Annotated in this window: 49 protein-coding genes and 1 tRNA gene (2 of these 50 only partly in view); 23 read left to right on the plus strand and 27 right to left on the minus strand. The window is 64.8% G+C overall.

The genetic code is table 11. The features are described 5' to 3' along the window. The 6 genes in view from VI340_RS11515 to VI340_RS11540 are tightly spaced (each overlapping or abutting the next) and all read right to left on the minus strand, a layout consistent with a single transcriptional unit that may run on beyond the window. Positions 1-72 carry the 5' end (the start) of a DUF7262 family protein gene (locus VI340_RS11515; protein WP_336358380.1) on the minus strand. The gene continues 333 nt to the left of window position 1, outside the view, so only the first 72 of its 405 coding nucleotides appear in the window; its start codon is at positions 70-72; its stop codon lies off the left edge, out of view. Next, the gene (locus tag VI340_RS11520; protein ID WP_336328998.1) at positions 65-769 is read right to left on the minus strand and encodes a DUF7263 family protein; all 705 of its coding nucleotides are present in this window, start codon (positions 767-769) and stop codon (positions 65-67) included. Before VI340_RS11520 ends, VI340_RS11515 begins: the two co-directional genes overlap by 8 nt. Then, the gene (locus VI340_RS11525; RefSeq protein WP_008308184.1) at positions 766-1,212 is read right to left on the minus strand and encodes a DUF7266 family protein; all 447 of its coding nucleotides are present in this window, start codon (positions 1,210-1,212) and stop codon (positions 766-768) included. Before VI340_RS11525 ends, VI340_RS11520 begins: the two co-directional genes overlap by 4 nt. Then, the gene (locus tag VI340_RS11530; protein ID WP_008308182.1) at positions 1,205-1,930 is read right to left on the minus strand and encodes a DUF7289 family protein; all 726 of its coding nucleotides are present in this window, start codon (positions 1,928-1,930) and stop codon (positions 1,205-1,207) included. The genes VI340_RS11525 and VI340_RS11530 overlap by 8 nt, the downstream gene beginning before the upstream one ends. Beyond that, positions 1,927-3,819: a type II secretion system F family protein gene (locus tag VI340_RS11535; RefSeq protein WP_008308180.1), complete on the minus strand. Its 1,893-nt coding sequence runs from the start codon at positions 3,817-3,819 to the stop codon at positions 1,927-1,929. Before VI340_RS11535 ends, VI340_RS11530 begins: the two co-directional genes overlap by 4 nt. Beyond that, the gene (locus VI340_RS11540) at positions 3,809-6,046 is read right to left on the minus strand and encodes a type II/IV secretion system ATPase subunit (protein ID WP_336328997.1); all 2,238 of its coding nucleotides are present in this window, start codon (positions 6,044-6,046) and stop codon (positions 3,809-3,811) included. The genes VI340_RS11535 and VI340_RS11540 overlap by 11 nt, the downstream gene beginning before the upstream one ends. Positions 6,047-6,423: 377 nt before the next feature. On the opposite strand from VI340_RS11540, the gene VI340_RS11545 reads away from it, so the two are divergent. The 5 genes from VI340_RS11545 (at position 6,424) to VI340_RS11565 (ending at position 10,988) form a co-directional block, all read left to right on the plus strand. Continuing rightward, positions 6,424-6,945 carry a hypothetical protein gene (locus VI340_RS11545; RefSeq protein WP_336358728.1) on the plus strand — a complete coding sequence of 174 codons (522 nt, stop codon included), beginning with the start codon at positions 6,424-6,426 and terminating at the stop codon, positions 6,943-6,945. A gap of 83 nt (positions 6,946-7,028) precedes the next feature. Beyond that, a complete protein-coding gene (locus VI340_RS11550; RefSeq protein ID WP_008308173.1) occupies positions 7,029-7,706 on the plus strand; it encodes a helix-turn-helix domain-containing protein in 678 nt (225 codons plus the stop codon). A gap of 96 nt (positions 7,707-7,802) precedes the next feature. Further along, positions 7,803-8,576 carry an SDR family oxidoreductase gene (locus tag VI340_RS11555; protein WP_008308172.1) on the plus strand — a complete coding sequence of 258 codons (774 nt, stop codon included), beginning with the start codon at positions 7,803-7,805 and terminating at the stop codon, positions 8,574-8,576. Positions 8,577-8,825: 249 nt separating this feature from the next. Then, a complete protein-coding gene (locus VI340_RS11560; RefSeq protein ID WP_336358381.1) occupies positions 8,826-10,049 on the plus strand; it encodes an FAD-dependent oxidoreductase in 1,224 nt (407 codons plus the stop codon). A gap of 87 nt (positions 10,050-10,136) precedes the next feature. Then, positions 10,137-10,988: a translation initiation factor eIF-2B gene (locus VI340_RS11565; protein WP_336328996.1), complete on the plus strand. Its 852-nt coding sequence runs from the start codon at positions 10,137-10,139 to the stop codon at positions 10,986-10,988. A gap of 6 nt (positions 10,989-10,994) precedes the next feature. On the opposite strand, the gene malQ is transcribed toward VI340_RS11565, so the two are convergent. Beyond that, on the minus strand, positions 10,995-12,491 hold the full coding sequence (gene malQ / locus VI340_RS11570; RefSeq protein WP_080504280.1) for a 4-alpha-glucanotransferase: 1,497 nt from the start codon (positions 12,489-12,491) through the stop codon (positions 10,995-10,997). Between the two features lie 135 nt (positions 12,492-12,626). Between malQ and VI340_RS11575 the strand changes: the two genes are divergently transcribed. Next, complete coding sequence (locus VI340_RS11575) at positions 12,627-13,682, plus strand: glycosyltransferase family 4 protein (RefSeq protein WP_336358383.1); 1,056 nt, start codon at positions 12,627-12,629, stop codon at positions 13,680-13,682. A gap of 14 nt (positions 13,683-13,696) precedes the next feature. Here the strand turns inward: VI340_RS11575 and VI340_RS11580 are convergent, their stop codons facing one another. The 4 genes from VI340_RS11580 to malA all read right to left on the minus strand — a co-directional run bounded on the left by VI340_RS11580 (position 13,697) and on the right by malA (position 21,807). Then, positions 13,697-14,026 carry a DUF7510 family protein gene (locus VI340_RS11580; RefSeq protein ID WP_008308167.1) on the minus strand — a complete coding sequence of 110 codons (330 nt, stop codon included), beginning with the start codon at positions 14,024-14,026 and terminating at the stop codon, positions 13,697-13,699. 129 nt (positions 14,027-14,155) lie between these two features. Then, the gene (locus VI340_RS11585) at positions 14,156-15,100 is read right to left on the minus strand and encodes a sugar phosphate nucleotidyltransferase (protein ID WP_008308165.1); all 945 of its coding nucleotides are present in this window, start codon (positions 15,098-15,100) and stop codon (positions 14,156-14,158) included. A gap of 50 nt (positions 15,101-15,150) precedes the next feature. Continuing rightward, on the minus strand, positions 15,151-19,686 hold the full coding sequence (locus VI340_RS11590; RefSeq protein ID WP_336358384.1) for a glycoside hydrolase family 15 protein: 4,536 nt from the start codon (positions 19,684-19,686) through the stop codon (positions 15,151-15,153). 126 nt (positions 19,687-19,812) lie between these two features. Further along, positions 19,813-21,807, minus strand: a complete 1,995-nt coding sequence (malA, locus tag VI340_RS11595) for an alpha-amylase MalA (protein WP_008308159.1) — start codon at positions 21,805-21,807, stop codon at positions 19,813-19,815. A gap of 97 nt (positions 21,808-21,904) precedes the next feature. Here malA and VI340_RS11600 point away from each other — a divergent pair, with 97 nt between their 5' ends. Continuing rightward, positions 21,905-22,240, plus strand: a complete 336-nt coding sequence (locus tag VI340_RS11600; protein WP_336358385.1) for a hypothetical protein — start codon at positions 21,905-21,907, stop codon at positions 22,238-22,240. 361 nt (positions 22,241-22,601) lie between these two features. Here VI340_RS11600 and VI340_RS11605 read toward each other — a convergent pair whose 3' ends face one another. Further along, entirely contained in the window at positions 22,602-23,366 is a 765-nt protein-coding gene (locus VI340_RS11605; protein WP_336358386.1) for an IclR family transcriptional regulator, read from the minus strand. 414 nt (positions 23,367-23,780) lie between these two features. Here VI340_RS11605 and aceB point away from each other — a divergent pair, with 414 nt between their 5' ends. After that, positions 23,781-25,088, plus strand: a complete 1,308-nt coding sequence (aceB, locus tag VI340_RS11610; RefSeq protein WP_336358387.1) for a malate synthase AceB — start codon at positions 23,781-23,783, stop codon at positions 25,086-25,088. Positions 25,089-25,133: 45 nt separating this feature from the next. On the opposite strand, the gene VI340_RS11615 is transcribed toward aceB, so the two are convergent. Beyond that, complete coding sequence (locus VI340_RS11615) at positions 25,134-25,514, minus strand: VOC family protein (RefSeq protein ID WP_336358388.1); 381 nt, start codon at positions 25,512-25,514, stop codon at positions 25,134-25,136. A 102-nt stretch (positions 25,515-25,616) separates the two neighbouring features. Here VI340_RS11615 and VI340_RS11620 point away from each other — a divergent pair, with 102 nt between their 5' ends. After that, positions 25,617-28,664, plus strand: coding sequence for an FAD-binding and (Fe-S)-binding domain-containing protein (locus tag VI340_RS11620; protein ID WP_336358389.1), 3,048 nt, complete (start codon positions 25,617-25,619; stop codon positions 28,662-28,664). A 439-nt stretch (positions 28,665-29,103) separates the two neighbouring features. Here the strand turns inward: VI340_RS11620 and VI340_RS11625 are convergent, their stop codons facing one another. Then, the gene (locus VI340_RS11625; RefSeq protein WP_336358390.1) at positions 29,104-30,402 is read right to left on the minus strand and encodes a DUF362 domain-containing protein; all 1,299 of its coding nucleotides are present in this window, start codon (positions 30,400-30,402) and stop codon (positions 29,104-29,106) included. A 124-nt stretch (positions 30,403-30,526) separates the two neighbouring features. Beyond that, positions 30,527-31,657 (minus strand): serine hydrolase domain-containing protein, encoded by a 1,131-nt coding sequence (locus tag VI340_RS11630; RefSeq protein ID WP_336358391.1) that lies wholly within the window; start codon positions 31,655-31,657, stop codon positions 30,527-30,529. A gap of 150 nt (positions 31,658-31,807) precedes the next feature. Between VI340_RS11630 and VI340_RS11635 the strand changes: the two genes are divergently transcribed. After that, entirely contained in the window at positions 31,808-32,578 is a 771-nt protein-coding gene (locus VI340_RS11635) for an IclR family transcriptional regulator (RefSeq protein WP_008308147.1), read from the plus strand. Between the two features lie 60 nt (positions 32,579-32,638). Here the strand turns inward: VI340_RS11635 and VI340_RS11640 are convergent, their stop codons facing one another. Then, positions 32,639-33,802 carry an acyl-CoA dehydrogenase family protein gene (locus VI340_RS11640; RefSeq protein WP_336358392.1) on the minus strand — a complete coding sequence of 388 codons (1,164 nt, stop codon included), beginning with the start codon at positions 33,800-33,802 and terminating at the stop codon, positions 32,639-32,641. Between the two features lie 82 nt (positions 33,803-33,884). Here VI340_RS11640 and VI340_RS11645 point away from each other — a divergent pair, with 82 nt between their 5' ends. Together VI340_RS11645 and VI340_RS11650 are read left to right on the plus strand one after the other, a co-directional pair. Then, entirely contained in the window at positions 33,885-35,354 is a 1,470-nt protein-coding gene (locus VI340_RS11645) for an aldehyde dehydrogenase family protein (RefSeq protein ID WP_008308144.1), read from the plus strand. A 96-nt stretch (positions 35,355-35,450) separates the two neighbouring features. Beyond that, complete coding sequence (locus VI340_RS11650; protein ID WP_008308143.1) at positions 35,451-36,266, plus strand: aminoglycoside N(3)-acetyltransferase; 816 nt, start codon at positions 35,451-35,453, stop codon at positions 36,264-36,266. Between the two features lie 34 nt (positions 36,267-36,300). Here VI340_RS11650 and VI340_RS11655 read toward each other — a convergent pair whose 3' ends face one another. Together VI340_RS11655 and VI340_RS11660 are read right to left on the minus strand one after the other, a co-directional pair. After that, the gene (locus VI340_RS11655) at positions 36,301-37,362 is read right to left on the minus strand and encodes a zinc-dependent alcohol dehydrogenase family protein (RefSeq protein ID WP_336358393.1); all 1,062 of its coding nucleotides are present in this window, start codon (positions 37,360-37,362) and stop codon (positions 36,301-36,303) included. Positions 37,363-37,509: 147 nt separating this feature from the next. Beyond that, positions 37,510-39,165 (minus strand): long-chain-fatty-acid--CoA ligase, encoded by a 1,656-nt coding sequence (locus tag VI340_RS11660; RefSeq protein WP_336358394.1) that lies wholly within the window; start codon positions 39,163-39,165, stop codon positions 37,510-37,512. Positions 39,166-39,329: 164 nt separating this feature from the next. Between VI340_RS11660 and VI340_RS11665 the strand changes: the two genes are divergently transcribed. The 3 genes from VI340_RS11665 (at position 39,330) to VI340_RS11675 (ending at position 43,372) form a co-directional block, all read left to right on the plus strand. After that, on the plus strand, positions 39,330-40,124 hold the full coding sequence (locus VI340_RS11665; protein ID WP_008308136.1) for an enoyl-CoA hydratase/isomerase family protein: 795 nt from the start codon (positions 39,330-39,332) through the stop codon (positions 40,122-40,124). Between the two features lie 43 nt (positions 40,125-40,167). Continuing rightward, positions 40,168-41,238 (plus strand): phosphotransferase family protein, encoded by a 1,071-nt coding sequence (locus VI340_RS11670; RefSeq protein ID WP_336358395.1) that lies wholly within the window; start codon positions 40,168-40,170, stop codon positions 41,236-41,238. A 169-nt stretch (positions 41,239-41,407) separates the two neighbouring features. Continuing rightward, the gene (locus VI340_RS11675) at positions 41,408-43,372 is read left to right on the plus strand and encodes a 3-hydroxyacyl-CoA dehydrogenase/enoyl-CoA hydratase family protein (RefSeq protein ID WP_336358396.1); all 1,965 of its coding nucleotides are present in this window, start codon (positions 41,408-41,410) and stop codon (positions 43,370-43,372) included. A 27-nt stretch (positions 43,373-43,399) separates the two neighbouring features. On the opposite strand, the gene VI340_RS11680 is transcribed toward VI340_RS11675, so the two are convergent. Then, complete coding sequence (locus VI340_RS11680; RefSeq protein ID WP_336358397.1) at positions 43,400-44,617, minus strand: acyl-CoA dehydrogenase family protein; 1,218 nt, start codon at positions 44,615-44,617, stop codon at positions 43,400-43,402. A gap of 168 nt (positions 44,618-44,785) precedes the next feature. Between VI340_RS11680 and VI340_RS11685 the strand changes: the two genes are divergently transcribed. After that, complete coding sequence (locus VI340_RS11685; RefSeq protein ID WP_336358398.1) at positions 44,786-45,487, plus strand: HAD family hydrolase; 702 nt, start codon at positions 44,786-44,788, stop codon at positions 45,485-45,487. Between the two features lie 40 nt (positions 45,488-45,527). On the opposite strand, the gene VI340_RS11690 is transcribed toward VI340_RS11685, so the two are convergent. Further along, the gene (locus tag VI340_RS11690) at positions 45,528-46,337 is read right to left on the minus strand and encodes an SDR family NAD(P)-dependent oxidoreductase (protein ID WP_008308129.1); all 810 of its coding nucleotides are present in this window, start codon (positions 46,335-46,337) and stop codon (positions 45,528-45,530) included. A gap of 273 nt (positions 46,338-46,610) precedes the next feature. Here VI340_RS11690 and VI340_RS11695 point away from each other — a divergent pair, with 273 nt between their 5' ends. After that, positions 46,611-47,054 (plus strand): MaoC family dehydratase, encoded by a 444-nt coding sequence (locus VI340_RS11695; protein ID WP_336328976.1) that lies wholly within the window; start codon positions 46,611-46,613, stop codon positions 47,052-47,054. 30 nt (positions 47,055-47,084) lie between these two features. Here the strand turns inward: VI340_RS11695 and VI340_RS11700 are convergent, their stop codons facing one another. Then, entirely contained in the window at positions 47,085-48,224 is a 1,140-nt protein-coding gene (locus tag VI340_RS11700; RefSeq protein ID WP_008308127.1) for an acyl-CoA dehydrogenase family protein, read from the minus strand. Positions 48,225-49,109: 885 nt separating this feature from the next. Between VI340_RS11700 and VI340_RS11705 the strand changes: the two genes are divergently transcribed. After that, positions 49,110-49,445 (plus strand): hypothetical protein, encoded by a 336-nt coding sequence (locus VI340_RS11705; protein WP_008308126.1) that lies wholly within the window; start codon positions 49,110-49,112, stop codon positions 49,443-49,445. A 357-nt stretch (positions 49,446-49,802) separates the two neighbouring features. Here the strand turns inward: VI340_RS11705 and VI340_RS11710 are convergent, their stop codons facing one another. The 4 genes from VI340_RS11710 to VI340_RS11725 all read right to left on the minus strand — a co-directional run bounded on the left by VI340_RS11710 (position 49,803) and on the right by VI340_RS11725 (position 52,404). Then, positions 49,803-50,051: a PRC-barrel domain containing protein gene (locus VI340_RS11710; RefSeq protein ID WP_442905012.1), complete on the minus strand. Its 249-nt coding sequence runs from the start codon at positions 50,049-50,051 to the stop codon at positions 49,803-49,805. Between the two features lie 118 nt (positions 50,052-50,169). Further along, complete coding sequence (locus VI340_RS11715) at positions 50,170-50,928, minus strand: YihY/virulence factor BrkB family protein (protein WP_008308124.1); 759 nt, start codon at positions 50,926-50,928, stop codon at positions 50,170-50,172. 218 nt (positions 50,929-51,146) lie between these two features. Continuing rightward, the gene (locus tag VI340_RS11720) at positions 51,147-52,136 is read right to left on the minus strand and encodes an aldo/keto reductase (RefSeq protein WP_336358399.1); all 990 of its coding nucleotides are present in this window, start codon (positions 52,134-52,136) and stop codon (positions 51,147-51,149) included. A gap of 118 nt (positions 52,137-52,254) precedes the next feature. Beyond that, positions 52,255-52,404 (minus strand): hypothetical protein, encoded by a 150-nt coding sequence (locus VI340_RS11725; RefSeq protein WP_008308122.1) that lies wholly within the window; start codon positions 52,402-52,404, stop codon positions 52,255-52,257. A gap of 259 nt (positions 52,405-52,663) precedes the next feature. Between VI340_RS11725 and VI340_RS11730 the strand changes: the two genes are divergently transcribed. Together VI340_RS11730 and VI340_RS11735 are read left to right on the plus strand one after the other, a co-directional pair. After that, positions 52,664-53,845 carry a pyridoxal-phosphate-dependent aminotransferase family protein gene (locus VI340_RS11730; RefSeq protein ID WP_336358400.1) on the plus strand — a complete coding sequence of 394 codons (1,182 nt, stop codon included), beginning with the start codon at positions 52,664-52,666 and terminating at the stop codon, positions 53,843-53,845. Positions 53,846-54,086: 241 nt separating this feature from the next. Next, positions 54,087-54,452, plus strand: coding sequence for a universal stress protein (locus VI340_RS11735; RefSeq protein ID WP_336328974.1), 366 nt, complete (start codon positions 54,087-54,089; stop codon positions 54,450-54,452). 199 nt (positions 54,453-54,651) lie between these two features. Here VI340_RS11735 and VI340_RS11740 read toward each other — a convergent pair. Next, positions 54,652-54,725: transfer RNA gene (locus VI340_RS11740), tRNA-Tyr, on the minus strand. Positions 54,726-54,992: 267 nt separating this feature from the next. On the opposite strand from VI340_RS11740, the gene VI340_RS11745 reads away from it, so the two are divergent. From VI340_RS11745 to ftsZ, 3 genes are all read left to right on the plus strand, one after another. Next, positions 54,993-55,640, plus strand: coding sequence for a double zinc ribbon domain-containing protein (locus VI340_RS11745; RefSeq protein ID WP_336358401.1), 648 nt, complete (start codon positions 54,993-54,995; stop codon positions 55,638-55,640). Positions 55,641-55,877: 237 nt separating this feature from the next. Further along, positions 55,878-56,054 (plus strand): ribbon-helix-helix domain-containing protein, encoded by a 177-nt coding sequence (locus tag VI340_RS11750; RefSeq protein ID WP_004515010.1) that lies wholly within the window; start codon positions 55,878-55,880, stop codon positions 56,052-56,054. A 2-nt stretch (positions 56,055-56,056) separates the two neighbouring features. Then, entirely contained in the window at positions 56,057-57,295 is a 1,239-nt protein-coding gene (gene ftsZ / locus VI340_RS11755; protein WP_005537569.1) for a cell division protein FtsZ, read from the plus strand. Between the two features lie 80 nt (positions 57,296-57,375). Here the strand turns inward: ftsZ and ncsA are convergent, their stop codons facing one another. Continuing rightward, positions 57,376-57,671, minus strand: partial view of a tRNA 2-thiolation protein NcsA gene (gene ncsA, locus VI340_RS11760; protein WP_008308109.1) — the 3' end only. It continues 700 nt past the right edge of the window; the window shows 296 of its 996 coding nt (coding positions 701-996); its start codon lies beyond the right edge, outside the window; the stop codon is at positions 57,376-57,378.

Raw genomic sequence — 57,671 nt, forward strand, 5'->3', positions numbered from 1 at the left:
CGCGACGCCGAGAATCAGTACTGTCCCGAGGGCAACTTCCACGAGCGACAGCGGCAGCTGGGCTCTACGCATCGACGGTCACCACCAGGGTTTCCTTCGTCGACTGCGGGGCGTCGTACGCTACGGTCACGTTCCCGGGTTCGAGTCGGCCGGCGCGCTGGAAGCGCAGTTCCGTCGTCTCGTAAGGGACCAGTGGGACCTCATAGCTGCCGTCCAGCCCGCTTCGGTTATGCAGGACGACCCGGTCGTTAGTGCGGACCGTCCAGACGGTCGTGCCGGCCGGCGGGTCGATGGTTACAGTGGCCTGCGCGCTCCGACGGGGGAGCATCACTGCGTCGGTCGTCGTGAGGTCGGGCGTGAGGGTGCGTTGCTCCCGAGACTCGACTACGACGAGTCGGCTGATTCGTGTCCCGCTGTGAACCGTGCCGCTACGTGCGATCTCCTCGTCAGCCAACTCGACGCTGACCGCGTACTCACCGGCCGGCGGTGCGCTCTCCTCCAACGCCGACTGGTCGAAGTCGTCCACCCGAGATTTGTTGAGGACGTTGCTCCGGGCGGCCAGCGGCCCGTCCGTCGCGACGAGTCGGTCAGCGATAGCGGCGGCGACCCGACGCTCGTCAGGAGTCCGGTCCGCGCCGGCAATCGCGGTGTCAGCCATCGCGACCCCCAGTCCGGTGACGACAGTCAACAGCACGAGCGCGATGCCCAGCGCTGGTAGCGACGTCTGTGCGCGAGTAGAATGGGCACAGCGACGGTTCGGCGCGGTCATCGCTCAGCCTCCAGTGTCACCGTCACGCTCCCCCGCGTTCCGGAGACAGCGACGACGGTCGGACTGCCGCTCTGCCACTCGCCTTCGAAGGTATCGACTCTGTCGGGCAACAATGGCTGTGTTCGGCCACCGATTTCGGGATCAGGGTGGTCGAGGACGAGAGCATCCCCGTCAGTCCGGATGCTGTATCCTGCTCCGTCGATGGTCTCCGGCAGCGATACCCGAACAGTTGCCGAGGCAGTCCGAGCATCCGGCGGGATAGCCTGCTCGACGCGGGCCGTCGCTTCGGCGAGCGTCCGGTCGCCGAGTTCCGCCCCGACGGCGGATTGGTACGCTGGGACAGTGCCGCCGTACAGCGTGGTCGTCACTAGTCCGATGTACAACAGCACGAGCCCCATGCTCAGCAGTTTCTCGACGACAGTGCTGAGCGCGCGATTATCCATGCCCCACCTCCGTCCGCATATCGTGGCGAACTAGATACAGCGTCCGGCGGCCCGGGAACGTCGCCACGACGCTCTGAACGCCGTCGCCGTCGATATCCCTGACTCGCGTGGTTGCACCGACACGCTGGAAGTACTCGGTGAACGGACGGGGCGTCTCCGTCTCGATAGCCACGCTATAGTTGTCGGCCGGGAGCCGTTCGCGTTCGTGGCTGACGTTCTGGCGAATGCCCGCAGACACACCGCCGGCCCCGGACACCGTGCCGCCGCTGGCGTTGACGAGCGGTGCGCCGACGATGACCGCCGTGTCGTCCCGCGTCGCCGTCACCGGCGGGTCCGATTCGAGCCAGGCGTTACCCTGCGTGCCGCGCACGACGCTTCCGCCGAGAAAGCGAACGCGGTTGTCGCCGGAGTCGTACACTATCGCGTCGATGGGGACCGTCCGCTGAACTCCGGAATCATTGAGGACTCGGAGTTCTCGCTCTACCGTCGTCAGCCGCCCCTCCGTGAACCGGACGCGAGCGGTCTGCTGGCCCGTCTGCTCGACCGGCCGGAACGCCGTCTCGAACGTGTTGGCGACGCGGGTCTCGTCTGCAGTCGCAGTGTGGCCGTCGACGACGGTTCCGACGACAGCCGTCAGTCCACCGAGCGCGACGACGGTCAGCCCCAGCAGCAACACCACGCCGACGACGTGTGACTGGGCGTCAGTGTCGAACCTCAAATCAGACCAGCCCCCGCGAAGACGACGTAGGCGATGAGTACCAGTCCAGAAGAGTGCAACAGCGCTTCGTAGGCCCCGCGACTCGCCGTGCCAGCGAACCAGCCACAGGCCAGCATCGTCGCTTGCGTGACGACGTAGAACCGATGTTGCTCCCGTGCGGGTTTGATTGCAGTCGGGTCGAACGCGATGTTCGCGCCGCCCGAAACTGCCGACAGTTGTGCGAAGCTATCGAGGACGTAGACGTTGACGGCGACGGTGATACCGATAACGAGCAGTGCTGTCGTCCAGCCGACCGCAACGTAGACCAGCAGGGCCGAACGGATGGATTTCCGCAGATGGTAGAGTTGTCCTATCTCTGTCTGGAGCGTCTCGAAGACGTCCTCCGCATCGCTCCCCGTATCCAGCGCGCCGACGACCAGCCCGATGGTCTGTTCGGCCATCGGCGTGCCGACACGGTCGACGAACTGGTCAAGCGCCGCGGCCCGGCGGTCGGCCGCGGAGTCGCCGGGACTGTCACCGAGTGAGAGCGTGAACGCGAGCGACTGGACGTCACTGGCGAGCGCACCGAGCTCCACGTCGTCGGCGACACGCCGGACTGCCTCGGGAAACGGACGGCCCAGCGCGACGTGGCCGGCGACGGCGTGAACGAAGTCCTGAATCTCTCGGTCTTTCGCGTCGTCCGCTCTGGCCCGGCGGACCGTCACCACGCCGACGGGGACGCCAACGGTGGCATACGAGAGGAGCGCGACGTTGACCGGACGGTAGCCCAGCGACCAGAGGCCGGCCGCGACGACGGCGCCTAGCGGCACGCAGGCGAGGAGTGCGCTCGCGGGATTCGAGGGGATGGTTGTGAGTATCGCAACGGGGCCGTCCGGCAGGCTGTAACTCGGGGCGGCCGTGTTGCGTGGCCGGAGCGTAGCCACGACGAAGGCCGCCAGCAAGCCGGCGGCCAGCACGAACGCCGCACTGCCGTAGACGACGATGGCACGGACAGTCGTCTCGCCGAGCGGCGTGGGAACTGGTTCGGAGAGGCCGGGCGCAAGAATGCCCATCACAGTGACGATGAGAACCACGAGCGCCGGCAACACCAGCAACACGACGAATAGCTCCGCAAGCAGTTCGAGATAGCCGGTCGCCCGTTCGTGCTGCCGGCTCTGCTCGTGGGAGAGTAAGCGGCCCTCCATCTCCAGGTACCCCTCAAGCGCCTCGGCGCTCTGGTTCGCGTGTTCGCGGAACTTCAGCAGAAACGGTGCAAGCAGGTCCCGTGAAGGGGTTTCGCTTGCGACCCGCTCGATACCGGTGTCGAGACTGCCGGTGAGAATGCCCTGATTGAGCGCGCGCCGGAAGGCGACCGCCGTCTCGCCGTATGCGTCCTGTTCGGCAACGGCGCGGAGCATCTCGCGCCGGTCGTGGGTTCCGGAGGCGAGCACTCTGAGGTATCGGACTGCGCCGGGGAGCGTGGCCGCGATGTCGGCGCTCCGGGCGCTCGCGACCCACGAGAGATATCGGTTCCCGGCGACGAACACGCCCCGCTTGAGCGCGAGTCCAGCGACGGTTCCGATGCCGGTGGCCACGAGAAGTCGAGGGACTTCCGGCAGCGCCAGCCGATTGATGACCGGGAGGCTCTGCTGGAGCACCGCGACGAACGAGTCGAAGGTCCCCGGCGGCACGAGCATCGCTGTCGTCGCGGTTCCGACGACACCCACAACGAGCGCCAGCCACGACAGCCCGTACACTCTGGCGACGTAGACGCCGAAGCCGGCGCTCGGATAGGCGGCCCGGTAGCGGTCGCGGGTGCTCGCGTGCCGGTCGTCCTCGGCGTGGTGGGCAAACAGAGCGTACAGGCCCCGGTCGAGCAAGCCAAGTGTCCCGCCGCCCTCAGTCGTCACCCGTACTGACCTCCAGTTGCGGGTCGTCGGGCGTCCCGGCCTGTCGCCGCAGTCGCTCGACGGTCGCTGCCTCGTTCGTCTCTAAGTCGGCCAGGACGCCGAACAGGTCGTCGAAGTCGGTCAGCCCCTCCTGGACGAGATACTGCACGTAGCGATGGCGGCGGTGGAACGCGTCCTCGACGGCCGACACTGGTTCGTCCCGGAGGTCCGAAAGTCGGTCGAGAATGCCGGTGTCGACCCGCCGCTGCTCGTCGCCGAACTGCGGGTGGTCGTAGGCGAGTTCGAAGCTTCCGTCCGGTCGCCGCCAGCAGACGCTGTTCCAGTGGATGGTCGTCCCGTCCTTGTGTATCGTCCCGCTCCGGTCGCCCTCGGTCTCGACCATCGATGGGTCGTCGACGAACTCGACCACTTCGCCGACGTAGCGCTCTCCGCCGACGTGGCGGGGGAACACGACCAGGTCGATCTCTTCGAGCAGGTAGGTCGGCAAGCCCTTCTCGATGACGCGGTTGACCAGCGACTCGATATCGTCGGCGTGGGTCGTCCCGATGACGCCGTGGCCGGTGTTGAGCGTTTCAGCGAAGGTTTCGAACGACGCGGCCGTGTTGATCTCCGCGATGACCTCGACATCGGGGTTCAGGTAATTGCACTGTGTCATCAGGTCGGCCATCGTCACGCGGCGGTGGTCCCGCTCGTGGTCTCTCGTGGTGAGCGAGACGCCGGTCTCGTGTGGAATCCGAACCTCACGCGACCCTTCGTCGATACTGATGGGACGGTCCCGATACGGGATAAACGGCATATGCGCGTTCATAAGGGTCGTTTTGCCGGCTCCCGTGGGTCCCGAAAAGAGGACCACGCCATGAGACTCGTACAGGAGCCACAGTAGCGCGACGAGTTCCGTCGGCAGTGAGTCCCGCTGGACTAAGTCGACCGGCGTCATCGCGTCGCTCGACTGTTTGCGGATGGAGATGTGTGGACCGCCTTCGCTGATAGTCGGTAAGGCAACTGCACAGCGGATGGTGTCGTCGGCGTCGTGGAGGGCGTCCCCGTCCGGGTCGATGTTGACCTTCGCGCTCGGGTTCGAGGCGTTGAGTTCGACGCCGTCGTCGGCGGCCAGTTGCGTGACGACGTTGACGAAGGCCGCCTCGGAGTCGAAAGCGAGATTGGTCGGTACCCGGCCGTCGTGGCCGAGATCGGCGCGTGGGAGGACCTTCACGCGCTCGTCGACGCGGTTCGCCTCGATGTCTTCCAGCGTGTGGTCCCGGATCGGGACAGTGAGCTTACCGTAGCCGACGAGATCACGAAGCACGTAGTACAGCAGGTCGTCGAGGCGGTCGTCGGCGAACCGATGGTCGACCGGTGGCACGGCCAGGTCGAGTTCGGCCAGCGCCGACCGGAGCCGGTAGCGGACGGCGTCGACCCATTCGGTCGTGTTGCGGACGGTCAACTGCCGGGCCAGGAGCGAGCGAGCACGCTCCCGTACGAACTCGACACGGTCCTGGACGACGCCGTCGACGCCGGTCTCCCAGACGCGCTCCTTGCACACCTCGATGAGCTGCTCGTCGCCGGGGAGCAGGTCCGGCTCTCGGACCGCGTACTTCGTCGTGAACGGGTCGGCACCGAGGAGATGCTCGCGGTAGACGACGACCGGAATCTCGAAGCCCTGGAACCGGACGGTGTGGCGCTCGACACGTTCGCTCGCGAAGCGGTTCAGATACGCCGGGTCCGGGCCAAGGTCGGTCTCGGCCGGGGCGTAATCGTCGGTATGGACGACGACGCCGTCGTTGGTCACGTCAGCAACGTCGATTCGGGAGTCCAGTGCGTACGGGGTCAGGTCGTCGAAGCACGCCAGCGACGAGAGCGCGTGGTACTCGATTCGACGACGGCTCGCCGGCGACGCGTCGATCAGTCGGTCGATGACCCGTCGGTGTTTCGCGTCGAACCCCCCGTTCATCCGCTCGACGGCCCCCTCACGCGTCCGTGGTCGCTCGATGTTCGCACCTGCGAAGTGTGATTCGACAGTCGACAGTGCGTCAGCCTCTGCCGCTGAAAGTACCGGATCACGGACATCGTACCGGAACCCGCTGCGTTCCCGTCGGACGGTCACGACGACGCCCGGATACACCTCGTCTTGCTCACGAACGTCCGGCGCGTACCAGGCGTCGGCGGCGTCCGGTGGCGTCGGTGCGGGAACCACCGGTGCGGTCTCCGTGCCAGCCTGTGCGGTCATACGCAGTTTTAAACTAGCTATTGTACTTAAAGTTGTAGACTTAGTTTTGCGGAATTTAATTAAAATATAATCTCCCTATATGGAGAATGTGAGTTGGAGTACAGACCATGAAAACACTCTGTCAGCATAGAGGCATACGAGCACAATAGGGGGTGTCTGATAACATCAAAAACCACTAATTAGGAGATATGATCCCGCTTCCGGGTCCGCTCTCTCCCATAACTCGGTGTTTCGAGATATGCACCAGAATTATCATAACTGTGCCAGCGGCTCAGTTCACTTGGATGAAAGGAAAGCAGTCAGCGACGAGCAACGATAGCACAAAATCGGCAACTACCACACGACGACGGCTCCTCAAAGGAACACTTGGCACAGCAGTGACCGCGGCCGCGGTTCCGCGCCTGAGCGGCGTCGCGGCGGCCCACTTCCCGGTCGAGATCACGGTCGACGTCCAGCCCGAGAACGCGGAGAACTTCATCGACCTGTCGGAACACGACACCATCACCGTCGCAGTCGAGCAGTCAGAGTTCGTCAACAGCGACGGGGACAGCGAGACCTTCGACCCCACGGAACGGGCCGTCCGCTATCGGTTCGGCTCGCGTCTCGCGCTGGAAGACGGCGAGGGGGCGCGCCCCGTCGAGGATGGCGAGATCAGGGAACCGGACGACGATGCTGAGGACGGCCAGGCGTCGCTCGTTCTCACGTTCCCAGTCGATGAGATGGGCTTCGATGGTGGGGAGGAGACAGCATGGCTGTACTGGGAGCGGGACGAATCCGGGAACCACGGGTACGCGGGCTTCGATTCCGTGCGGGTGTATCGTGGGCAGCCCGCAAGCCGCTCGTTAATCGAACAGCTACAGCGATTGCTGAGTGGTGAGACAGCGTCCAGTTCTGACTGAGCGGCTGCGAACCGGAGCGGGGCTGTCAGTGCGCCTGTAATCGTGATGCTGGCGACTATATACGTCGACTCCGATGGCACGCTATGGCCATCGTTGCTGAAATCCTCCTCGCAGACGAGACGCTTCCGCTGGTCGGTGTGGCAGACTCGATTCCGAGCGGCGAACTCTCGATTTCGAACGCCGTCGGCCTCGAAGACGGACGACTGCTGCTTACAGTTAGCGTCGACGCTGGCTCCAGCGACGCCTTCGAGCGAGAACTCGACGCGCGGCCACAGATCACCGACGCGGCGGATATCGGGCAGACGGCCGATGGTTGGTTCTACAAGGTGGTCGTCGACAACGCACCGGATCTCATCGCGTCACACGACCCGGAGGAGTTCGAGGGCGTTGCGATGGATGCGACGGTGACCGGCGACGGGATACGGGAACAGAAGGTGTTCTCCGACTACGACGCGTTCAGTGCGCTACGGGACCGCTGTGCGGTCAACGACATCCCGCTCGAACTACTGCACATCGCTTCGGACCCCGAGAACCCCGGGGAACGCGACCAGTTCGGCCTCACGGACAGGCAGTATCGGGCGATGTCCGTCGCCCTCTCCTCGGGGTACTACGACTCACCGCGTCGGTGCTCGACAGCGGAACTCGCCGACAAACTCGACGTGTCGGCCGCCGCGGCCTCTGACCTCTTGCGTCGAGCCGAAAAACAACTCATCAGTTCGACAGTCGGCCCCGACCAGTTCCGGAACGCGCTCGCACAGTAGCCGCCAGCTTGTTCGACTGCGCTATCGCGGCAAGTATATAAATGGGCTTATCAGTAAGCAAAGGACGCTCGTGGCTATCGCACCTACTGCACAGCGATGTCAGACGAATCTGCGGCAGACGACCAGGACGCACAGCGGCTTGCAGGCGACGTGGCGATTGTAACCGGCGCGTCATCGGGAATCGGTGAGGCGACCGCGGAAGCGCTGGCCGACGCGGGCGCGAGCGTGGCGCTGGCGGCCCGCCGCGCTGACGAGCTGGAGGCTCTGGCGGACCGGATCGAATCGGCTGGCGGGGATGCACTGGTTGTGCCGACCGACGTGACCGACGAGGACGACATCGAGTCGCTGGTCGACGCGACGACCGACGAGTACGGTCGTATCGACATCCTCGTCAACAACGCCGGCGTGATGCTCCTCGAACCGCTGGAGCGGGCAGATCGCTCGAACCTCCGGCAGATGGTCGAGGTGAACCTGCTCGGACTGATGAACCTCACCCACGCAGTGCTTCCGGTCATGCAAGAGCAGGAGAGCGGCCACGTCGTCAACGTCTCCTCCGTCGCGGGACGCCGAGCCTCGGCCGATTCGAGCGGCTACAACGCGACAAAGTTCGGGGTGAACGCGTTCACCGAGGCAGTCCGGCAGGAAGTGACGACACAGGGCATCCGGACGACGGTTATCGAACCGGGTGCGGTCGATACGGAACTCGCGACACACGTTCCGGACGAGCAGGTGCTTGAGCGGTTCGCGGAGATGGACCTCCCGATGCTCCATCCCGACGATATCGCTCGCGGCATCGTGTACGCGACGAGCCAGCCCGCCCGCGTGGACGTGAACGAACTCCTGATTAGACCGACCGGACAGGATATCTGATCGAGAGTCGCGTTCTTGCTGAGGAGAGAAGTGCAGTAAGCAACGCAGAGACGGAGCGGCCACCATTTACGCGGTCACACAGCCGACGACGACGGCTACTGGAACCGTGTCTCACCCGTTCGATCGGTAGCACTTTACCGGGTTCGTGTCCACCGACCCCGGTCAGTTTCCCGGCGATGAAACTGGACGCACAGTTGTCGAAACCCCCGGTATCGGAGGAATCTTACGTCGTCTACCCTAACCAGACACATGGCAATTGAGACGGATGTCCTCGTCGTCGGTGGTGGCGCGACCGGCGCTGGCGTCGCTCGTGACCTCGCACTCCGTGGCATCGACGTGACGCTTGTCGAGCGTGACGGGCTGACAAGCGGTACCTCCGGACGCTCGCACGGACTGCTGCACAGCGGTGCCCGCTACGCCGAGGCAGACCGGGTCGGTGCCGAGGAGTGCATCACCGAAAACCGGATACTCAAGGACATCGCCGGGGCCTGCATCCGTGACACCGGGGGCCTGTTCGTCCAGCTCGCCGAGGACGACCCCGACTACTTCGAGGCCAAGCGGGCGGCCTGTGAGGATATCGGCATCCCCGTAGAGACGCTGGACAGCGATGCAGCCCAAGAGCGGGTGCCCGACCTCGCCGCGGAGGTCGAGCGCGCGTTCGAAGTCCCGGACGCCGTCATCTACCCGTCCCGGCTCGTCGCCGCGAACGCCGCAGACGCCCGCGAACACGGCGCGGACATTCACCCACACGCGCCCGTTGAAGACGTGCTCGTGGCGGACGGGCAGGTAACCGGCGTGCGGGTCGGCGGGGCGGTCGGCGATACCATCGAGGCCGACTACGTCGTCAACGCGACCGGTGCCTGGGCGGGCCGGTTCGCCGCGATGGCCGGCCTCGACGTCGAGATGCAACCGACGCGGGGCGTGATGGTCTCCGTCGAGTACGACGACCTCGGGCCGGTACTCAACCGCTGCCGGGACCCCGACGACGGCGACATCGTCGTCCCACACGAGCGCGAGGCTGTCCTCGGAACGACGAGCGTCCCCGTCCGCGACCCGGACGAGTACGAGACGGAGCAGTGGGAAATCGAGGAGAGCATCGAAGAGTGTGCGGCGATGCTGCCGCCAGTTGCAGACGCCCCCGAGGTCCGAACCTGGTGGGGCATCCGACCGTTGTACGCCCCAGACGAGGACGAGCGCGGCGGCCGCGGCATCTCGCGTGGCTTCTTCCTGCTCGACCACGCCGACGACGGCGTCGACAACATGGCGAGCATCGTCGGCGGTAAACTGACCACCTACCGGCAGATGGCCGAGGCGACGGCCGACCTCGTCTGTGACGGCATCGGCGTCGATGCAGACTGCCGGACTGCGGACCGGAGGCTCCCGGGCGTCGACGACCCGGAGCGGTTGGATGCGCTCGTGGCCGAGTTCGACGGTCAGGGACCGACCGACGAGGACGTGGTCGGGTCGGTGTGACCACGCCCGTCGTGGCCCGTTGCAAGCCGCGGGAACGGGCTGTCAGCCGGCTGTAGCGTTATAAGGGAGGCAACCGCACGTACACTCATGATAAACGAGACCGTGCGGCAGATCGAGGAGATGGAGACACAGAGTTCCTCGATTGCCGCCGTGAAAGCTGCGAAGGCGCTCCGCGAGCTAACAGACCGCGAGTGCCACACGGTCGAGGACTTCCTCCGCGTGGTCGAGCGCAACAGCAGCGCGCTCCAGCGGGCGAACCGCTCGCACGCGCCGCTGTACACCACACAGCAGCGTATCGTCACGGACCTGAAAGACGCCGACCCCGACTCCGTCTCAGAGGCCAAGGAGCGATTGCTCGACACAATCGACGAGGTCGTCACGGAAATCGAGACCAGCAAGGACCGCGCGGCGGAGCGGGCGGCGACGCTCATCGACGACGGCGACGTGCTGGTGACTCACGAGAACTCCTCGACGGTGATGGCGACGCTCATGGCGGCGCTTGACGACGGCAAGGAGTTCCACCTGTACGCCAGAGAGTCGCGGCCGCATTTCCTGGGCCGTCGGACTGCCCGCCAGTTGGCCGACCGGGACGGGGCCGACGTGACGCTCATCGTCGACGGCGCGGCGGGCCACTACCTCTCGGAGGCCGACCGCGTCTTCGTCGGGATGAACTGCCTCATCGACGACGTGGTGTACAACCGCATCGGAACGTTGCCGCTGGCCGCGACGGCCAACGAGATGGACGTCCCCGTGACCGTCGTCGGGACCTCGTCGAAGTTCATCGGGAGCGGCTTCACCTTCAGGAACACGTTCCGGCAAGGGGCCGACGTGATGCTCGAACCGCCGGAGGGGTTCGACATCGGGAACCCGGGCTACGACGCGACGCCGACCCGGCTGCTCGATACGGTCGTCACGGAAGACGGCATCCTCCAGTTCTGAAGGTATTTAGCGGATCGTTCTGTCGGTGACTTGGCGGAGCCGCTCGGCAACATCGGCGTCGAGGGCCGCTTCGCTCACCCGCCACTGCCAGTTCCCGGTCGCCGTGCCGGGGACGTTGAACCGGGCGTCGCTGTCGAGGCCGAGCAGGTCCTGCATGGTCGTCATCGCGACGACGGCGTTCGAGTTCCACACCGCCTCGATGAGGTCCCAGTTGATTTCGTCGCCGTCGGTGCCGAGGTTGTAGTGGAGACAGTCGCGCTGGCGGTCCGAAAGGTCGCGATAGTAGCCGACGATGGTGTCGGTATCGTGGGTCGAGGTGTAGCCGACGGCAGACTCCGGGTAGTGCATCGGCTGGTACATGTGCCCCTCCTCGCACCAGTCGGCGTACTGCGGCACGCGCATGCCGGGGAAGCCGAACTGGTCCCGGAGCGCGACGATGCTCTCGTCGAGAAAGCCCAGGTCCTCGACGAAAAAGGGCAGGTCGCCGAGCCTGTCCCTGACCGTCTCGAAGAAGTGCGCGCCGGGGCCGTCGCGCCACTGCCCGGCGGCCGGGTCGTCCGCTTCGGCCGGAATCGACCAGAACTCGTCGAAGCCCTTGAAGTGGTCGATGCGGGCGATGTCGACGAGGTCGAACAGCCGTTCGAAGCGGTCGACCCACCAGCCGTAGTCGTTCGCACGGAGGGCGTCCCAGTCGTAGACGGGGTTCCCCCACCGCTGGCCGTCGTCGCCGGGATTGGGCGGGACGCCCGCCACCGCTGCAGGGTGGTGGTCGTCGTCGAGTCGGAACACCTCTGGATACGCCCAGACATCCGCCGAGTCGAGGCCGACGTAGATGGGAAGGTCACCGACGAGGCCAATGTCCCGCTCGGCCGCGTACTCGGCCAGCGCCTGCCACTGGCTGTCGAAGCACCACTGGACGAACTTGTGGTAGCGCACGTCGTCGGCCAGTTCGTCCCGGTATCGCTCCACGGCCGCCGGCTCTCGCGTTCTGATATCGTCCGGCCAGTCCATCCAGCCGGCATCGTCGAACTCGGCTTTCAGCGCCGTGAACAGCGCGTAGTCGTCCAGCCAGCCGGCCTCGCGCTCGCAGAACTCGGCGAACGACTGCTGGTCCGCGTCGCTTGCGCTCTCGTCGAAGCTCTCGTACGCGTCCCGGAGCCGGGCCTCCTTGAACTCGGTCACGCGGTCGTACTTGACGTGCTGTTGTGAGAAATCCTCAGGCGGGTCGATCTCGTCCGCTGTGAGATAGCCGCGGTCGACGAGGTCGCGGAGGTCGATGAGCAGCGGGTTTCCGGCGAAGGCGGACGACGACTGGTACGGAGAGTTTCCGTGGATGCTCGCCGTGGGACCGAGGGGACAGAACTGCCACAGCGACTGGTCGGCCCGGTCGAGGAAGTCGACGAACGCCCGTGCACCAGCACCGAGGTCGCCGATGCCGTGCGGTCCCGGGAGCGACGTTTGGTGGAGAAACACGCCACTCTGCCGTTCGAATTGCATACGCACCTGTTGCTCTGACAGGCATTTCAATGGGCGGGGTCGGTGACTGCCATCGTGTCTGCTTGCGGGGCCGGAGAAGGGCGCACGCAAACATATATATTGTATCCATTTGATGCTATGGTGAGAGAGCCAGTTACAGAGATGCCACCGAACGTTCTGATGCTGGGCTGGGGGTTCCCACCCAACATCACCGGCGGGCTTGATACCGCTATCGGGGAGCTGTTCGAACAGCTCGAACCGAGAGACGACGTCGAGTTCGAACTGGTGTTGCCCGCGGAGTACGCGCCGCCGGACCGCGACGGCATCCACGGCGTCTCGACGGGAAGCGGCGACATCATCACCCGCATCGGCCGGCTGGCCGGGGAGTTCGCCGACGAGGCGGCCGACGCCGACATTATCCACACGAACGACTGGTTCGGCTACAACCCCGGTTCGCGAGCCAAATCGGCCCACGACGTCGAATGGATCTCGACCTTCCACTCGCTGTCGGCGGACCGGAACGTGACCCCGCCACAGCGGGAAGTCGAGACGGAACAGCGGGTCGCCAACCGCTCCGACCACCTCGTCGCGGTGAGCGAGTTCACGCAGCGACGGATCCGCGAGCAGTACGACGCCGACTCGACGGTCATCTACAACGGGTTCTCGTCGGTGGAGCCGACGGGCCGGGACATCAAAGCGGAACTCGGTATCGACGGGAAGATGCTGTTTTTCGTCGGCCGACACACCGACCAGAAAGGGCTGTCGTACCTGCTGTACGCGCTCTCGAAGCTCGGTCGGGACGACGTCAGCCTGGTTCTCGGTGGCTCGGGGCATCTCACTGAACAGCTCGAACGGTTCGCGGAGCTGCTGGGCGTCGAGGACCGAGTCTACTTCCCGGGGTATCTCCCCCAGTCGGAACTCGGGGACTACTACAACAGCGCGGACCTGTTCGTCTCGCCCTCGCTGGCGGAGCCGTTCGGCATCACAATCGTCGAAGCGCTCTCGGTTGGAACGCGCGTCGTCGCCTGCGAGAGCGGGGCCGCCGAACTCCTCAACGAGGACTGCGTCATCGAAGTCGAACCCGATTCGGACTCCATCGCCGAGGGGATCGAGCACGCGCTATCGCTGTCGACACCCATCGACTACGATGTTCGGGCCTGGGAGGAAGTAGCCGACGAACACGTCGAGTTCTACCACGAGGTTCTGAACGACGCCTGACGGTGGCCGGGCGTTCACCGGAGGAAGCGAACGTCCGTGACCGGTTCCGGATGAACGATCAGATAGCCGTCGGCGGTCGGCTCCAGCCCCGTTACGGATGTCGTATCGGTTTGGGTCCGATAGGGGCTGTCGGCGGTCCCGTCAGCCGACTGGTAGGGGCTGTCGTACGGTGTCTGCCTGTCCTCTGGGGGGCGGTCGAAGTCCTCCGGCGGCAGGTATATCTTCTCGCCCGATTTCGAGCGGACCACGACGGCCGTGTCGCGGTCGCCCGAGACGTCGATTCTGGTCCGGCCGTCGTCGATTGTCATCTCGAACGTGACTGGCTCCGTTTCTGATTGTGCCATGTTGTCAAGTAGCTTGCGTACGGCGAGTAAACGGCGCTGTGTCACTTAGTCCTTCGCCAGCGGTGTGGTGGCTGGCGGCGAATCGTGTCGCGTCCTGTACTCGAACGGTGGCCCCATCGCCGCGAGCCATCAGCGGTTGATGATGAGCGACCCGGACATGTTGTACCCCTCGACGTGGACGTCCTCACCGAGAATCGTTTCGTCGATATCGCAGTCGTGGACCTCGGCGTCCGGGAAGACGATGGCCCGGTCGAGGCTGCTGTCGGTCACTTCCGCCCCGGCCATCACATGGACGGTGTCACCGATCTCGGAGTTCTCGACGGTCGCGTCGGGGTGGATGAGCGACCCGCCATCGAGTTTCCACTCGACCGTTTCGAAGTACGACTCCGGCGTCCCGATGTCGAACCAGACGTCGTCGAAGGTGAACGCGGACACCGGCTCCTGCTGTTGCAGCCAGTCGATGTACCAGCCCGGTTCGTCGGGGTTGTTGTCGCCCGAGAGGTACTCCTCGAAGCGGAGCGAATCGGCCGGGAAGGCGTAGCAGGCAATCGAGACGAGCGTGCTCTTGGGGTTGTCAGGCTTCTCCTGGAAGTCGACGACGCGCTCGCCGTCGAGTTCGACGAGCCCGTAGGACTTGGCTTTCTCCCGTGAGCCCACGTCGTAGGCGGCGAGTGCCGGCCCGTCGCGCTCCTCGAAGAAATCCAGAAACTCCGATGGGTCGAAGCCGATGAGGTTGTCGCCACCGATGACAAACAGGTCGTCGTCGATACCCTCGCGGTCGATCAGTTGCGCGAGCGCGCCGACGACGCCGAACTTCTCGTCTTCGTCCGCTGTGCTCTCGACGGAGAGCTGGACCTTCTCGTAGCCCATCTCGTCGATGTGAGCCTCGAACTCGTCGGCGAAGGCCTCGTTCGTGCTCAGGTACGTCGTCTCGATTCGGTCGTCGGCTTCGAGTGATTGCAGAACTCCATCGATAACCGTCGTCTCGCCGACCGGGAGCAGCATCTTCGGTCGACGACGGGTGATCGGCCACAGCCGTGTCGCGTAGCCGCCAGCTAGAACTATCGCGTCCATATCCCACAGTCAGACCCGAGTTATAAAGTGGTAACTACTTGTTGGAGTGGCTAGAGGTTGAGCTGCCAGACGGTTGTCCCGGCGGTTACCAGGTCCTCGTCGTCCGCGGCGGCAACGATCACCTGGTTCTCACCGGGGTCGACGTCGACCGCGACTTCGAACTCCCGGTCTTCGACGGGGATGTACGTGATGTCGGCAGGGGTCTTGACGACGACACAGACACCGGTCGTCTCGCCGGAGACGACCAGTTCGTTCCCGCGGAACTGCGTGTCGACGCGGAGCGCGGGGCTGCGGTCGGGCGTGTGGGCTCGGCGCTCGCGGTAGCGCTCGTCGACGAACGCGGGCGTCTCGACCGGTTCGCCGGCGCTGATGCCATGCGCCAGCCGGACGTACTGGGCCATCGACCACGCCAGCGGCGTCGCCGAGCCGGTCCCTTCGGCGAACTCCCAGTCGTAGTCGGTCGCGTGGCCCCGGTCCCATATCTGTTCGGCGATCATCCGGCCGGAGTTCGCCACGTCCTGCATCATCCGGAGGCAGTTCTCGGGCGGGATGTCCGGGTCGTCACGGTGGAGTTCGTACTCGGCGCGCTCGCCGGTGAGCAGCGGCCAGAGGCGACCCTTCCCCTTGTGTTCGACCGTCCACGGCGCACCCTGATCGTCCCGGCCGCGTTCGCCGTAGCCGTCGCCGTTGTACCGGTAGAACCCGGGCGCATGCTCCGTGTCGACGCTGATTGTGTCGTCGACCTCGACGAGCGAGTTCCGGATGGTCTCGTCGTCATCGGGCTTGACACCCAGCCGGACGAGTTCGAGGAAGCCGCCGTCGATGATGTTGCGTTCGTCCAGCGTCGGGCCGTCGTTGGCGAGCGTGCGGAGGTGGCCCATCTCGGGGTTCCCATCGAGCGTGACCCGCGTGTAGTAGGGCGTGGTGGTGTGGCGTTCGGTCCCGGTCTCGGTCGCGGTCCAGGCCTCGACGTTGTTCGCCCACTGGTCGGCCAGCGACAGCCAGACGAGCGCGTCGGCCTCGTGGCCAGTGTCGAGCGCGAGCTTCGCCGCACACGCGAGCCCGGCGATCTCGGCCGCAATCGAGGACGGCGAGAAGCCGGCCTCCTCCTCCCAGCGCTCCTGTGCCGTTTCGGGGCCGTGGCGGACGACGTACTCGGCCGACCGCCGGACGTTCTCGTAGCTGTACTCGACGTCCTCGAAGTCGACGCCGCCCTCGGCGAGGCGGTACGCCATCACCTGCGGGAACGAGATGTTGTCCATCTGTTCGCCGCCCCAGCGGGTCGTCCCGTTGACGTAGGTGTTCTGCGGGATGAAGCCGGCCTCGTCCTGCTGGTACTCGTAGATGTACTCCAGTTGCTCCGTGGCGATGTCCAGCGACCCGATGGCGTCGAACACGCTGAACACCTGATACAGGTCCCGGGACCAGACGAAGTTGTAGCCGTAGCCCTTGGGCTCCTCGGCGTGGACGGCCTCGCCCCACGGCACTGACGGCGAGGCGATGGACGCGCCGCGGTAGGTCTTGTCCTCGACCGCTAGCAGCGTCATCAGCGCGGTTCTGTACTGGTTCGCCAGGTCCTCGTCGCCGGCGACCGACTCCGGGAGTGGCTTGTCCGAGAGGAAGTCGGCCCAGCTGTCGGCGTACTCGGCGCTGACCGTCTCGTAGCCGCGGTCGAGCGCGCCGTCGGCTTCGCCCAGCGCGGCGGCGGTGTCGGCCTGCCGCGCGAAGCCGAGCGCGACCGTGTCGCTGACTCTGGTTCCCGAGTCCAGCCGCCCGATGAGGACGAGGTTCGTCCCGTCGATTGATTCGACCGGGTCCGGGAGGTCACCGTCGGAGTACAGCCCGTCGAGGCGGTCGCTGCCGGCCGCGCCGACGGTGGCCCAGTCGAAGCGCCCGGCCGCGGCCATCGCCACGGCGATGGAGTAGGCGTCGCCGTTCTCGTCGACGAGCAGGTCGTTGTCCGTCTCGTCGGTGTAGGCCCGCGGGTTCCGGCCGACGAGGTGGTAGCTCCCTGGCTGGCCGTATCTGATTGCGCGGTCCTCGGTCACCGTGCTGGTGAGCGCGATGTCGGCGACGGAGAACACGTCGTAGGACTTGCCGTCCTCGGCGCTGAAGGACACGTCGGCGACGATGGCGTCGTGTTCGGGGTCGGTCGCGTAGTCGACGGTCAGCGTCCACTCGTGGCCCCGGCCGTCCCCGGTCTCGGTGAAGACGTGGCGATAGAGGAGCGCCTCGTCGTCGACGGGTTCGACGCGTCGCCTGACGCTGTCGTCGGTCCGGCGGTTCTCGCGATGGGTCCGGACGGCATAATCCGTCTCGTCCGTACACCGGACCAGGAAATCCAGCGTCCGCAGGTTCATCAGGTCGACCTGCGGGTAGCGGGCCTCCGTCAGCGCGCCCTCGGTGAGCGTGAACCACACGCGCGAGGGGTCTTGCTCGTCGTGGTCGGCGACGGTGCCGACGCCGTACTTCTCTCCGGTCGTCCAGGTCGGGCGCTCGCTTGGCCCCTCGGTTCCCGCCGATGTCGTGGGGAGCGCGTTCAGGTCTCCCAGACGCGCAGTCGCGTGGAGCCGCAACGCGTGCGACCAGCCAAGCGGTGTCGCGCTGTCGAGGTCGCCGTCGTCGAAGGCCTGTTCGGCGAGGTAGCCGGCATCGGACGTGAGCGGGCCGTCGTCGTCGAGTAGTTCGTAGAGGTCGCTCGCGCGGTCGAGGTAGGCGTCGCCGCTCCCGTCGCGGTCGTTCAGCATGTCGCCGACGCGGGCGGCGGCGAGGGCCCCCATCGCCGTCGTAACCGTCCAGACCTTCTCGCTGTCCTGATGACCGGTCCGCCAGCGGTCGCCCTCGTAGCGGGCCAGTCCCGCGACCCGGCTCTCGGTGGGGTTCCGAAAGAGCGTATCGAGCGTCGTACTTACGTGGTCGGCCAGGCGGATGATGTGCTGGTCAGCAAGCGAGGTCGACTCGACGCTGTCGTACTCCTGTAGCGCGTCCGCGAGGTGGAGCCCCGCGGCGTCGATGCGGTGGTCCGGCGTCCCGTTGGTCAGTCCCATCACGTACACGCCCAGGTCATCGTCCCAGAGGGTATTCAGCCCGTCAAGCAGTCGGTCGGCTGCCGCCAGGCTCCGCTCGCAAACCGACTCTGGCATGGGGGCGCGGGTCACCGCAGCGAAGGCCTCGATGAACGTCGCAGTGGTGTGCGTGAACTGGCCGACCGAGTCCTCCCAGACGTTCTGACACGGCTCGGGCAGGTCGTTGGCCGCGATGTCTTCGATGAGCGTGTCGACGGCCGCATCGATTGTCTCCCGAACCATCGCCGTCAGTTCGGCGTCCATCTTGCTGCGGTGTGTTCGCAACAGTGTCGCGAGGAAGGCGGTGACGGTCGCAGTCTGGTCGGCCTGATACTCCGGTGATTCGGCGTTGTGCTCGACTCTGGCGTTGGCCCAGCCCGGCGCGATAGCCCCGGTATCGGCCCAGACTCGGTGGGGCCACCGCCCGTCGGAAAGCTGGCTGTCACAGAGGAACTCCGCGCTCTCGGTCAACATTTCGACGGTGTCGATATCGAGTCGGGACCCGGCTTCGAGCAGATGCCGGGAGACCGAGGCGTCGTCGCGGAACCAGACGTAGCCGTAGCCGCCGGAGTTCGAGTAGAACGGGTCGAACTCCGGGGCGGCGATGCGACCGCCGGTCGGCGAGGACAGCAGGTCAAGCACCCGCAGGTCCATCCGTATCGAATCTGACCGCGGTGTCGATTCGGCCACGTCGATGCGCGTTCGCTCCCGCCCGGCCTGCCGGAGATCGTCAGACGTCGTGTGCTCTCTCACACAGTCGGCGAGGTCGAGGAGTGCCGTCTCCCGGTCGACCTCGTCGTGGTTCGAAAGCTGGCTGACGAGCGTCGTGTCCTTGCTGCGACCGGACCGGTCGAGCGGCGCGGTCACGAGGAAGTCACCGGTGAGGCGGGTCTGGTCGCGTCGCTCGACTGGCTCCGACCGCGGGAACGCAATCGGGCTGCCGTCGAGTATCTCTGCGAGGCGTTCCGGCCGCTGTCCGGCGACGGCGTCCAGCCCGGTCGACGAGGCGAGGTAATCGTGCTCTCGCCGATGGTACACCTCCAGTACGCGCGAGTCGTCTGGCCCGGCGTCTTCGTGAATCAGCGAGCCGACGCCGCTGTCGCTGCTGTCGGGGGCCAGCGTGACGAACGCCACGAGCTTGGCGTCCTGTGGAACCGCCCCGCGCATCGCGACGTGCGTGACGTGGGCCCGGCCCAGCGTCAGATCGTACTGGTGGACCGTGAACGACCCCGCGTCGTATTCGGTCTCGACGAGCCGCGTCTCGCGGTAGTAGTGCTGTCTGATCGTTTCCAGGTCACTGAACCACCGTGTTTCGTCCCCAAGCATAACCCCGAGCCTGGAGCGGTCAATACCGGAGAGCCCGGAGAGCGAATCGGAATAGTCCTTCAGCGTGCCGTCTTCGCCGACGTGTACGAGCCGATCACCGTGCCCGGAGAAAGAGCCTGAAACAGTCCTGCGTTCTTCTGGAAAGCGCTCGTGACGAGTCCGCTTGTATTCGTTGAGCGCTGTCGAAAGCCGCATACACATCAAAGCAGACCAATCTCTATAAACTCCTGTGGTTCGGACAAATTAGTGATACTTCGAGGGAGTGGCTGCATATCCCGGGAGAGCGGGGCCGCTGATGCCGAACAGATCCGCCCGCGCGGTCTACTGGTTCAGAGCACTCTCGTCAGCCGGGAACACGCCCACGCTGTCGACCGTAACGGTCGCGCCCCCACTATCAGCGGCCCCACGATGCTCCCCAGAAACGAGGTCGGTATCATCGGTCCCGGCTGGTAGCCCGACCGTCGACGGTTCACTACTGAAGTTGAGCACGACGACAGCCGCGTCTTCCGTAGTTGTCCGTGCGTACGCGACGACGCGGTCGGACGGGCCGTCCCGGACCTCGTACGGGATTCGGAGGAGGTCCGCGTCGGCTGACAGCGCCGGCTGGTCGTGTCTGACCGCGGAGAGGTCACTGACGAACGACTGGAGCGCCTCGTCGGCGTGGTCCCACGCGAGGTCGTCGCGCCGGCCGCGCTGGCCGAACTCCTGGCCGGCGTACAGCAGCGGCGCGCCCGGGAGCGTGAACAGCGCACCCGCGGCGGCCTCGGCGGCGTCCCGCCCGTAGTCGACGACGTAGCGCGTCTCGTCGTGGTTCTCCGCGTACAGCATGAACGACGCGTGCTCCGGGAAGCCGATCTCCGCCCGCCCCTCGATAGCACCGAGGACGGCCTCGGCATCGCCGCCGTCGCCGACCTGCCGGAGCGCGGCGTAGGTCGTCGAGTCGAAGTGCATATCGAACAGTCCGGCCTGAAAGTCTGGGATGTACGGGATGGTCTCGTCCAGCAGCAGGAACTCGCTGTCGCGGTCCTTGCAGTAGTCGTGGATCTCGCGCCAGAAGCTGTTCGGGACGGCCCAGGCCATGTCACACCGGAACCCGTCGACCAGTTCGGCCCACTGGGCGACCGCATCGAGCAGGTGCCGGCGGACCGGCAGGTGGTCGAAATCGAAGTTCGCAATGTGCTCCCAGTCGAAGTACGTCTCCGGCTCGGTGTCGCTTCGCCACTCGTACCAGTCGCGGTACTCGCTGTCCGGGCCTTCGACGGCGGACTCGAAGTAGGGGTGGGTCCGCGCCGAGTGGTTGCACACCAGGTCGAACAGCACCTTGAACCCGCGGTCGTGGGCCGCTTCGACGAACCGCTCGTAGTCCGCGCGAGTGCCCAGATCCGACGCGATTTCGAAGAAGTCGGTGATGTTGTAGCCGTGGGGCGCGTGGTCGTTCTGTAACACCGGCGTGAGCCAGATGGCGTCGACGCCGAGCGAGTCGAGGTAGTCCAGCCGGTCGATAATCGCGTCGAAGGGCGATTCGTCGCTATCGCCGGCGAACGTGCGAACGTAAATCTCGTAGATGACCGAGTCCTCGGCCCAGGCCGGCGCATCGTAGGGCCGTCTGGCGGCGACCCCCGCGCCGCTCGTCACCGTCTCGACGCCGTCCCCGTCGCGGGTGAACTCGACGGCGTCGGGCACGCTGTAACCGTGGTCTCCGACCGCGACGGCGTGGATGCGAGCGCGCTCCGGGAGCGCGTCCAGCGGAATCCGGAGAGCCGTCCCGTCCCGGGTCACCGCGTCGGCATCGATATCGTCACGGTCGTCCAGCAGGAACTCGACGGCGAGGTCGGCGGCCGTCTCGGTCCCCTCGGGATGGGGACTGCAGTCGGCCCGAACGACGGCTTCGTCGCCCTCGATGTCCGGCCGCAGCGTCAGGCGTGGCTGGCCGCCGCCACTGCCGCCGTCGCCGCCGTCCCCTGCCCCGGTGTACTCGCCGCTCCCGCTGCGGCCGGAACCGCTTTGCCCGCCGGAGACGCCACCGCTGTGACCGCCAGAGCGGCCGGACGTGTGTGTCCCGCTCGATTCGAGGGCCCCCGGGAACGCGCGGACAGTGAGGTCGTGTTCGCCGTCCGGTGCGGTGAGTCGGACGACGTATCTGCCCGGCGCGTCGGGGACGAGGTGTTCGACCGGGCCGTCTCCGAGCGATACCGTTGATTGCGCCGGTGCCTGCGTCAGTCGCCAGGTGTAGGTCGCCGACGGGTCCGGGTCGCGGGGCGCGAGTTCGACCTCGTCACCCGTCGCCACGAACCGCGGCGGTCCAGGATGGTGCATAGGTTCACTGCGATTGTCAGTGTCTTTGTACTTGGGGTAGCCGCGAGCGTGCCGCCGCCGGCAGCATCGCTTTCCGGCTACGGCGTGTACCCCCGCTGTGCCCGACTACCGACGCGACGCCGGGTTTGCGCTGCTCTGTGGACTGGCACTCGTCGCGTATCTCCGACAGACGGGCGCAGTTGAGACGCTCTGGTCCGAGTCCGCCATCGCCGTCGGCGTGGCCGTCGCACTGGGTGTCGAGGCGCTGTTCGTTCTCGACACGCCCGTCGCGGCGCTGTGGGAGCGCCGCGGCGTCCGGACGGCGTCGGCAGTCGCACTCCTGGGTGTTGCCGGCGGACTCGCCGTCTTTCTGGGCCCGGTCGTCGTCGCCGCGACGTGCTGGGGGCTCGTAACGTACTTCGGCATCCTCGCTGTGTGCCTGTGTTACCGGTGAGCGTTCACCCCTCGCGGGGACGACACCGGTCGATGACCGTAGTAACCACCTACAACTATACGCTCCAAGCTAGTTCTGTAATAGAATTATATAACTACCGCTTGCGCTACTCGGAGTTGTTTTTGAGGTTTCGAACCCAAATAGAAGATACTATATTTAAAAAGAGTTGAAGTAGCCCGATTATGTAGCTAAATGAGGGTATCGAGGGCGGAGTATTTCTCTACAGTAGCCAGACTCGTCCACCACGGACAGCGGGTATTCGGCCGTCGAATAACAACTGTACTGGTATTAGACTCTTCCAGTACCGGCCAACCGTCGGCGACGGAACTCGGTGTATCTGTCGAGACAACAGACAGAGCGGTTATTCGTGAGCCAGATTCACCTCGATGACGTTAGCGGCCTGCTGCACCGTGTCGATGAGTTGTGCTTTGCGGCCCGGCGACTGCAACCGGTTGATGGGCGCGGTGATGCTGATCGCGGCCTCGCGGCGGTCGCCGGTGTCGATGGGGACCCCGACACAGCCGGTACCGTCGACCCGCTCCTCGGTGTCGTCGGCGACCCCGCGCTCCCGAATCGTCTCCAGTTCCGCGAACAGCGTCTCGCGGTCCGTGATGGTGTTCTCCGTCTCGGCCGGCAGCCCGCGAGCCTCGATGATCTCCGCGACCCGGTCGTCGTCGAAACTCGACAGGAGCGCCTTGCCGATAGCGGTCTTGTGGAGGTGGATGCGCTTCCCGAGGCGCGTATCGAGCGCGACCGCCTGGTCGCCGCTGGTGGTGTGGATGTAGATGCCGTAGCCCTGCTCCTCGATCATCAGGTTCGCCAGTTCGCCGGTCTCGACGGCCATCCGTCGAACTTCAGGCTTGGCCACCTCGTAGATGCCGTCGTAGCGCTGTGCCATGCCGCCAAACTCCAGCCACCGGAGCCCGATGCGGTACTCGCCGTCCCGTTCCACCACCAGCCCCTCGTCTTCAAGCGTCACCAGGTGCTTGTATATCGTGCTCTTGGCCGGCTCCAGTGAGTCGGCGAGTTCGACCAGCGTGGCGCTCCCGCCGAGTGCCTTGATACCCGAGAGTACCGCCAGCGAAGTCTGCGTCGCCCGGACCGAGTCCGTTTTCGCCCGTGTCATTAGACACCAGTTCTGGTGCCGCTCGAATAAAATTGCCGTATCGATTGTGATAACCGCTCTGCGGTAGCTTCCGAGGCTTGACGCACGGCGAAGTGGGCGTCACCGAACTCTACGACCGTCACAGGCATTCGGAAATACGAAACGGAATGTGGGGTTCAATGGTGCGAAGCCAGCGACCGAAGCCGCCGGGGGCTCCGTGATGTGGCGACTGAACGGTCGCGAGATACCGACAGAGCAGTGTGCGCCGCCGACCGTTGTGTCGTCCGGGCGAACGAGTAGTAAAAGGAAATAAAGCATATATATTTCGTATTTCCGAATCCGCTGAAAGACGGTGGAACGACCGCTCTCGTCGATGTTTCGGTCGATAGTGGACGGTAGATTTAAGCGGTTCCGTCGGGTTCTTTGAGGTGAGGTATGAGTGTGAAACGACACTACGACCGCGAGTTCGTCAGAACGTTCTTTACCTCCCCGACAGCGGTCGACGGGGAAGAGGACTCCGCGAAGATGCTACGGAGTGCAGGTCAGCTCCGCGGCCTGCAGGCACCGGACGTCTGGGTCCCGGACAACGAGGACGCGACGGCACCGAACATGCGCGATGAGGGCGTCCAGAACATCATCGAGGTCGTCGCCGAACAGGGCGCGGAGTTCCCCGGCGAGATCCACCCGCGCGTCGTCTGGCACCGCGAGTCTCCGGCGACCCGCTACCAAGGGTTCCAGCAGATGCTGGAGATCACTGACCCGGACAACGGCGCGGTCGAACACATCGACGGCTTCGTCATTCCGGAGGTCGGCGACATCGACGACTGGAAGAAGGCCGACGAGTTCTTCACCATCATCGAGCACGAGCACGGGCTCGAAGAGGGCAGCCTCTCCATGTCGGTCATCGTGGAGAGCGGCGAGGCCGAACTGGCGATGGGTGACCTGCGCGAGGAGATGGGCAAGCCCTCGAACAACCTCGAACGCATGTTCCTGCTCGTCGACGGCGAGGTCGACTACACGAAGGACATGCGTGCGATGACGCCCACCGGCGAACTTCCGCCGTGGCCCGAACTGCGGCATAACACCTCTCGGGGTGCCAGCGCCGCGGGCCTTATCGCCGTCGACGGCCCCTACGACGATATCCGCGACGTCGAGGGGTACCGCGAGCGGATGAAGGACAACCGCGCGAAGGGGATGACCGGCATCTGGTCGCTGACGCCAGGCCAGGTCGTGGAGGCGAACACGGCCCCGCTCCCGCCGAAGACTGGGAGCTGGCTCCTCGAAGCTGGCGGCCGAGAGGTCGAACTCGAAGAACAGGACGGCAAGCAGGTGTACGACGGCGACGACCTCTCGCTTGAGGAGGTCAGCGACGGCGGCTATGTTCTGCAGGCGGGCGGTGACCGGCTGGAACTGGACGAGGACGAACTCACCGAGGAACTGCTCGACCGCACCGCGTACATCCCCAGCATGACCGACATCGTCGACTCGATGGAGGAGTTCGAGGCCGCGAAGGAGGCCGGCAAGGGAGCCATCGCGATGACTCAGGCCGCGACGCTGGTCATCGACGGCGTCGAAGTCGAGGTCAGTAAAGACCGGATGTGGGACGAAGCGACCTACCAGGCCGCCCAGACACCCATCACGCTGTTCCAGGACGTGTACGAGCACCGCCCGGACCAGCACGAGGAACTGGCGGAGATGTACGGCACTGACATCGTCGAACGCGCCACGGCTGTCGGCAACTAACGGCCGTCCTCAGTATTTCGTCACTCGAAACGCCGCGGGCGTGGTTCAGTCTTCCAGCGGTTCGATGAGTTCGACGTGGTGGCCGTCGGGGTCCGCGACGAAGGCCGTGTACGCGCCGGCCTCCGGCTGTGGGCCGGGCTCTTTGACGACGCCGTAGTGGTCGATACGCTCGACCGTCGCGTCGACATCGTCCACGCCGAGAGCGAGATGGTCCCAGCCGGACCCCATCTCGAAGCTCGTCTCCCCGTCCGTTTCTGCCAGTTGCAGTTCGACGCCGCTGTCGTCGGCCACGTAGTAGTTCGTCGTCTGGCCATCCGGCGTGGTGAACTGCCAGGACTCCTCGAAGCCGAACTGTGCGTAGAACGCGATCGATTCGTCGGCGTCGGCCACGTTCAGGCACATGTGGAGTACGCTTGCATTGCCCATACAACGCTTCCGACGCCCCGGGGCAAATAGCTGGTGGGCTACCCAAAGTGAATTGTGACCGCATGCCACAGATTTTAATGATTATTACTCCTGAATACGTGTATGGCGATCGAAAACGTCGAGGACACCTGGTCGGCACAGGAACTGGACCTGAATCGACCGGACGTGGACGCGTACCGGGACCTGGCGGCAGAGCTTCGCTCGCGGGTCTCGGGTGGGGTGGAGTTCGACGAATACGCCCGTGTTCTGTACGCGACAGACGGAAGCATCTACCGCGCCGAACCGGCAGGGGTCGTGTACCCGACTGACATCGACGACGTGCAGGCGGCCGTGGAGGTGGCGACGAGCCGCGGCGTCCCGATCATGCCCCGCGGGACCGGGTCGTCGCTCGCTGGACAGGCCGTCGGGCCGGGCTGTGTCGTTCTGGATATGTCCCGGCACATGGACGGGGTTCTCGATATCCGGCCGGACGAGCAGACGGCGCACATCCAGCCCGGCGTGGTGCAGGACGACCTGGACGATACGCTGGCCGAGTACGGCCTGAAGTTCGCCCCGGACCCGGCGTCGTCGAACCGCGCCTCGGTCGGCGGCGGCATCGGGAACAACTCCACCGGCGCACACTCCGTCAGGTACGGTATCACCGACGCCTACACGGACGCGGTGAAAGCCGTCCTCTCGGACGGGTCGCTCATCCACGCCCGCGAGGTCGTCATCGACTCGCCGGAGTGGGACGACATCGTGAGCAAGGACGACCGCGAGGCCGAAATCTATCGAACAGTCCGCGAAATCGTCGAGGAGAACGCCGACGAAATCGAGGCCCGTTATCCCGACCTCAAGCGTCGGGTCTCAGGCTACAACCTCGACCGCGTCATCTACGAGAACGACGACGGCGAGCGGGTGCTGAACCTCGCGAAGTTGTTCGTCGGGAGCGAGGGAACACTGGGTGTCATCGTCGAAGCCGAACTCTCGCTGGTGACAGTTCCCGAGGAGACTGCCCTGGCGCTGTACTGCTTCGATACGCTCGCGGACGCGATGCGGGCCGTCCCGGTCGCGCTTGACTACGACGTCAGCGCCGTGGAGTTGATGGACGACGAGGTGTTCCGGCTCGCGGCCGAGTCAGACGGCTACGCCGAGTACGTCGAGCCGATTCCGGAACGGGCGGCCGCGGCGCTGATGCTCGAATACGACTCGGAGCTCCACGACGACTTCGAGGCGGCCATCGCCCGGACCAACGAGCGGTTCCTGGACAACGGGACGGCCTTCGACGTAGTCGAAGCCTACACCGACGCGGACCAGGCCGACCTCTGGAAACTCCGGAAGGCGGCGATTCCGCTCCTGATGTCGCTGGACGGCGACCCCAAGCCGTACCCGTTCATCGAGGACGCGACGGTCCCGCCGGCCGAACTCGCCGAGTACGTCGAGAAGTTCGAGGAGATACTGGCCGACCACGACACGTCGGCCGCCTACTTCGCCCACGCCGGGTCCGGCACGCTCCACATCCGGCCCATCCTCAATCTGAAAGAGATGTCGGGTATCGAGGATATGCACTCCATCACCGACGACGTGACCGACCTCGTGCTCGAACACAACGGGTCGTTCTCCGGCGAGCACGGCGACGGGATGGCTCGGACAGAGTTCACGCCCAAAATGTACGGCGAGGAGCTCTGGGACGCGTTCAAGCAGGTCAAGACGGCCTTCGACCCGCAGTGGTGGATGCACCCCGGCAACGTCGTCTACCGAGAGGGGCCGGAGGACATCGGCCCCGATGCCGACCGGGGCGTCGGCGCGGATATGCGCGAGAACCTCCGGTACGGCCCGGACTACCAGTCCCTGGAGCCACAGACGGCGCTCGACTTCGAGGACGAGGGCGGCTTCTCCGAGCTGGTCGAACTGTGTAACGGCTGTGGGACCTGCCGACAGACCGACGGTGACGTGATGTGCCCCACGTACCGGGCCTCTGAAGAGGAGGTGCAGACGACGCGCGGCCGAGCGAACCTCCTCCGGTCGGCCATCAGCGGCGATCTGGACGAGGACGAGATCCACTCCGACCGTTTCCAGGAGGAAGTGCTCGACCTCTGTGTCGGCTGCAAGGGCTGCAAGAGCGACTGTCCGACCGGCGTCGACATGGCGAAACTCAAGACCGAACTGAAACACCAACACCACCAAGAGGAAGGCGCGAGCCTCCGGGAGCACCTATTCGCCAACATCGACACGGCCTCGAAGGTCGGGTCGGCGCTGGCCCCGGTCTCGAACTGGGCGACGAACATCCCCGGTGCTCGGCTCGTCATGCAGAAACTGTTCGGTATCGCGCCGGAGCGCGAGCTCCCGACCTTCCGCCGGGAGACGCTGCAGGACTGGTTCGACGACCGCGGCGGCTCGACCGTCTCGCGAGCCGAGGCCGACCGCAGAGTCCTGCTGTTCCCCGACACGTACACGAACTACTCCTACCCGGCCGCCGGCAAGGCTGCCGTCGAGACGCTGGAAGCCGCGGGCGTCCACGTCACCATGCCGGACGACACCGCGCCGTCCGGGCGGGCGGCGTACTCCACCGGGATGCTGGACCAGGCCCGCGAGCGGGCCGAGACGAACACCACCCGACTTGCCGACCGCGCCGCGGAGGGCTGGGACGTCGTGTTCGTCGAGCCGTCCGACGCCGTGATGTTCCAAGACGAGTACCGCGACCTGCTCGACGGCCCTGCGGTTTCGCGGGTGGCAGACAGCGCCTATGGCGTGCTGGAATATCTCGATACCTTCCGTATTGACGACGCGCTGCCGGTCGAGGACCGCTCGCTCGGGGCCGCTGGCGCGGTCAGCTATCACGGCCACTGCAACCAGAAGGGGACCAACAAGGACCACCACGCCGTCGGCGTCATGCGCCGCGTCGGCTACGAGGTCGACCCGCTGGACTCGACGTGCTGTGGCATGGCCGGAAGTTTCGGCTACCACGACGAGCACTACGACCTCTCGAAGACTATCGGGCGACTGCTGTTCGACAAGGTCGAGGAAAGCGACGGCGACCGCGTCGTCGCGCCCGGCGGGTCCTGTCGCTCCCAACTGGGCGACCGGGACGGCGTCGACGAGATTCCACCGCATCCTATCGAGGTTGTCGCCGAGCGACTACCGGACACGACAGTCGAGCAGTCGGTATGACAGGTTCGGCGACTGTTCACGCAACTCAGCGGGCAGTCCTGGTGGACCGTGCCCGTCAGTTTCCAGCCGCGTCTGTGTATGACGATAATTGAGAGATATCTGCCGCCATATATTGCAGCTATATCGGATTTTGTATTCGAATTCAGAAATATTGTGTTAGCTCTAGCTCCTTAATCCCACATATTCGATAACGCACTCATATAGTTACTCCCTAAGAAGTATAGAACCAGTATGGTGCTGGATGGCCACTCGCTATGAATTGATTCGCTCAAAGTGGAACGTAATGCTCTCGCTTCTGCTTGCACCCTGTTCCTCTGACAGTTCGGACTGAATCCTATTCCGATAGTTGCATCTATCTGATGGGTTGATCCAGAGAAACGGATGTACAGTTGTTAGAAATTGTTCCAGATGCATGACGGGGACCGTCGTCACCCGACTGTCAGTCCCGGGTAAACGACGCGGTGCCGTCGGTGAACGTGAGCGACTCACGGCCGGTAACCTCGGCGGCGGTCGGCAGGGCCTCGACGAGCGGCTCGGAGACGTGTAGTTCGGACAGGTCCTGCGTGGTCTGTATCCAGACGATCCGGACGGTGTCGGGGTCGTAGCCACCGAGCGCGGACAGCGCCGTCCGGATGGCGAACTCGTCGTCCGGCGCGACGAGCGGGAGCTTGGCCTTCGCCGTCGAGCCACTGGTGAGCGCGTTCGCGTACGTCTTCTGCAGGTCCAACTGGTCGACCGCAGCCTGGCGGGTGATATCGGCCAGGCCGATGCCGTTGCCGTTGCCCTTCGTCGCCTCGGTGAGCCCGCGGGCGTACAGCAGTTTGATGGCCGGCTCGTCGGGGTCCGGCGCGTTGAGGACGCGATAGCGGCCGATGACGTTGGTGTCCATTCCCGCGCCGGAGACGTCCTTACCGAGTTCGTCGACGACGAGCAGGTCGATGTCGTCGACCGGGAGCGTCGCCATCTCGTCGTAAGCCCGCTCCAGCAGCGCGGGCTCGCGGTCGGTGAACGACCCCGCCGGCACCGCTTCGACGTGGGCCGTCTCCTCGTGGAAGTTCTCGACCAGCGCCACACCGCCGACAAGCGGTAGCGCCGCTTCGACGGCCGGGAGCGCGGTTTCCAGCGTCTCAACGTATCCCTCTTTGATAGCTGTCGAGTGGAACGCGTTCGCGCCGCGTTGCTTGCCCAGCCCGACGACGGTCATCTTCGTCAGGCCGCTCTCGATGCGGCCGCTGTAGTTGGTGTGGGGCTTCACCCGATTCACGACGACCACGGCATCCGCTTCCCGTGCCGCCGCCGAGACGTGGACCGGAAACTCGGTGTCACCGACGGTGACGGTGTCGACCTGGTCGGTCTCCATCCGGGCGTCGATAGGGGCATCGAGGCGCGATTCGGTGATGCCCAGGCTCTCCAGCACCTCGCGCTGACCCTCGGGCGTCGCCCCGCCGTGGCTCCCCATCGCTGGGACGACGACCGGCTCGAAGCCCCGGTCGCGAATCGCCTCGACGACGGCCTCGGTGATGTCGTCGATGCGGTGGATACCGCGGCTACCGACGGCGACGGCGACAGTCGCACCCGGTTCCAGCCCGTCGAAGTCGAGCCGGTCGAGTTCGGTCCGCGCCGCGGCCGACGGGTCGTCGACGGCGGCCGTCTCCGGCTCGTACCGGACACGAACGAACTCCGGCAGCGGCTGTGGGTCAATGAGGTGGTCCACGTCGCCTCGGTCGGGGAAGTTCATATCGGGGGATTAGAGCCGAGCCATACAAAAACCGGGGTCGCCCAGCTCTATGGTGACCGGGGATACGGACATCGACCCGAACGATCAGGAAATGCCTACGACGGCAGTTCCCAGATCGGCGCGGTCAGTCCTGTAACAGCAGTCGGACGGCGTCGGAAAGCTGGCCGACGCGGGCGGCGTGTTCGAAGGACTCGTCGCGGATGCCGTTCGTGACGAGCGCGAACCCGACGTTCAGTTCGGGGTCGGCCCAGCCGAACGAACTCCCGAGGCCGGCGTGGCCGAACATGCGCTCTTTGCTGGCGGCCCCGAACATATCGGCGGCCAGCCCGCCGGTCCAGACGCCAAGGCCGTAGCGGGCCGGTCGTGACAGCGTGCCGTCGGACTCGGTTTCGGCGTGAGTCGTGGTCGCCTCGTCGACGGTCGCTTCGGTCAGCAGTTGCGTCCCATCTAGCGACCCGCCGTTGGCGAGACAGGCGTAGAACCGGGCCATGTCCCGGGCAGTGCCGATGCCGTTGGCCGCGGGGATCACTGCCCGGCGCATCGCTTCCTGATTAAACGCCCCGGCGTATGCGGCAGGATCTTCGAGTCCTTCTTCGACATCGTGACACCGCTCGAACGCCTCATAGCCGGCCAGGGTCGCCACGTCGTTGGGTTCGTCGTCCCGCAGACCGATGCCGGTGTTGTCCATCCCCAGCGGCTCGAACACGTTCTCGGCGACGTATTCTTCGACCGACTGGCCGCTACAGCGGCGGATGAGTTCGCCGACCAGCCAGCCGTAGTTGATGGCGTGATACGCCGGCGTCGTTCCGGGCTCGAACACGGGTTCGATGTCTTCCATCGCCGCGACGACGGCGTCCCAGTCGCCCCAGCTTTCGTACTGTTCGTCGAATTCTCCGAAGGGGATACCGGCGGTGTGGCTGAGCACCTGTCGGACTGTAATCGATGCTTTCTGCGTGCCGTCGTCGGCAAACTCCGGCCAGTGCTCGACCACCCGGTCGTCGTAGTCGAGTTCGCCCTGCTCGACGAGCTGGTGCAGGCCGACGCCGGCGAACGGCTTCGTACAGGAGAACAGTACGTGGCGCGTCTCGGGCGTCGTTTCGTCACCGTCGGGACCCGTGGAACCGCCGGCGAAGTCGACGACGAGGTCGCCGTCGACGTACACCGCCAACTGTGCGCCGTGGTGCAGTCCGACCTCGAGTTGTCGGTCGAACTGAGCCCGGAGCTGTTCGATGGCGTCTGCGCTGAGTTGTGGCATACCTTGTCTTGGCTCCGGCGAGATAATAGAAGTTAGGTTCTGTTCGGTCGCGGAATCAAGCGGCAGACGGCTACTGATTGCGTTCGAGCTGTCAGACCATCATGGTCGATTATGCGAAACGTTGATGTCACTAAGCGGTCACAACTCCGTATGCTCGAAAACAAGAACGGAACGTCGGAGGTATCGACGACCCGGACGTCGTTCGAGATTCTGGGGCTGATTCGGGACGCGGGAGGCGCGACAATTGCGGAGATTCGGGCGGAGACGGACCTGGCCAAGAGCACGGTGTATCGGCACCTCAAGACGCTGCACGACATGGACTATCTCGTCGAGGAGGACGGGGAGTACCGGCTCTCGCTGCGGTTTCTGCAACTCAGCGAACCGCCGCGGATACGGCGACCGGGCTATATCGTCGCCAAGCAGAAAGTCATCGAACTGGCGATAGAGACCGACGAGCGGGCGCTGTTTCTGGTCGAAGAGGGCTTCGAGGGCGTGTATCTCCATCGGGCCGGCGGCCGGAATCCCCTGCAGAGCGACACGATGATCGGCAAACGCCGGCCGCTGCACGCGCTCGCCTCGGGAAAAGCCATCCTCGCGGAGTGGCCCGACGAACGCATCGAGGAGTTCGCCGAAGCCACCGCCCTCGAAGAGTTGACGGCGAACACGATTACCGACCGGGACGCGCTGTTCGAGGAACTCGAACAGGTCCGTGAGCGGGGCTACGCGACCAATATGTCCGAACACATGGACGGCCTGCGGGCGGCTGGCGTGCCGGTGTACAACCACGAGGACGACCTCATCGGCGCGTTGAGCGTCTTCGGGCCGAATGGCCGGGTGAGCCAGGACGACATCGAATCGACGTACCCCGATCTGCTGGAACGGAAAGCCAGCGAGCTGAAGATCGACCTCACGTACGATTGAGAAGTACTGTTTCGCATCAGCGGGGCCGTTCCGTATCCCGGAAGAGATTCCACAGCCGCCCTACTCGAACGCCGGAATGCCAGTCAGGTCGTGTCCGAGGATGAGCGAGTGGATGTCGTGCGTCCCCTCGTAGGTGTAGACGGTTTCGAGGTTCGTCAGGTGCCGCATCGGGGAGTAATCAGCAGTGATGCCGTTGCCGCCGAGCATCTCGCGGGCCACCCGTGACTGCTCGCGGGCCATCCGCGCGTTGTTGCGCTTGGCCATCGACACCTGTTCCGGGCGGAGGTCACCGCGTTCCTTCAGGTCGGCGAGCCGGTGAGCGAGCAACTGGCCCAGCGATATCTGGGTCGCCATCTCCGCGAGCTTCTCCTGCTGGAGCTGATAGCCGGCGATTGGCTTCCCGAACTGCTCGCGGTCGGTGGCGTACTCGTGGGCGGTCTCGAAACAGTCCATCGCGGCCCCCACCGTCCCCCAGGCGATGCCGTAGCGGGCCTGTGTGAGACAGGACAGCGGCCCCTTCATGCCCTCGACGCCCGGCAAAACGTTCTCCTCGGGGACGCGGGCGTTCTGCAGGCTGATCTCGCCCGTAATTGATGCGCGCAGCGAGAGCTTCTCGTCGATCTTGTTCGTCGTGACGCCGTCGCGGTCAGTCTCGACCAGAAAGCCTCGAACGGGGTCGCCGTCGGCGGACGTGACCTTTGCCCAGACCAGCGCGAGGTCGCTGATGGGCGCGTTCGTGATCCACGTCTTCGAGCCGTTCAGGACGTAGCCGTCGGCGTCGCGCTCGGCCGTCGTCTCCATCGCCGACGGGTTCGACCCGTGTTCGGGCTCGGTCAAACCGAAACAGCCCACCCGCTCGCCGCTGCCGAGTGCCGGCAACCACTCCTCTTTCTGGGCATCGCTGCCGTAGGCGTGAATCGGGTACATGACGAGCGCACCCTGAACGCTGGCCATCGAACGCAGGCCGCTGTCGCCGGCCTCCAGTTCCTGCAGCAGGAGGCCGTACGCCGTCTCGCTGAGTCCCGGCAGCCCGTAGCCATCGAGGTTCGGTGCGTAGAACCCGAGGTCGCCCATCTCGGTGATGAGGTCCGTCGGGAACGTCCCGTCGATCCAGTGCTGGCCGACGTCCGGCTTGACTTCGTTCTCGACGAAGTCCCGGGCCGTGTCACGGACCATCCGCTCTTCCTCGCCGAGGTCGCCTTCGAGACCGAGGTAATCGATCATATAGGATCTGTGGCCGGGGTTCAATTAAGCGTTTGCCTGCTGCCAAAGTGCTAAAAGTCCGTAGCGCTGTCGACAGCATGGAATGTCACAACCAGATAGCCAGACGGCGTGGAGCCAACTGTACATCGACGGAGAGTGGCGCGACGCCGGAGCGTCTGATACGATTCCGGTGACTAACCCCGCGACGGGCGAGGAAATCGCGGCGGTGCCCGCCGGGACAGAGGGGGACGTCAACGACGCCTATCAGGCCGCCGAAGCGGCCCAGTCCGACTGGGCGGCGCTGTCGCGCGAGGAGCGCAACGAGTACGTCCAGTCGATGATTGCGGTGATGCAGGATCGGCTCGACGAGATCGTCGAACTGCTCGCGACGGAGTCCGGCAGTGTACAGGCCAAAGCGACTGCCGAGGCCAACTTCGCCATGGCGGACTTCCAGAGCGCGCTAGAGATGGTCCCGCCGGAAGAAGAGGTCCGCGATTCGATGTATCACGAGGATAAGGACCATCACATCGTCCGCGAACCCGCTGGCGTCGTCGGGATTATTTCCCCGTGGAACTTCCCGCTACACCTCACGACGCGGGCGCTCGGCCCCGCGCTCGCACTGGGGAACACCGTCGTCATCAAGCCCGCGACGGACACGCCGATTACCGGCGGGCTCCTGCTGGCCGACATCGCCGAGGAGGCCGGCCTCCCGGACGGCGTCGTCAACGTCGTCACGGGCCACGGCTCCGACATCGGCGACCGGATGGCCGGCCACCCGGCCGCCCGCGTGATGTCGTTCACCGGATCGACGGCGGTCGGCCGGTCCGTGGCCAGTCAGGCCGGGAACGCGCTCGCCCTTCCGGCGCTTGAACTCGGCGGGAACGGACCGTTCGTCGTCACCGAGGACGCCGACATCGAGGCAGCCGCAAAGGCCGGCTCCGTCGGCGCGTTCGGCCATCAGGGACAGGTGTGTATCTCGATTAATCGCCACCTCGTCCACGAGGACGTCTACGACGAGTACGTCGAGAAGCTCGTCGAGCACGCGGAGTCGCTGACCATCGGGAACCCGCTCGACGAGGACGTGGAGTTCGGCCCGATCATCAACGAGAGCCAGGTCGAACAGCTCACCTCGTTCATCGAGCAGACCGTCGACGCCGGCGCGACGCTGGAAACGGGCGGCGAAGTCGAGGACCTGTTCCTCGAACCGACCGTTCTCTCGGAGTGTACCAACGATATGTCCGCGGCCTGTAACGAGCACTTCGGCCCTGTCGCTCCGGTCATCCCGTTCGGGTCCGACGAAGAGGCTGTCGAACTCGCCAACGACACCGAGTACGGCCTCGCCGCGGGCGTCTACAGCGGTGATGTCGAACACGGCCGGTCCATCGCCGACCAGATCGACGCCGGGATGGTCCACGTCAACGACCACCCGATTCAGGACGAACCCAACGCCCCGTTCGGCGGGATGAAGAACTCCGGCCTCGGCCGGTACAACGGCGAGTGGATCATGGACGAACTGACCGAGACCAAGTGGATCTCCGTCCAGCACGAAGAGCGCGACTACCAACTGCTCTGAGCTGTCAACTATAGGGCCACAGCAGGTAGCCCACGATAACGACTCTGTGGGCCCGGCGAACACGAAACTTATGCCCGCTTTCGGCTATCATCCCTCATGGACACGCCGCGCCCAAGCGACCGTTCAGCGGAACCGGTCACCGTGGATTCGATAGCACGCGACCTCCGTACGCTGGGTCTCAAAAGCGGGGAAACGGTACTGGTCCACGGGTCACTGTCCGAACTTGGATGGGTCTGTGGTGGCGCACCAGCGGTGGTAGACGCCCTGCAGCGTGTCGTCTCTGAGAGCGGGACGGTGGTGATGCCAACGCACTCGCCCGACAACAGAGACCCCGACAATATGGAGCATCCACCAGTCCCGGACTCGTGGGGTGACACGATTCGCGAGCAGTTCCCCCCGTACCGACCGGCAGTGACGCCAACGCAAGGAATGGGTGCAATCGCCGAGTGTTTTCGCACGTATCCAGATGTCCACCGGAGTGCCCACCCACAGCATTCGTTCGCCGCATGGGGTGCCGATGCCGAGGCCATTGTCGGCGGTCACGCCTACGATTACTCGCTCGGGGAGGCATCACCGCTGTCCGGGGTCTATGACCGTGATGGGACAGTCCTGTTTCTCGGAACGTCACATGCGACCAACACCTCGCTGCACCTCGCCGAGTACCGCGCCGATATCGAGGCCGACACGACTGACCACGCCAGTGCCGTCCTCGCCGACGGTGAGCGCGAATGGCGCTACTGGGAGGATATCGAACTCGACGATGAGGACTTCCAAGCCTGTGGCGATGCGTTCGAGCGTGCACACTCCAGCGCCGTCGAGACAGGCACTGTCGGCGTCGGCGAGTCGAAACTCCTCGCCCAACAGCCGATGGTAGACTTCGCCGTCGAGTGGCTGGCAGCGAACCGTTCGTAGGGACCGGCGAACCGCAGCGCAGTGCCGGCGTAACTCAGAACTCGTCGATGACGGGGATGCCGACCGTCTCGTACTCGCCCATCGACGAGAGGGTGGCCGGCACGTCTTCGAGCGCGAGCGTCTCCCCGACAATCTTCGAGGGGGCGAGCGTCCCAGCGTCGATGAGTCTGAACAGCTCGTCGTAGCGAACTGGCGGCATCCCGTAGGAGCCGTGGAAGTCGATCTCCTGCAGAGTCATCGTGTCCACCGGCAGGGAGATCTCGCCGGCCTCCTCGTCAGTCGTGAGGCCGACCTGGACGTGGGTTCCCTGCTTGTCCAGCGAGCCGACAGCGTTGCGGCACGTCTCGGCGATGCCCAGCGCGTCGATTGCCACGTCGGCCCCGCCGTCCGTGACCGCATGGACCTCGCCGGGGACGTTGTCCACCTCGGCGGCGTTGATTGTCGCCGCCGCGCCGAGGTCCCGCGCTCGGTCGAGTTTGCCCTCCTGTACGTCGACCGCAATCGGTTCGGCCCCCAGCGCGTCGGCGATGTGGACCGCCGAGAGTCCGACGCCACCACAGCCGTGAATCGCGACGGCGTTGCCCGGCCTGAGGTCCGCCCGGTCGGTCAGTGCGTGGTACGCCGTCATGAACCGACAGCCCAAGCCGGCCATCTCGGTGAAGTCGACGGCGTCCGGCAGCGTGACGCAGTTGAAATCGGCTTCGCGGACGGGGAACGCCTCGGCGAACGCCCCCGGCGCGGCGTCGAGGAAGCCAAGCGGCATCGACGTCTCACAGATGTTCGCGTGCCCGCGCTGGCAGTACTGGCACGACCCGTCGCCGAGGTGGAACGGGACCGTAACGCGGTCCCCCTCGGAGAACTGTTCGACGTCCGCGCCCACGTCGGCGACGATCCCAGCCGGCTCATGGCCGAGAATCTGCCCGGGCCCGGTCTGGATGCCGAACCACTCCCAGTCCCCCTGCCAGGCGTGCCAGTCGCTCCGGCAGACTCCGCAGGCTTCTGTCTCGATGACGACCTGATCCGGCTGGGGCTCCGGATAGGGCACGTCCTGAATCGTGAGCGGTTCGCCGTGCTCCTCGATGACAGCTGCTCGCATACCGCAAGGTGCGCGGGGCTAGCATAAATACCTATCCGCGATTGGACTTGGTGTGGCTGATCCGGCAGCGATAGCTGCTCGCGACTGAGGCCGCCGCCGTCAATACTGTGCCAGACAGCCAGAACGTCCCGCCGTGCTTCAGTCGGGTTACGTCGCCGGGGCGTTCTCGGCGACAGTTTCGATGACAGACTCGTCGACGTACTCGTCGCGGAGCGTCTGCTTCGAGAACTTCCCGGTCGCGCCCTTGGGAATCCCGTCGACCAGTCGGATGGCGTCGGGGACCCACCACGACGGGTACGACTCGGCGACGAGGTCTTTGATCTCCTGGCGCAACGCGGCTTCGTCGGACACAGCGTCGCGTGTGACGACGAACGCGGCGGGGCGCTCGTCCCACCGCTCGTGGGGGACCGGGACGACGGCGGCTTCGACGACCTCGTCGTGACCCATGACAGCGTTTTCGACCTCGACGCTCGCTATCCACTCGCCGCCGCTCTTGACGAGGTCGTCCATCCGGTCGACCACGTCGACGTACCCCTCCGGACTCACCCGGACGATGTCACCGGTCTTGAACCAGCCGTCGTCGGTGACGGCCTGTTCGGTCGCGTCGGGGGCGTTGTAGTACTCCTGTGTGACCCACGGGCCGCGCATCCAGAGTTCCCCCAGCGACTCGCCGTCCCAGGGCACTTCCTCGCCGTCGGTGTCGACGACTTTGAACTCCAGGCCGGCGATCGGGAGCCCCGCGGAGTGGCTCCGCAGGTCGAACAGCTCCTCCTCCGGAAGGTCCGCCATGCCGGGCTTGGGCTCGTAGGCGTGGGTGACCGGCGACGTTTCGGTCATGCCGTAGCCGGAGATGAGGTCCACATCGAACTCCTGCTTGTAATCCTCCATCAGTGACCGCGGCGTCGCGGACCCGCCGCTGGTGAAGTACCGAACCGACGAGAAGTCCACGTCGGTCTCGCGGGCGTACTCGAGCAGGTCCATGAAGACGGTCGGGACCGCTGCGGAGACGGTCACGTCCTCTTCCTCGATAAGCCTCGCCAGGTCCTCGGCCGACGGGTTCGGCCCGGGGAGGACGGTCTTGGCTCCGGCGGCGATAGTCGTGAACGGGCGACACCAGCCGCTGACGTGGAACATCGGGACGTACGTCAGTTCCACGTCGTCGGTCTTGATACCGGCCTCGCTGGTCATCAGCGACATGACCTGTGTCCAGTACATCTTCTGGGTGTACTCGACGCCTTTGGGCTTGCCTGTTGTCCCGGACGTGTAACACATCCCCGCCGGCTGGTCCTCGGGCAGTTGCGGGAAGGAGTAGTCGGGGTCGCCGTCGGCGATGAACGATTCGTAGTCGACGACTGGCTCCAGCGACGTCTCCGGTACCTGATCGCCCATCACGATGTACTGCTCGATGGAGGCGAACGCCTCCTCGTCGTACGCCGCTTCGAGTTTCTCCAGCATGACGGGGTCGACGATGAGGATCTCGTCCTCGGCGTCGGCCACGATGTGCTGGATGTGCTCGTCGGGCAGGAGAAGGTTAATCATGTGGACCTGTGCGCCCATGCAGGCGACGCCGTAGTAGGCCTCCTGGTGCCAGTGGTTGTTCCAGGCGAAGGTCCCGACTCTGTCGCCGCGTTCGATGCCCGCCTGTTCGAGGGCCGAGGCCAGTTTCCGCACGCGCTCGGCGTACTCCGCTATCGTATACCGGTGAATCCCCTGATGTGTCCGCGAGACGATCTCGCTGTCAGGGAACACGTTCTCGCCACGCCACAGGAACGACCGGAGGTTGAGTGGTGCACCACCTGGCATACTCCGTGTCAACACACACCGATATGTTAAAACTAGCCCCGCCAGGTGCGGTGGCCTGGCGCTCCCAGCGCGTCGCCGACGATGGCTGAAACTGTAAACCGGCGGTAAATTTATACCGGAACCCTGTGAAGCGACCCCATGCAGCTACGACAGAGGGATATCCGATGAGCGAGTCCGTACTGCTCTCTATCGACGACGGTATCGCCACGCTGACACTGAACGAGCCGGAGACGCGGAACGCACTCACACAGCCCGTGTACGACGCGCTGGAGCGCCACCTCGACACTATCGAGACAGCGTCCGATGTTCGATGTGTCGTCATCGAGGGCACTGGCGAGTCGTTCTCGGCCGGCGGGGACATCGAGGGGATGAGCGAGCGGCTCACGAACGACGACCCGACCGACGACGCCGTCAGCGAACTGGCCCGCCGGACCCGTGACACCATCGCCAGAGTCGTCGCGCTGCCGGTCCCGACCGTCGCGAAGGTCGACGGGTCGGCCGTGGGGGCCGGCGCGAACCTCGCTATCGCCTGTGACATCCAACTGGCGAGCGAGTCGGCCAGCATCGGTTTCGTGTTCCGGCAGGTCGGCCTCAGCGTCGACGCCGGCACGTCGTACCTGCTCCCGCGAGTCGTTGGGACGAACGTCGCAAAGGAGCTGGTGTTCACCGGCGAGATTCTGGACGCCGAGCGCGCCCAAGAACTGGGCCTGTTCAACCACGTCTACGATGCCGCGGCGTTCGAGTCCGAAGTCGAGGCGACCGTCGGCCGTATCGCCAATGGGCCGACCGTTGCCCTCCGGCACTCGAAACGACTGCTTCAGGACGGGCTGGAGAAGTCCTTCGACCGCGCCCAGCGTGACGAGGCGACGGCGCAAGGTATCGTCTTCGAGACGGCCGACCACGAGGAAGGGGTCGAGGCGTTCCTGACCGACCGCCGACCGGAGTTCGTCGGACGGTGACACGACCCGCAGTTTTTCATAACAGGGGGGTGAAGCAGGTGCCATGACGGAACGCAGCAGCGACTACTACCAACGGCTGGTCGACGAGGACGCCCTCGAATCGTTTTTCACGAGGGAAATAGGACCGGTCGAGACGTTCGACGTTGCGCGCCACGAGCAAGGCCACTCCAACGAAACGCTGTTTGTTACCTGGGGCGACCGGGACCTGGTCGTCAGGCGGCCCCCGCCGGGCCAGACCGCCGAGACGGCCCACGACGTGTTGCGGGAGTATCGCGTCATCGACGCGCTACAGGACACAGCCGTGCCGGTCCCGCCGACGGTGACAGCCTGCGATGACCACGAGGTCATCGGGAGCGATTTCTACGTCATGGCCCGCGTCGAGGGGACCGTCATCCGAGACGAAGAGCCGGAACGCTTCGCAAACGACGACGCTCGGGAGGCCGTCGGCACCGAACTGGTGGACACCCTCGCGGCCATCCACGAAGTGGACCCCGAATCCGTCGGCCTGTCCGACCTCGGCCATGCGAGAGGGTATGCGAAGCGGCAGGTCACGCGCTGGGGGAAACAACTGGCGTGGGCGTTCGAGCGGACGGCCGAGTCCCGTACCATCCCCGAACTGGAGCGGGTCGGCTCGTGGCTACAGGACGAGTGTCCCGACGACCACCCGGAGACACTGGTTCACGGCGATTACAAACTCGACAACGTGATGTTCGGCCCCGGTGCTGACCCCGAACTCGCCGCTGTCTTCGACTGGGAGATGGCGACACTGGGCGACCCACGGGCCGACCTCGGCTGGCTGCTCTCGTACTGGCGCGACGCCAAGGACCCGAAGCCGGAGATTCCCGACCTCACAATGGAGTTTATCGAAGCGCCGGGGTATCTGACCCGGCAAGACCTGGTCGACCGCTGGGAAGCCCAGACGGGCCTTACTTTCGAACACGAGCGGTTCTACCGGACGCTCGCCGTGTACAAGCTCGCCGCCCTCGGCGAGATGTTCTACCGCCGCTATCTGGAGGGCAACGCCGACGACCCGTTCTATCCCCTGATGGAGAACCGCGTCCCGGCGCTGGCCGACCGCGCGATCCGGATTATCGAGGGCGACGAACCGCTCTGAAAACGAAGAGAGACGATTGAGATTATCTGCCGGGCGAGTGGACGGGTTTCCTGAAGTGGATTGAAACAGCCAGAAAGCCCCGACTGGCTGATGACACCGTGACCAACACCACCAGCCACGATTGCTGCTAGGGGGATGATTGATATGTGTTGCAGTAGACACTACGCGTATGCGAGCAGAGCAGACAGAGATAGCGACAGTTGCAGTGCTCGGTGCGGGAACGATGGGTCACGGCATCGCCGAGGTCACGGCCATCGCCGGCTACGACGTCGTGTTGCGTGACATCGAGGAGGACCTCGTCGAGGACGGCTACGACTCAATCGAGTGGTCGCTCGAAAAGCTCGCTGAGAAGGGGCGACTCGACGAGGACCCCGACGACGTGGCGGCGCGCATCGGGACGACGACGGACCTGGAGGCGGCGGTCAGCGACGCGGACCTCGTCATCGAGGCCGGCCCGGAACAGCTCTCGGTGAAACAGGACATCTTCGAGTCCGTCGACGCCGCAGCGCCCGAGGATGCGCTGCTGGCGACGAACAGCTCCTCGCTGTCCATCACAGAAATCGCCGCGGCGACGGAGCGGCCGGAATCGGTGCTGGGCCTGCACTTCTTCAATCCGCCGGTGAAGATGGACCTCGTCGAGGTCATCTACGGCGAGGCGACGACCGACGAGACGGCCGAGGCCGGCTACGAGTTCGTCGAGTCCATCGGCAAGACGCCGATTTACGTCCGCAAGGACGTGCGCGGGTTCGTCGTCAACTCCGTCCTCGGACCGTTCATGAGCGAGCCGGCCTGGATGGTCTCGACGGGCGAGGCGACCATCCGCCAGGCCGACGCCGCGATGGTCCACGAGCGGGGCTATCCGATGGGGCCGTTCGAACTCGGCGACCTGACCGGCATCGACATCGGCTACCACGTCCGCAAGGAGGCCGAGACGCCGATTCCGCCCATCATGGAAGAGAAAGTTGCAAACGAGAAGCTCGGCCGCAAGACCGGCGAGGGGTACTACGACTACGACGACGGCGACGGCCCGGATTACGTCCCGGAGGACGCCGACGGCTTCGACCATCTCCGCGTCGAAGCAGTGATGGCAAACGAGGCGGCGAAGCTCGTCGGCGACGGTGTGGCGACCCCGGAGGCCATCGACACGGGGATGCAGCTCGGTGCGGGCTTCCCCGAGGGAACCTGCCGGCGGGCCGACGACATCGGCCTCGATACAATCCTCGAAAAGCTCCGGACGCTCCACGACGAACACGGCGACGACCGCTACGAGCCGGCCGACTACCTCGTCGAACTCGTCGAGGCCGGCCACACCGGCAAGGAAGCAGGCCGGGGCTTCCACGAATACAGCACCGGCGACGGGCCGAGCGACTACCACACCATCAACTGGGCGCTCGACGACGACGGGCTGCTGGAGGTGGAACTCGACCGCCCGTCGCGGATGAACGCCATCAGCGAAACGCTCGCCGACGAGGTCGTGGACCTGCTCTCATCTGTCGACGACGACGAAGTTCGGGCCGTCGTGTTCGAAGGGGCCGGCGACCGCGCCTTCTCCGCCGGGGCCGACATCTCCGGCTTCGCGGACCGTGACCCCGCACAGACTTCGGAGCCGACAGAAGTGTTCACGACCGTCGCGGAGTACCCCCGTCCGACGCTGGCGCGCATCGACGGCTACTGTCTCGGCGCGGGGCTGGAACTCGCCCTGGCCTGTGACCTCCGGGTGGCGACGACCGACTCGGAGTTCGGCTTCCCCGAAATCACGCTCGGCCTGCTGCCCGGGGGCGGCGGGACACAGCGCGCGATTCGGATGTTGACCGATGCACGGGCCAAAGAACTGGTCTTCCGTGGCGAGCACATCTCCGCCGAGCGGGCGGCCGACTGGGGACTCATCAACCGGGCCGTCGACGCCGACGAGTTCGACAGCGTAGTCGGGGCGTTCGTCGAGGACCTCGTCTCCGGGCCGCCGATTGCCCTGCGGAAGGCCAAGCGCGTGATGAACGAGGGGGCCGACGAGAGCCTCGACGCCGGCCTCGAAATGGAGAGCCAGGCCTTCGCGCTCCTGCTGACGACCGACGACGTCGAAGAAGGAACGGCGGCCTTCGCGGCCGACCGCGAACCGGAGTTCGAGGGGCAATAGCGACCCGTTCCGCTGGCGGCCCGCGTTCTACTCCCGGTAGCGACGGACTGGCTCCAGCTCGTCGCTGTCCACGTCCTCGAACGCCTCACGGGCGATGGTACGCAGGTGGACCTCGTCGGCGCCGTCGACGATGCGGAACGTCCTGACCAGTTCGTAGAAGTCCGCCAGCGGGAGGTCCCGTCCGATGCCGTTGCCGCCGCAGAACTGGACCGCGGTGTCGATGGCGTCCTGGGTCGCCCGGGCGGCGAACACCTTGCTCATCGACACCTCGACGCGGGCCTCCTGCCCGGCCGAGATGGCGTCTGCGGCGGCCCGGACCAGCGCTCGCGCGGCCTGAATCTGTGTCTCCTGTTCGGCGATTTCAAAGCGGACGTGCTGTTTGTCGGCCACGGAGTCGCCGAAGGCCTGGCGCTCGGTGGTGTAGGCCTTGGCGATGGACAGCGCCCGCTCGGCCATCCCCGAGAAACGCATGCAGTGGGTGAGCCGCGCCGGGCCGAGGCGCTGCTGGACGTGCTGGAAACCGTTGCCCTCCTCGCCCAGCAGGTGCTCCTCGGGGACGCGAACGCCGTTGAACTCGATTTCGGCGTGGCCCTTCGGGTCGCCCTGGCTGCCCATGTGCGGGACGTTCCGAACGATGTCCACGCCGTCGGCGTCGGCCGGGACGATGAACACTGAACACCCCTGATACGGATGCACGTCCTCGTCCGTCCGAGCGAAGACGAGCAGGATATCGGCATCGACGCCGCCGGTAGTCCACCACTTGTGGCCGTCGATGACCCACTCGTCGCCGTCCTTCTGCGCCGTGGTGCGTATCATCTTCGGGTCCGAGCCCGCGCCCTGCATCGGCTCCGTCATCGCGAAGCCCGACTGTATCTCGCCCTCGACGAGCGGGTCGAGGTACTCCGATTTCTGGAGGTCCGTCCCTTGCATCTCCAGCAGGTGCATATTCCCCTCGTCGGGCGCGTCCACTCGCATCGCAATCGGGCCGAGGAGGCTTCGACCCGCTTCCTCGAACGTCGGCAACACGTCCCGGAAGTCATAGCCCATGCCGCCGTGTTCCTCGGCTATCTGGGGGGCGTACACGTCGTACTCTCGCGCGGCCGCGCGGAGGTCACGAACTGTTGCGTCCGAGATCGCGGTCCCGCCCGCGAGTTCGCGCTCCCGCGGGATGACGACCTCGTCCATCAACGCTCTGGCGCGCTCGGCGAGTTCAGTCGCGGCCTCGGAATCGGTGAACGATATCATGGCACAGTCTCGTTCTCGCACGTCGACATCATAAGTGTTGGAGCACAGCGAACGCGTGGTCGCTCGTTTATTTTCCGGAATCGTGTTCCGGTACGTCATCACGGCGTCCCCACCACGACACCGAGCGTCGGCGGTAGTTTCATACCCGGGCCAGTCCAAGCCGCTGCCGTGAGCGAGAGTCCAGACGTCGAGGCCGTCTTCTGGGACATCGGGGGCGTCATCCTTCGGATGGAGTCAGTCCGGGCGGCCCACCGCGAGTTTGTCGAGCAGTTGTGTGCGGAGTATCCAGGGGCCGTGGATTCCGACGCGGCCCTCGAACAGTGGCGGTCGGTCCTCGGAACGTACTTCCGCGAGCGCGACGGGACGGCGTTCCGGCCGGCCCGCGAGGGCTACCGGCTGGCAGTCGACGAAATTCTGACAGTCGACCCTGAGGAAACCGAGTGGGAATCGCTGTTCCGGAGAATCCGCGACGAACGGGCCGAACCCAATCCCGACGCCATCGCTGCCATCGAGGCCGTGGCAGACGCGCCGCTCCATCAGGGTGTCATCAGTGACGTGGACGACGACGAGGGCGAGCAATTGCTTCGGGCTTTCGGCGTCTGGGACGCGATGGATTCGTACACCGCCTCGGAGACCGTCGGTCGGACCAAGCCCGACCCGGCGATGTTCGAAACGGCGCTGGAAAAGGCCGAGGTCACACCGGCACAGGCCGTGATGATCGGTGACCGCTACGAGCACGACATGGACGGCGGGACGGAGGCGGGACTGTGGACGGTCGCCTACGGGGCTGAGGACGGACCCGCCGTGGATATCGCGCTCGACGACCTCCGGGAGTTGCCGGACTGGCTCGGCATCCCGGAGCGGGAGTGACGCCGCGGCCTCCGGCCGTCGTTGCTGGAACTCCCGGCGCTCAGATGTCGGGCGTCTCTTCGAGCCGCGGGACGCCGGCGGCCGTGATGGTCTGGCCGACGATGTACGACGACGCCGGACTGGCGAGGAACAGCGCGATGTCGGCGATTTCCTCCGAGAGGCCGATGCGGCGCTCGACGGCCTCGCGGTCGATGTTGTCGGCGCTGACGCCCATCTGTGACTCGACGCCCGGCGTGGCGACGAAGCCCGGCGCGATGCAGTTGATGCGGATGTCGCGGTCAGCCCACTCCGCCGACAGCGTCGACGTGAGGTTGCTGACGCCGGCCTTGGCGGCCCCGTAGTGGCTCATGTACGGCGCGCCCTGTTCGCCGGCGACGCTGGAGAGGTTGATGACCGTCCCGCCGTCGCCGTCGGCCAGTGCGTCGCCGGCCGCCTGCGTGCAGTGGTAGGTCCCGTGGAGGTTGATGTCGACGATGGTTTTCCAGCCGTTCTCGCTGATGTCGTCGAACCCGGCCATGAAACTCGCGCCGGCGTTGTTCACGAGCACGTCCAGCCCGCCGAACTCGTCGACGGTCGCCTCCACCAGCGCCTCGACGGCCTCGCGGTCTGTCACGTCGCATTCGATAGCGACCGCCTCGCCGGGCCGGTCGCTGTCGTTGATCTCGTCGGCGACGGGGCCGACGTTGTCCTGCTCGCGCGAGCAGACAACCACGTCCGCCCCGTCGGCCGCGAACTCCTCTGCGATTGCCCGGCCGATGCCGCTCGATGCGCCCGTGATAATCGCCCGCTGGCCCTCCAGACTAAACCGCTCCGTGTGTGGCTTTGACATCGCTTCGGACATCTCGGGCATCCCCAATAAAGCTACGTCCTGAGTGCTCTCTGCCGGGTTCCGTTGAATATAGTTGAACAGCTAGCGTCGGCTGTGGCTGTTGCGCAACTCCGTGGTAGTGGGAGAACGACCGGGGAGCCCCGGTAACGTTATCACCGGCGCGGGACACGGTGACGACGTGCATGTCCAGCAACAGTAGCAGACCGCTCCGGAACCGGCGGGTGCGGACGCGGCAGTGGCAACTCGACCAGAAACCGAAGCGTCGTTCCGCAGTCGCTTGCGAGGGACGGTACAATGGCCGGTGAGTTCGACGCGGTCGAAGTCGGCGACGGCTTCACCACGTCGGGGCGAACCATCACCGAGGCCGACGTGGTCAACTTCGCGGGCGTCAGCGGGGACTTCAATCACCTCCACACGAACGCAGAGCGGATGGCCGACTCGGGGTACGGCGAGCGCATCGCCCACGGCGCACTGGTGTTCTCGGTCGTCACTGGCCTGCTGTGGCAGGCCCGCGACGAGGCGGAAAAGCGGCACATGGTCGCGTTCTACGGGCTCGACCGCCTCCGGTTCGTCAAGCCGGTGTTTCTGGGGGACACGATTCACGTCGAGGCCGAGATTGTCGACAAGGAGCGGCGAGACCACCCGGTTGCGACGGGCGTCGTCCGGACTGAGGTCACCGCGCTGAATCAGGCCGACGAAGCCGTCTTTTCGGCCGAGTTCCTGACGCTCCGGCGGTAGGCTGCGCGGTCTCTCAGCCGCAGTGCAGTCTCACAGCACGCGGTCGGCGATGATGTTCTTCTGAATCTCGCTGGTCCCCTCGTAGATTTTGGTGATACGGGCGTCGCGGTAGTAGCGCTCGACGTTGTGGTCGGTGACGTAGCCCGCGCCGCCGTGGACCTGAATCGCCTCGTCGGCCACGTCGACGGCGTGCTCGCTGGCGAACAACTTCGCCATGCTGGCCCACTTCGTCGCAACGTCGAGATTGTCCTCGTCGATGGCGCTGGCGGCGCGGTAGGTGAGCGACCGGGCGGCCTCGACGTTCGTCGCCATCTCCGCGATTTTGTGTTCGATGGCCTGGAACTCGCTGATTGGCTGGCCGAACTGCTCACGCTCGTTCGCGTACTGCACCGAGTCGTCGAGAGCGGCCTGAGCGGTGCCGACGGCTTGCGCGGCGACATTCGCTCGCCCGCTCGCGAAGAAGTCCATCAGCTGGTAGAAGCCAGCGCCCTCCTCGCCGACGAGGTTCTCCTCGGGGACGCGAACGTCGTCAATGATGATTTCGGCCAGGTCCGACGCGCGGATGCCGAGCTTGTTGTCGATTTTCTCGGCCTCCAGGCCGTCGGTGTCCGTCGGCACGAGGAACGCGCTGATGCCCTCGTGGCCGGCGTCGGGGTCGGTCTTGGCAATCACGACCATCACGTCGGCGACGGTGCCGTTCGTAATCCACATCTTGTTACCGTTAAGCACCCAGCCGTCGCTGTCGCGTTCGGCGTAGGTCTCGATGCCGGCCACGTTCGAGCCGTGGGCGGGTTCGCTGATAGCGCTGGCACACGCCGACTTCCCGCTAGTGATTTTCGGCAGCCACTCCTCTTTCATCCACTCGTCGCCGTACTTCTGGATCATGCTCGAACCGAAGCCACGGGAGCCGATGGCGCTCCCGATACCCGGGTCGGCCCGCCACAGCTCCTCGGTGACGACGACGCCGGTGAGGCTGTCCATCCCCGAGCCGCCGTACTTCTCGGGGACTTCCGGCGCGATGAGGTCGTACTGTGCCGCCTGCTCCATCAGTTCCTCCGGGTAGCGCTTCTCCCTGTCGCATTCCTTTCCGAGCGGCTCGATCTCGTTCTCGCCGAATTCACGCACCGCTTCTCGGACTGCCGTCTGCTCGGCCGTCAAGCTAAACGCCATATTCGATGTGTGACGGCCACCCAAATATAGATTTGGTCGACTGTGTCTTCTGCGTGCCCCGGTTGCGGAGCATACGGCCACTGAGTGCCCGCTGTCGACGGTTCGTATTCTCGAACAGATACCGAATACAGTGAACGCAACGGAAGGCCATCCATCGGACTACACCGTCCCGCGAAATGGGCGATATGTAGCTGTACGCGCTTGCCGCTGTCTCCTATCATGACAGTCCATTGCCGGCAAACACAGAGCGCACCGGGAGTAAACACGATCGAGGCGCTGTTTGTTCCGTATGCTGAAACTGGCAGTGTTCCACGGCACCGTGGCTCGCCGATAGCCCCGCCAGCGGGAGAGACAGGAGACTGTTCAGTACAGAGGAATAATAACCGTACTTTTGTTATCCGACAGGACAAGTGAGGACAGACTGCCCGAGCGTGTGTCGCTGGTGGGAGCGGATACACCGGCCCAGCAGCAGGGTACCAGTTGACGTGGACTAGTTAGCTGCCACTGGGCCGTGCTTACGCTACGACGCAGGCGCTTTTGATATCGTTCGACTTATCCGAACGATCACAACAGGGCAGTGCGTCTTTGGTGGTGTGATATTACCGAGACCACGGTAACAGATTTGGTTGAGAATATAGATGTAAATATCCGACATATATTCAATAACTCCGACATTTAGGGAGTAGATGGGAAGATTCTACTACAGAATAGATGATTTTGGATTTATATTAGACTAAAGAGCGTTCTCGAACGCAGTTATAACTACATATATTGGACTCCTAATAACATCCATACAACTCGCTTTTGCAGTGAAACAGCCGGTAAATGCGTCTGTTGTAACAAATATGGAAACGTATTTCTACAAGTGTGCATATATTTGCCCCTATGGGAGACGAAGAAGACATCGAAGACGAGACCGTGTCAGTATCGATGGAGATATCGGGGAATTACGACGAAGTCATGTCGAAACTGGCGACAGAAGACGAGGGGTCGACGTCGCTCGTCTCGCTACTCGACGACCTCGAACAGTTGCTTGACACGGTGGTCCGGATGGACGGTGGGACACGCAGTGCAATTGCCCAGCAGCTGCCCGAGGATATGACGGTCTCCTTCGACGCCCAGGCGGTCGTCGATACGCTGCAGGTGCTCGAACGCTACGACCTCGTTGTCCTCGAAGGCAACACCTGGAAGCCCGGTCCGAAACTCACCACCGAAGAGTGATTCACCACAGTCCGGTCGGTAGCGGGTGGCTAGTTCGCCGGAACCGGTCATGATGATCGGAGCCAACGGCTGTAACACCTGCCGGAGCACCAGTTTCGGTGTGCAACGGCGATGTATTTCCAGTTGACGTGACCGACGTGCAGTAGCGTCCCCCTGTCGCCCAGCCTGTCCACTATCACCACGTAAAGAGCTGTATAACAAACATCGGATCGCACGGAAGACTGTATGCGAGCACAGTGCGTGCTCGTACTCTCCCGACGCCCACCGTCCCATGCTCCCCTGTACGGGACGGTTTCACGCCGGGTTTGCCCACCCGGCATTGGTCCTCGATACGTCCGTCTAACAGTCCCGGATTCCTTACAGGCCCGAGCTGAGATGGATTTCGTCTTCGGTAATCGTCTCGACGGCGTCGGCCTGTAACGGATAGCCGTCATCCTCGTCGGTGTCTTCCCAGCCGAGCTTCGTCATGAGCGTCGTCTTCAGCCCGGGGTCGGGGTCGACGTGAGCGGTGCCGTATCTGTACCCGCTGACGATGCCGACTTCGTCGCCGGTACTCGTGACAACTGTCTTGCCAACGTCGTCGTCGGTCAGTTGGATCGTAGACATTGCAGTCGTTGCTACCGGCGGTACGGGCATCACCGATGTGCTTGCATACGCAACCGCCGCGACGGACCCGCGTCCGCGCAGTACAAGGCGCGCCGTTGACGGGGCCGGCCCACCGACGCTACCAGTCCAGCGTCGCGTTGACGACGACACCGAGCAGCAACACGATGGCGGCCAGATACAGCGCCGTGACAAACAGGAGCAGCGCGCCGAGGTAGCCGTAGGCTGCGTACCGGCCAGCGGTTCCGGCGTAGTAGAAGAACCCGACCTGGATAGTGATCCAGCCTGCTGCGGCTACCAGCGTCCCCGGCACGACGTGTGTGAATGACGTCTCGACCGGCGGCAGAACGTAGTATATCGGGACGAACGAGACAACGAGGGCGGCAAACGCGGTGAGATTGCCGACCAGCGTCGGATATGGGATCTGAAACTGGACGTACGTGAGCGCGACGCTGGTGGCCGACAGCAGGACGACAGCACCGAATAGCACTCCCATCACAACTGCGCTGCGGACGAGCTGGGCCGGCAACGAGATTTCAGTGACCTCGCCGTACACCTCGGTAAAGGCGATTGTAAGACCGCGGAACACCTTGCTGCCGCTCCAGGCCACGAACACCAGACTCAGGGTCCCGGTCGCCCCGTGGCCGCGCGTGTTCTCCAGCAGTTCCGTCAGAATCACCTCGCCGTTCTCGGAGAGAACCGTCCGGAGCAGGTCCAGCAGCGTGGCGGTGCCCCCGAACGTGGAGAGCACGGCGAGCGAGAGCGCGAGCAGCGGGACGATAGATGCGATCGCGTAGTAGGCGATACTGGCTGCCATGAACGGGACATCTTCCTCGCGAACCGTTCGGACGATCTCGCGTCCGGTCGCGATACCACTCATCGGCGTCGGGAGCGCGTTTCGGTGACACGGATTCTACCCACTAGCTGAACTGGACGCACAGTGCGTAGGTCACGAGCCACGGGAATAGAACGAACGCCTGCGATGGCAGGCATGGGGGCCGGTGACTGCCGGAGGCCGAGAAGCAGTTACCGGTGCGAGGCGCGGCGTACTCGATAGGTCGTCAAATCCCGTCAGGTTCTGATACGGCGAAGCGGCGACTACCAGCGGTGGTGGACGTCGTCGAAGACGTACTCCTCGTAGATGTCACGCACCGCGCCGTGGACCTGATTCGAGAGCTGGTCCATCTCGCTGACCGCTGCGTTCGCCCGAACGTGGTCCGGGTTCGTCGAGCCGGGGATGACGGTCGACACCGCGTCGTGGTCCAAAATCCAGCGCAGCGCCATCTGGGCCATCGTCATCCGTTCGGGGACGTGCCCGCGGAGTTCGTCGACGGCGTCGAAGCCCGCGTCGACCGGGAGGCCGGCGAAGGTCTCGCCGCGGTCGAACGCCTCACCCTCGATGTTGAAGTTCCGGTGGTCGTTCTCGGGGAACTCCGTGTCCCGGGAGAGGTTGCCGGTCAGGAGTCCGGAGGCCAGCGGGACGCGGACGATGACGCCGACGTCGCGGCGCTTGGCCGCCTCGAAGAACCGCTCCGCGGGCCGCTGGCGGAACATGTTGAAGATAATCTGGACCGTCTCGACTTCCGGGTACTCGATGGCTTTCAGCGCTTCCTCGACCCGTTCGACGCTGACGCCGCAGTGCTCGACCTTCCCCTCGTCTTTCAGCTGCGCGAGGGCGTCGAACGTCTCCGGCTGGTAGTAGGCGTCCGTCGGCGGGCAGTGCAGTTGCAGGAGTTCGAGCGTGTCGACCCCGAGGTACTCCCGCGAGCGGTCGACGTGCTCGGAGAGGGTGTCGTAGTTGTAGCGCTCGGCCGTATGGGGGTCGAGTCGGCGGCCGGCCTTCGTCGCGACGGTCACCTCGTCGCGGACCTCGCGTTCGTCGAGCACGTCGGCGATGCGCTGTTCGCTGAAGCCGTCGCCGTACACGTCGGCAGTGTCGATGAAGTCGACGCCGGCGTCGAGCGCCGTGCGGATCGTTTCCCGTCCTTCCGCCGCCGAGACGTCGCCCCAGTCACCACCGATATTCCAAGTCCCAAGTCCGACAGCTGTCACGTCGTACCCTGTCGTCCCTAACTGTCGTCGGTTCACGTACAGCCGTACCGTCGGCGGTCACTTGGTGGCTGTGGTACGCGGCACCAATCTAAAAAAGGGCAGTGTAGCCCGATAGCAGGCAGTCCGGTGGACGTGCCAACGTGGACGCCGGGGGCTACGTGAGCCACTTCGTCCGGCGGATGTCGTACGCACCACAGTCCGGACACGCGTGGTACTGAACGTCGAACGACGCCTGGCAGACCAGACAGGTGTACCGGCGTCTCGGTTCCTCCCCAGGGGACGCAGCGTTATCGAACAATCCCATCGACGACCACACGCTCCCTTGGCAGTACGAGACTAAAAACAGGGCAGATCGTTCATGCGCTTCATATCGGCGCTGTCTTGCGGTTACGATTATGGGAGAGGGTGGTAGTCGCTGGTGACTGGCAACACAAAAGTGATGTTTGAAGGATATTTTTGGAGTTGGAGAGTTGTCGTCCCAGCGAAGTTGTGAAGCCGACCCTGCCCTGACCAGAGAGTCGTGACCGCGGATTTTAATGCCCAGTCACCGGGTAACACACGGTATGGATGAGGCACCTGCTGTCGGTGAGTTGACACCGCCGGATCGAACGCTGATGGGTCCCGGCCCGAGCGACGTGCACCCGCGCGTGCTCAAGGCGATGAGCACGCCGCTGGTCGGCCACCTCGATCCCTCGTTCATCGAGATTATGGACGAGGTCCAGGACCTCCTCCGGTACACGTTCCGAACGGACAACAAGTGGACGATTCCGGTCTCCGGGACCGGCTCCGCGGCGATGGAGGCAGCCATCGGAAACGTCGTCGAACCGGGCGATACGATGCTCGTCCCGACGAACGGCTACTTCGGCGGCCGGATGGCGAGCATGGCCGAGCGAGCCGGCGGCGACGTCGTCACTGTCGACGCTCCCTGGGGCCAGCCGCTCGACCCGTCGGCGGTCGAAGCGGCATTCGACGAACACAGCCCGGACGTGTTCGGATTCGTCCACGCCGAGACCAGCACCGGCGTCCTCCAGCCGTCGGTGCCCGAGCTGACGGACATCGCCCACGCGAACGACGCGCTGGTCATCGCCGACAGCGTGACCTCGCTGGGCGGCGTCGAACTCCGCGTCGACGAGTGGGGCATCGACGTGGCCTACTCCGGCCCCCAGAAGTGCCTCTCCTGTCCGCCGGGCGCGAGCCCGCTCACGCTCAACGACGACGCGATGGACAAGGTCCTCTCCCGCGAGTCCGAGGCCCGCTCGTGGTACTTGGACATCTCGCTGCTGGAAGGGTACTGGGGCGAGGAGCGCGCCTACCACCACACGGCCCCGATTACGAACGTGTATGCGCTCCGTGAGGCGCTTCGGCTCGTCGCCGAGGAAGGCATCGAAGAACGCTGGGACCGCCACCTGCGCGTCGCTGGCGCGCTGAAAGCCGGCGTCGAGGGCATGGGACTGGAGATGAACGCCCCCGACGACTTCTGGCTCCCGAGCCTGAACACCGTCCGCGTGCCCGACGGCGTTGACGACGGCGCGGTAATCCAACACCTGCTGGACGAGTACGACCTCGAAATCGCCAGCGGCTTAGGCGCACTGGAGGGGGATATCTGGCGTATCGGCTGTATGGGTCATTCGGCCCGCCGGCAGAACGTCAGCTACCTGCTCGCGGCGCTGGGCAACGCGCTCGGTGAGCAGGGCACGGCCGTAAACGTGGACGCCGGGCTGGCGGCGATGAGCGAGCGGTTCTAACGCCACGCCAAGCCGACACGCGCAGTTCGATTCGAGATTCTGTCGGGTTCATCTCCAACAGCCCTCGTGATCCCCGCGCTTTTGTTCTGGTTCGAGAGCCGGGGCATCTGCTGCTTCGAGCGCGTTACAGCGGGACATTCCGCGCCTCTGGTCGGTCGACGTGGGCTGCCACACTGGTTTTCTTACCCCGCGGGAATTTGTGTCATAGTTTAGTTCACTTGAGCTAACATATCTAGGGGAGATGTACAGTGTACTCGTACCCGTCGACAGGAACGAAGCGCGCGCATCGAATCAAGCAAGCTATGTCTCACGACTCCCGGATGCCACTGCAACCGCCGAGGCGACAGTGCTCTACGTGATGCCGCCCGACGAATTCGCCGATGCCGAGGAGGTGGCGTTCGGTGACGTAGACGCCGCCGTCCAGGCAGCCGATCAACTGGAAGAAGCCGGCGTCTCCGTGACTCGAATGGTTGCCGACGGCGGCGTTGCCCAACAGATCGTCCGTACCGCGACAGAGCTGGACAGTGATGAGATCGTCGTCGGCGGACGCAAGCGCTCGGGCGTCTCGAAGGTCTTGCTCGGTAGCACTGCACAGGACGTGTTCTAGAGATAGAGGATTTCTACACCACGAAAACGTGGCGTACGCTATCAGCTATCATTCGGCTGAAAACCAAGTCCGCCCTCCCCGATTTGAACACCGGAGGACGTGCTCACTTCGCTGCGCGCGCCCTCCGAGCACGAAATCGGGTCGGTTGAATTTTCGACCCTCATCGCACTCGCTACGCTCGCGGATTCGGATACCAAAATCCGCCCTCCCCGATTTGAACGGGGGACAAGTCGATCTACAGTCGACTGCTCTACCAGTCTGAGCTAAGGGCGGTCGACACCCGAAAATACCCCGCCGTCCAGACTTAAGGATTGTTATTCGCGGAGGGTGCGCCGAACGGTCACACGACGCGGGGTGACACACCGGCCGGTGTCAGACACGTCTGACCCCGCTTCCCGATCCTCCGAGAGACAAGTCAAAGCGGTCTACGAGCGGAATCCGACCGGGAGGAGATTTACGGCGTCATGCCGGTAGCTGACGGGCGTCAGACAGCGCGGGAAGATTAAAATACCAGCCTGTATAATACCCTCATCGAGCCCGATGAGTAAGATAACGTTCCGTGCTGACGACGACCTCATCGACCAACTCGAGGCGTTCGACGCCTCGAAGAGCGAGGTCATGCGCGAAGCGCTCCGGGAGTACCTCGGAGACGCGTCACCGTCAGCGTCGGAGCCACCGTCGGCGGCGTCGGAGCCACCGTCGGCGGCGTCGGAGTCCGTGACCGACGCCGAGACGATCGACGAGCTCATCGAAGACCGCGTCGACAGTATCATCGCCGACCGGCTGCAAACGCGACAGCCCCGCTCGCAACCGCAGGATGTCAACGTAAACATCTCGTTAGACGGCGTAAGCGCGGGGACAGCGAGCGCCGAAACCGACCGACAGCGCGCCGGCGGCCGAGGGGAAAGCACCGAGGGCGGACGGTCCCACGGCGAAAGTCAAACGTCTGATACGAGTGGGCGTAAGACAGAAGCGGAAACACGGGACAGAGCCGAGACGGAGGAACGTAAGACGTGCGCGCAATGTGGTGAAAACCTGGGTTCTGACCACGTTTACTGCCCGAACTGCGGTGAGAAGGCGTCCCGCCGGGTGTTCTGTGACTGCGGCGATGAACTCCGGTCGGACTGGGGATTCTGCCCGGGTTGTGGGAGACGAACGCCTGCGGCGGATGTCCTCGACCAGACCTAAATCAGCGTTTGCACGCGATAGACACCCTCAGATGCCGTAAACGGGAAAGTGTATGACACTGCCCGTAAGTTTTAATACATCAGGGTCAGTGGTTTATTCTGCGTAAGACGGTCGTCTTACACAGCGGCGAACGCGAGGGGATGCCGCCCTCGTACTGCGGTTTCGCTGTGTAAACACTCGTGCGGGGCGTAAACAGGTCCCGTCCGGGCCGTCTTACCCAAGGGGAAACTACCAAACATGGAGCGTGTGACACTACGGATTCCGAAGCAGCAGATTGAAGAGGTCGAACAAATGGTCGAGACGGGCGAGTACCCCAATCGGAGCGAAGCGATTCGCTCGGCGGTGCGGGAGATGCTCGCCGAGGAAGGCTCCGAACAGGCCTCCGAAAAGAAGCGGTCCTGGGCCAAGGTGTAACGATGCAGGATATCGTCAACGAGGCCCTCGAACGCGACGAGCAAGAAAAGAAGAAGATGTCCGACGAGGACGTCGACGGGTTCGGAGACCCGCGCATCGTCATCGTCGGCTGTGGTGGCGCCGGCAACAACACCGTCAACCGCCTGTACAACATCGGCGTCGAGGGCGCTGACACCGTGGCCATCAACACGGACAAACAGCACCTCAAGATGATCGAAGCCGACACGAAGATTCTGGTCGGCAAGTCCCTCACCAACGGCCTCGGTGCCGGTGGCGACCCGTCGATGGGCGAGCGCGCCACGGAGATGGCACAGGGCACCATCAAGGAAGTGCTGGGCGACGCTGACCTCGTGTTCGTCACCGCCGGCATGGGTGGCGGAACCGGGACCGGTGCAGCCCCGGTCGTCTCGAAGATCGCCAAGGAACAGGGCGCAATCGTCGTCGGCATGGTGTCGACGCCGTTCAACGTCGAGCGAGCGCGGACGGTCAAGGCCGAAGAAGGCTTGGAGAAGCTCCGCAACGAAGCGGACTCCATCATCGTGCTGGACAACAACCGTCTGCTCGATTACGTCCCGAACCTGCCCATCGGCAAGGCGTTCTCCGTGATGGACCAGATCATCGCCGAGACCGTCAAGGGCATCTCCGAGACTATCACTCAACCGAGCCTCATCAACCTCGACTACGCCGACATGACGTCCATCATGAACCAGGGCGGCGTCGCGGTGATGCTGGTCGGCGAGACCCAGGACAAGAACAAGACCGAAGAGGTCGTCAAGGATGCGATGAACCACCCGCTGCTCGACGTGGACTACCGCGGCGCGAGCGGCGGCCTGGTCCACATCACTGGCGGTCCGGACCTCACGCTGAAGGAGGCCGAGGGCATCGCACAGAACATCACCGAGCGGCTCGAGGCCGACGCCAACGTCATCTGGGGCGCGCGGATTCAGGAAGAGTACAAGGGCAAGGTGCGGGTCATGGCTATCATGACCGGCGTCCAGTCCGCCCAGGTGCTCGGTCCGACGACCCAGAAGCAGGCCAACAAGTCCCGCGAGGCGATTCAGGAAGTCGGTGACGACACGTCATTCGACGCGTCCGACAACGTCGAGAGCTTCGACAGCCCCGCCCCGAACAGCGGGAGTCAGAACAGCGGCGGTCGAACCACCGGCTACAGCGAGACCGACGGCGGACAGGACCAGCGCGAGAAGAACAACGGACTCGACGTCATCCGGACGAACAAGTAGCGACGTCCGCAATTCTTCTTTCGGTTTTTCGGTCGTGAGCGACGCTTTTGCTCAGCGGTGTCTGACAAACGAGACTTCGCTCAGACCGCTTCCAGCGCGTCCAGCAGATTACACTTCCGGCAGAGGTCCCGCGCCGTCGGCGAGCCGCAGTTGTCGCATTCGCCGTAGTCAGTGTCGCCGTTCTCGCCGCCGTAGGTATCGGCGGCTAACGCGGCGAGCTTCTCGTAGCCAGCCATAATCGAGTGACGCGTGCCGGGGTGGTTCTCCTCCAGTCCGAGCATGAGCTCCTGAATCTCCCCGCGGTAGGCCTCATCGGCGTGGGGGCATTCGGTGATGTGTGCTGGGAGGTCTTTGAATCGAGCGTACAGCGCGACCT

Source organism: Haloarcula sp. CGMCC 1.6347 (assembly GCF_037078395.1).
Lineage (GTDB): Archaea > Halobacteriota > Halobacteria > Halobacteriales > Haloarculaceae > Haloarcula > Haloarcula amylolytica.

Excerpts from the sequence above, each read along its gene's own strand:
- ftsZ (WP_005537569.1), top strand. The coding sequence starts at position 56,057 with ATGCAGGATATCGTCAACGAGGCCCTCGAACGCGACGAGCAAGAAAAG.
- VI340_RS11585 (WP_008308165.1), bottom strand. The coding sequence starts at position 15,100 with ATGGACGCGATAGTTCTAGCTGGCGGCTACGCGACACGGCTGTGGCCG.
- VI340_RS11555 (WP_008308172.1), top strand. The coding sequence starts at position 7,803 with ATGTCAGACGAATCTGCGGCAGACGACCAGGACGCACAGCGGCTTGCA.
- VI340_RS11660 (WP_336358394.1), bottom strand. The coding sequence starts at position 39,165 with ATGCCAGGTGGTGCACCACTCAACCTCCGGTCGTTCCTGTGGCGTGGC.
- VI340_RS11680 (WP_336358397.1), bottom strand. The coding sequence starts at position 44,617 with ATGATATCGTTCACCGATTCCGAGGCCGCGACTGAACTCGCCGAGCGC.
- VI340_RS11590 (WP_336358384.1), bottom strand. The coding sequence starts at position 19,686 with ATGCGGCTTTCGACAGCGCTCAACGAATACAAGCGGACTCGTCACGAG.
- VI340_RS11750 (WP_004515010.1), top strand. The coding sequence starts at position 55,878 with ATGGAGCGTGTGACACTACGGATTCCGAAGCAGCAGATTGAAGAGGTC.
- VI340_RS11575 (WP_336358383.1), top strand. The coding sequence starts at position 12,627 with ATGCCACCGAACGTTCTGATGCTGGGCTGGGGGTTCCCACCCAACATC.
- VI340_RS11715 (WP_008308124.1), bottom strand. The coding sequence starts at position 50,928 with ATGAGTGGTATCGCGACCGGACGCGAGATCGTCCGAACGGTTCGCGAG.
- VI340_RS11635 (WP_008308147.1), top strand. The coding sequence starts at position 31,808 with ATGCTCGAAAACAAGAACGGAACGTCGGAGGTATCGACGACCCGGACG.
- VI340_RS11735 (WP_336328974.1), top strand. The coding sequence starts at position 54,087 with ATGTACAGTGTACTCGTACCCGTCGACAGGAACGAAGCGCGCGCATCG.
- VI340_RS11605 (WP_336358386.1), bottom strand. The coding sequence starts at position 23,366 with ATGACACGGGCGAAAACGGACTCGGTCCGGGCGACGCAGACTTCGCTG.
- VI340_RS11540 (WP_336328997.1), bottom strand. The coding sequence starts at position 6,046 with ATGACCGCACAGGCTGGCACGGAGACCGCACCGGTGGTTCCCGCACCG.
- VI340_RS11650 (WP_008308143.1), top strand. The coding sequence starts at position 35,451 with ATGGACACGCCGCGCCCAAGCGACCGTTCAGCGGAACCGGTCACCGTG.
- VI340_RS11625 (WP_336358390.1), bottom strand. The coding sequence starts at position 30,402 with ATGAACTTCCCCGACCGAGGCGACGTGGACCACCTCATTGACCCACAG.
- VI340_RS11745 (WP_336358401.1), top strand. The coding sequence starts at position 54,993 with ATGAGTAAGATAACGTTCCGTGCTGACGACGACCTCATCGACCAACTC.
- VI340_RS11695 (WP_336328976.1), top strand. The coding sequence starts at position 46,611 with ATGGCCGGTGAGTTCGACGCGGTCGAAGTCGGCGACGGCTTCACCACG.
- VI340_RS11620 (WP_336358389.1), top strand. The coding sequence starts at position 25,617 with ATGGCGATCGAAAACGTCGAGGACACCTGGTCGGCACAGGAACTGGAC.
- VI340_RS11675 (WP_336358396.1), top strand. The coding sequence starts at position 41,408 with ATGCGAGCAGAGCAGACAGAGATAGCGACAGTTGCAGTGCTCGGTGCG.
- VI340_RS11670 (WP_336358395.1), top strand. The coding sequence starts at position 40,168 with ATGACGGAACGCAGCAGCGACTACTACCAACGGCTGGTCGACGAGGAC.
- VI340_RS11565 (WP_336328996.1), top strand. The coding sequence starts at position 10,137 with ATGATAAACGAGACCGTGCGGCAGATCGAGGAGATGGAGACACAGAGT.
- VI340_RS11665 (WP_008308136.1), top strand. The coding sequence starts at position 39,330 with ATGAGCGAGTCCGTACTGCTCTCTATCGACGACGGTATCGCCACGCTG.
- aceB (WP_336358387.1), top strand. The coding sequence starts at position 23,781 with ATGAGTGTGAAACGACACTACGACCGCGAGTTCGTCAGAACGTTCTTT.
- VI340_RS11690 (WP_008308129.1), bottom strand. The coding sequence starts at position 46,337 with ATGCCCGAGATGTCCGAAGCGATGTCAAAGCCACACACGGAGCGGTTT.
- VI340_RS11725 (WP_008308122.1), bottom strand. The coding sequence starts at position 52,404 with ATGGGATTGTTCGATAACGCTGCGTCCCCTGGGGAGGAACCGAGACGC.
- VI340_RS11520 (WP_336328998.1), bottom strand. The coding sequence starts at position 769 with ATGACCGCGCCGAACCGTCGCTGTGCCCATTCTACTCGCGCACAGACG.
- VI340_RS11550 (WP_008308173.1), top strand. The coding sequence starts at position 7,029 with ATGGCCATCGTTGCTGAAATCCTCCTCGCAGACGAGACGCTTCCGCTG.
- VI340_RS11580 (WP_008308167.1), bottom strand. The coding sequence starts at position 14,026 with ATGGCACAATCAGAAACGGAGCCAGTCACGTTCGAGATGACAATCGAC.
- VI340_RS11730 (WP_336358400.1), top strand. The coding sequence starts at position 52,664 with ATGGATGAGGCACCTGCTGTCGGTGAGTTGACACCGCCGGATCGAACG.
- VI340_RS11705 (WP_008308126.1), top strand. The coding sequence starts at position 49,110 with ATGGGAGACGAAGAAGACATCGAAGACGAGACCGTGTCAGTATCGATG.
- VI340_RS11655 (WP_336358393.1), bottom strand. The coding sequence starts at position 37,362 with ATGCGAGCAGCTGTCATCGAGGAGCACGGCGAACCGCTCACGATTCAG.
- malA (WP_008308159.1), bottom strand. The coding sequence starts at position 21,807 with ATGCACCATCCTGGACCGCCGCGGTTCGTGGCGACGGGTGACGAGGTC.
- VI340_RS11700 (WP_008308127.1), bottom strand. The coding sequence starts at position 48,224 with ATGGCGTTTAGCTTGACGGCCGAGCAGACGGCAGTCCGAGAAGCGGTG.
- VI340_RS11525 (WP_008308184.1), bottom strand. The coding sequence starts at position 1,212 with ATGGATAATCGCGCGCTCAGCACTGTCGTCGAGAAACTGCTGAGCATG.
- VI340_RS11645 (WP_008308144.1), top strand. The coding sequence starts at position 33,885 with ATGTCACAACCAGATAGCCAGACGGCGTGGAGCCAACTGTACATCGAC.
- VI340_RS11640 (WP_336358392.1), bottom strand. The coding sequence starts at position 33,802 with ATGATCGATTACCTCGGTCTCGAAGGCGACCTCGGCGAGGAAGAGCGG.
- VI340_RS11615 (WP_336358388.1), bottom strand. The coding sequence starts at position 25,514 with ATGGGCAATGCAAGCGTACTCCACATGTGCCTGAACGTGGCCGACGCC.
- VI340_RS11710 (WP_442905012.1), bottom strand. The coding sequence starts at position 50,051 with ATGTCTACGATCCAACTGACCGACGACGACGTTGGCAAGACAGTTGTC.
- VI340_RS11630 (WP_336358391.1), bottom strand. The coding sequence starts at position 31,657 with ATGCCACAACTCAGCGCAGACGCCATCGAACAGCTCCGGGCTCAGTTC.
- VI340_RS11560 (WP_336358381.1), top strand. The coding sequence starts at position 8,826 with ATGGCAATTGAGACGGATGTCCTCGTCGTCGGTGGTGGCGCGACCGGC.